Here is a 57,671-nt window from a genome sequence, read left to right as displayed (position 1 = left end):
TAGAAGGGGATATAAAGGTTTTGCTATATTAGATTTAAAATATATAATAAATAATTATATTAGGGTTTTATATCTAGATAAAGCAAAAAGTAAGCCTATACTATTAAAATATATAAATAGTGTAGATGAATGGATTGATGAAGCTGATAAGGATAAATACGATATTGGTAATATAGCTGAAGTATGGGCTAAATAAATAGTTCAATAATTTTCATTCACTTAAATGGTAAATCTTTTTATTCTGTAGTGTGTCCAGCAAAGCTGAATCATGCTAACTGGTGAAAGTCTAGTCAAGGTAATTGTCAAGAGGACTTGTAGTTAACCACCATGAGTAGCAGAACTACTATGACTATTTGTTCATAAAAAATTCTTACAAATGAGATCAAGTTGTAACAATCACATTTTAATATAGAAATTGGGTATTCATTAATCGTATCCTATTAATGCACAATACTTAGCCCTTTTTAGTCAAGCACTTGGTTAACTCCAGGTGCTTATTTGTTTACAAAACATTAAGAAAGTAAATAAATATGTAATAGTTATGTAATAAGGCTGTAACAATAGATGGCTATAATAATAAGTGTCCTAAGATATTAAAACTTAGAGAAAAATAATATTAAATATAATAAGTCCCCCTTATTATATGAATATATAGAAAATAAGCATTGGTAAGAAGCCGGTGCTTATTTTATTTATAAAGAGTATGAGAATTATAGTAGGAACTTTTAGTATCAAAAACGACCGTTTACAAGACTTTTAATACTAAATTACTTTTGCACGAAGTTATGCTATCACCTCAGTATTAAAACTAGCATCAAAATCAAAGTGTTAATATTGCGTATAAATACCCTTTATGATACTATAATAGTAAGATAAATTACAATTCTTGGTGATAAGTGAATGGGGGATTAAAATGCTAATAGGGTATGCAAGAGTAAGTACAGAGGAACAAAATTTACATAGGCAAATAGATCAACTTAAGGAATTAGGATGTGAAAGAATATATACAGAAAAAATAACAGGAACTAAATCAGATAGACCAGAGTTAAACAAAATGTTAGATCAGTTAAGAAATGGTGACACAATTATAGTATGTGAGTTAACAAGACTAAGTAGAAGTACAAAGGATTTATTTAAATTAGTTGAAACAATAGAAGATAAAGGAGCTAACATAAAGAGTTTAAAAGAAAATTGGATTGATACGACGACACCACAGGGTAAGCTTTTGTTTACTATATTTGCTGGAATTTCGCAGTTTGAGAGAGACCTTATTTCACAAAGGACTAGGGAAGGGCTTTCTAGCGCAAGGGCAAGGGGACGCAAAGGTGGAAGACCTTCTAAAAGTAGTAAAGATATTGAGAAAGCATTAAAGCTTTATAACAGTAAGGAGTATTCGATAACTGAAATAACAGAAATGACAGGAGTATCAAAACCTACTTTGTATAGATACTTAAGGAATAGATAACAAAATATGAATTTTAAGGATAGGAATAAAAGCCTATTCTTTTTTCTATGATTAAAATACATCTACAGGTGTTGATTTGTAGAATAACGGATTTTGGATAAAAACTATAATTAATATATTTAATACTTATAATAGGAGTTTTTATATCTTAAAAGCACTTATAAAAATCACATATTCATATTATAAGGGGGGTAGGTTTCCATAGAAAAGGGGCCGATCTGGCATGAAAAGTGCTATAACACTTTCAACTCCACACCACTATATAATAACTAGAATATTTTATAACCTAATGGATTGAAAAAACCTCTATTTTATCTTTGGTGGTTTATGTGGCGGATATTTAAAGATCTAATAATATAGACAAATAGACTCACATATATGGCAAAAAACCTAAAATAATATGATAAGTCATTTGTATATGGTAATGAGCTACGTTTATATGCAAATTGGTTCTGGTATGGAAATTTAAGCACCCTTTACGTATATGTAATACAAAATTTTAAATAGCTTACGAATTACATGAAGATTTAAGTATATTAAAAGGAGCCACTGTTATACTTAGTAACTCCTTATTTATAAATACTATTGAAACAATAAACATTTATGAATATATTTGTTATATAAGTCTAAATGTTAGACGTAGTTATTTAAATTATTATTTTAACCTGCAAGATTCAATGAAATCCTTACCCAACATTGTAAATGAATATGTAGCCTTTTCATAAAACATTATTTCTAGTTTCTTTTTATCTTCCGCGTTTGACATTAACTCATAAAGTTTATCTGGTAATTCTGAGTTCCATAGTTTTAATCTTAGAAAGTTATCAATACAAATTAATAATTCTTTCTCATCTATTTTGAACTCACTAAAAACACGTTTCTTAACATGTCTTAATGGAAAATCGTAATCTTTATACTGATTAAATAAGTAATCTAATATTTGAGCTTCTAGCGGTGTTAGCTGTTTAAGTATATCTATATAGCTTGGTCTAACTGAGTTCCCGTTTAAATAACTGGCATTTACTAATAGTGCTGTCCATTTTTCTGATAATGTTTCATTTTCTTCAAGTGACCCTTGTTCTAGTAGTGGAACTAGTATTTGCGTGGGTACTTTTTGAGGTTCTAGTCCATTATTAATAAAATATTCCTTAGCTTTCAATAATAATCTTACTTGATTTTTTATTCTTAAGTAACGAATGTTATCAAACGCTATATTTCCTACCTCTCTTAATGGTTGTCCGATTAATTCACCTAGAAAGCTAACTGCTTTTATTTTTAACTCATTAGGTATTTCATCTACTAGCTCTTTAATTTTTTCTAATTCATTAGACATCTTATACTATCTCCTTTCTATGCTTTAGGATTTATAGCTTATACTGTAGAAAGATATCCTTTGACTATAATAATTTTCTACATATTAATATAATAATATATATAATGTTAATTTTAAATATATCTGCTAATATTAAGTCTGTAATAATTTCTTAAAAGTATAGCAAATATTCAGTTTTATATATTGTAGTTTTTAAATGTGTAGAATACAATATGTTGTATTATTGCAAATGAAAATACCATGCAAATGAGGCAATTTGATGAACTTAAAACATTATGCTAAAATATAAAAAAACTTCAAAACTTGTCTATTTTTGATATACTTATAAATATGAAAAATCAAATAATCAGTAAATAATAGGATTCAGATATATGATACAAATTTCATAATTTTAAAAAAATTTATTTAGGGGAAATGGAATATGAACATATTTTATTCGTGGCAAAGCGATTTAGATAATAAAAGCAATCGTAATTTTATTCAAAAGGCATTATATAAAGCTGTGTCGGATATGGAGATTGACGAAAATGTAGGTTTTATAAACATAGATAGAGATACCAAAGATACTAGCGGGGCAGTAAATATTAGAGATACTATTTTACATAAAATATTACAATCTCAAATTTTAGTTTATGATGTGTCAATTATTAACAATGATAAGGAACATAAAAAATGTATTAATTCAAATGTTGCATTTGAACTTGGATTTGGAGTTTGTGCATCAGGATGGGAAAAAATCATACTAGTATTTAATAGCAACTATGGTGATATAGAAGATGTACCTTTTGATATACGTGGACATAGAGTGGTACAGTATAGTTTTAATGGAGATGCAAGTTTAAGGGCTAGTAGTATGAAGGAGTTAACTAGAGATCTAAAAGGTGCTATAGAAACTATAATTAATAGTAAAAACTTTAAAGTAGATACTGGTATGAAATTAAGTAATGAAGAAATAAAAATAAAAAATGATTATGAAAAACTAAATATTTTCTTAAGTAACATTCATATACCTACTTTTGATAATAGTTTCAAATTAATAAATGAGTCAAATGTGATAATGCATGATATTTTTCATTATTTTGACGGTATTAAAGCATTTATTACTTCAGTGGACTTTTACTTTTATGATGAAGAGTTGAAAATTAATATATTAGAATTTTATAAATATCTTAATTCTATACTTAGCTATGATAATTATTTTACTGGCGATAATGGCAAGGTCTTTAAGTTAAATACAGATAGTCAAAAAGTAGAATCAAATTTTAGAAGAGATGCAGGGTTGTCTATGAAAGGAATGAAGAACTTGCTGGATTATATAAAGAGTACGTATCCCAATATTGACTTCAATGAAACAAATAAAATGGCATTATCTGATAAACAGAAGTATGAAAAAATATTTGAGGATTAATTTCAATAAGTAGATAGAATATCAGTTTTATATTAATATTTTAAATGAAATTGTAAAAATTATATAAGTTAAAAATATGGATTTGAATTGTATGATTAAAATTGATTTGATATGACATTTATAGTATTAAAAAGGCAAAAGATGTTTTTGTGATATAATAAGATATATTATCATACAAATTTATACACAATATGCTAAGTATGTGTTAAGGGGGAGTTTTTGGTGGCTTTAATGTATTATGCAAAATTAAATGTTAATTCTCATATTTTTGAAGTTTATGAGAAAAAACTTAGACTAAAGGATATATTATTTAATTTAGCTAAGTCTTTAAATGATGAAACAGAATATATTAACAAAAATACCTATACAAAAAATGGTGAATTAAAAGTCAATGAAGAAATTTACAATTTTGCAGATTTGAAGGAGTATAGAGACAATGTGGAACATTATATAACCGGAAATATTGTTAGGAGATTTCCTTACTTTACTGAAAGATTTAATGAAAAAACTAGAAAGTTTACCAGGGAAGTAATATCAAACAATTCAACAAGTATATTTTTTTATTTTGATATTAAGACCGAAATCATAACGTTTTGTAATAGACGAAATTTTAAACAAATACAATTTATCAATGCATTTCAAAATCTAGTAAATTTATGTTATAAAGATATAGGATTTCAGGTTTTCATAATTAGTGACCCATTTAGTATTAGTGAAAGGTTATCTAAAGTAAAAAAAGTTACAAGAATCAAAGCAACTATAATTCCTCCAAATGTAAATGAGGAACATTTTAAGGAATTGTATGATGAAGAAGTTAGCACTCTTCATGAATCACATATAGGAAAGAAGACAACAATTTTTGAACATGATATTAAAGGTTCAAAAGGCATAAATATAAATAGTAAAATGGTACAAAAAACAATTAATGCTAATGAAGCTTTTAAAACTTTTGAAAAAGGGTATGGGAGATTAGAAGTTGAAGGTGTACTCACTGATGGAACAAAATATCATTTTACTTCAGATGATGATTCTCCATATATGACCTTAATTGATGAAAACTTGAAAGATAGTATAGATGAATTTATAAAAGAAAGTAAAAATGGAATTAAAAGATACATTGCTAGGTTGCTTAATAAAAAAAATAAATAACTTAAGGAAGGAACTTAATTATGGATTTATTGAAAAATCCACTAGAATTTAAAGACTTGTATAAGAAAGCATTTAAAAAAAATCCATTATTTGATGGAAGTAAGATTGAAGTAAAACTTGCAATGGCGTTTACAATAGTTTCACTGATTCTTCTTTGGATACTATTAATTAAAAATAATGACACAAGTATAACAAGCATATTGTTGAATTTAATGTTATATATTGGTTCAGGGCTAATTTCTATGCTAGGATTTATTATTAGTGGATTAGCGATTGCATCAGGAACCATCAATAATAAAATTGCGCACAGAATGAATATAAAAGGTAAATTTGATTCTATTTTAGCTATTCTATTTAGTTTCTACTATATTGGGAGAGTAATTGGTCTAGTGATTATATGTTACTTCTTAGCATATATCGTTGTTTCTATAGATTTACCTATAATAAGTTGGTTATATTTCATAGTAGCTTTTATTTTAGCTTATGGATTCCTGTTTTCAGTGTTTTATTCAGTATCATTATTGAAGACATGCTTAAATTTATTTGTACTAAATTACAAATATTGGTTTATTGAACAATCAGAAGAAAAATCAGAAGAAAATTTTGCGGATGCATTTAATTCGGTTAGAATAGATACATTAACTAAGATTTTGCTTGAAAAAGGAATAATTCTGGATAAAGATTCATTTCAGAAAAAGTTAAAGGAGACTATTGATAAAGATTATGATGGGCAGATAAAAAATGATTTATTAAAGAAAACAGACGAATATTATTAATTTGCCATACAGATGTAAATTTTTTATGAGGTGTTTTTAAATAATATTAAAATAAAACAAATTCTTAATACACAATATATCAGAACTTATAACGTTATTGATACTAATGTTATAAGTATCAAGACACTTTATTTTTAGGGTAAGACAATCAAACATAAGTTTATAAAATTTAAGTTTTATTAATTATAATGCAGGAGAAATCCTGCTTTTTAATTTATATTCCCAAATAGGCACCAATGGTTTATAATGTAGAATGTGGTATTATTAACTAGAAAAATGAGGGAGAAAAATGAATAACTATATTTATAAGAAATATCAAAGAATATTAGCTTTATTCTGTAGTATTATAGTGGCTGGGGGCTTAATAGTAGGATGTACAACCGAAGATAAGTCTACAACAGCTCAAAATAGCGTAGTTACATCACAGCAACAACAAGACCAAGCTAAATTAGATGCAGATAAAAAAGCTAAAGAAGAAGCAGAATTAAAAGCCAAGCAAGAAAGTGAATTAAAAGCACAGCAGGAAGCTGAAGCAAAGGCTAAACAAGAAGCAGAGCTTAAAGCAAAACAAGAGGAAGAAGCTAAAGCAAAAGCATCTGCACAACAGCAGGTCAGTATTGAAAATAACAATAATTCAAATAATGTACAACAGGTAGATAATAAAAGCATAATAGTTTTTGGTACAAAAACAGGTCATAAGTACCATAGAGATGGATGCAGATATTTAAGTAAAAGCAGGATTCCTATGACTTTATCTAATGCGAAAGAATCTGGGCTTACTCCATGTTCAGTATGCAATCCACCAAACTAACACAGAGGTACAATTAAATTTGTACCTTATTTTTTATTGGTAAATACTTGTATACTAAAGAAAGTTAGTAGTATAATGTCAATAAGTAGGATATGTAAGGATTCTTTATAAGAATTAAGTAAGATTGGCTTAAATACTAGGGTTTATCATGCCTTTTCTTTTCACTTATTTAGCTGACATGCTAGGTAGTACTAGAGAAACAATATCTAGATGTATAAACAGTTTTGAAAAAAAAGGTATGATAAAATTTTTAGGTAAAAAGATAGTGGTTAAAGACCCTAAAGAGCTATCTATATATTTTAGAGGTATTTAGGTGAATTTTATAAATAATAAAGCCATCTTAAGCAAAACAGCATAGAATGGCTTTAATCGTAAATATTTAATATAATACTTTAACACATTCCTAATATCTCTTCATAATATTTAATTATGTTAGAGTTTATAAAGCCCTTTCTTTGTATCTATTTGTCTTCTATTACAGTTATATTTTTTGTAGTTTTTTCAAGAGCATTATCTATTGTGCAAAATTTGTAATCATTTTTTTCAAATTCTTTTAATATTTGATGAAGTGGTGAATCCTGTGAATAACTATAAACCGGATAACCTTTTTCATTCCTTTTTAAATCTATATATTCAAATTCAATATACGGATGATAAAATAAGCTTGCAAGCATGTTATCATCTATATTTTTTATTTTATTTAACATATTCCTACAATCATCTTTTCCATTTAAGTATCCTAAGGGAGTTGGAATATATATAACTTTTCTTTCACTATTATTAAACTTTACAATGTCACTACATTCTGTAAAACCTCCATCTTTTGAATAAGGCTGATACATAAACTTAAAAAATTTTTCTATTACTTTCATTTGATTAGGTAATATAGCGTAATGAGGTGCTTCAAAAAAATCGCAGTTTATATCTAATGCCTTTGCAGTTTCAATAGCTTCAACTACTCTTTCTTTTGCATATTCTGTATCTTTTGGAATATTATCTTTTTTACTCATATGAAACTCTATTCCATCAATACTTTTAGTACCATCATATTGATGTGTATATCCATGAAGTCCTATAATTCCATTTCTATTTATTATATAGTCTAATGTAAATACAAAATCTGCATTAAACATATTATAGTTTTTTAACAAATTGTTATCTATATTCATAGATGGATCTATGTATCTAGGAACCCATGCAACATAAAATACTATATTCTTACTATATAAATAATCCGCTATAATTCTTAACTTCTCTAAGGAGTCGCAAGAATTATAAAGCCCGCCTGCTGCAATATCTTCTAACCTAATTAAAGCTACTTTTCCTTCATTATGTGTGCTATTTAAAACAATTTTTTCTGTATTTTTATAAAAACTTATTTCTGTATTTTTCTCATCCCAGTAAGTTTTTAAATCAAATATATTAGTAAAATCAAACATAGAGATATAAAAAACCTTTTGTTTTAAAATGGCTTTATGTCTTAATTGTTGTGTTTTTTTATTTATTTTATAACTACCTTCATTAACATCAATAAATGCATCTATTGAATTGAAGTTTAATTCCACTACACCATTTTTTACTGTAAACTTTCCGCCTGAATTATTTACTACTTCGTTTGCAGGTATATAATATACACTATTCTTTATACCTATTGGTAAGTTAACTTTAATTTTTCTATTTTCATAAAATAAATCTACATTATCTTTTTTCATATTTAATTCATCTAATGAAAATTGTTGCTCCTTAGTTTCATTAAAACTGCTTTTAATATTAAATGTATCATTTTTTAAATTTATTAAACCTAAAGTAAAAGTAATTACAATTACCAAAATGATAATTTTATAAGTTTTCATTACATCACTTCTTTCATTCATTATATGGACTATATTACTATTTAGAACTTTTAAATTATACTTATTTATTGTTTTATTTATATAAAAAATTATGCATAAAACTTATAAAAGTTTTACATAATAGCTCCCTACACTCCTCAAGAGGTACAATTAATTTTGTACCTCATTTTTTATTGTGTATATCTTTGAGATGAATATTATATTTGGCACAGATTATGTTTTTAAAGAATATACTACAAATAGATAAAATTATAACTCACTATAATAAGTTCCAAATAGTTAACAAGGGGAGGAACAATAGCAATATGAAGACAATAATTAATTTTTATTTAGCATTAGAAGAAAATGAGGACTTATACGCAGATTTTGAAAATGGCATAGAAACTGATAACCCTATGTACCTAACACTTCAAGCAGGGGATACAATTATATCTCCTAAAGAAGAAAAAACAGAATATGTAGTAGATAAGATTGTTAAAAATTTTTATGATGAAAAATTAGAAGTGTATATATCAAGAACAAAAAGCAATACTGAAATATTAGATGAAATTGGAGTAATAGCTAATAAGACGCTACAAACTATGCTAGATTCATTTAAGGATGTTTTTGGAGAATTAGATAAGAATGAAGATACTGATCAATCAGTAGATAAAAAAATTCATAACTTGAAAATAATTGACTATATAAAAGATAATAAAGAAAAATAGAATATAATAGTATACTGAAAATAGAAAAGTAGTAAAAATAAAAGTTGTCATTGTTATATGGCAGCTTTTTATTTTTGTACTAATGTGATAAATATCACATTATTTTTAGAGATATTATGATATGTTAAATATATAACAAACGGAAAACAGGAAGAGGGTGGATTTTATTTGTATAAGCAAGAAATTAGTAAATTTAGTGGGGCTGCTATAAAAAAAGCAGATGCCATAAAACAAAGTAAAGGAAAGTATTTAGTGGCTTCGGCATTAGCAGGAATGTTTGTAGGCTTTGGAATTTTACTTATCTTTACTATAGGAGGATTACTTGACTCTGTAAATGCAGTGGCTACTAAAATTGTAATGGGAGCATCCTTTGGAATTGCCTTAAGTTTAGTATTGATGGCAGGCTCTGAGTTATTTACTGGGAATAACTTAATAATGACTGTTGGAGCTTTAGAAAGAAAAGTTAAGTGGAATTCTGTTTGGAGCATATGGATTTTTAGTTTTATTGGAAATTTTATAGGTTCTATAGTTTTATCTGCATTATTTGTGTTAGCTGGATTAGGTAAAGGTACAACTGCAGATTTCATATTAAAAACAGCTGCAATTAAGATGAGTACACCTTTTATACAGCTATTTATAAGAGGAATTTTGTGTAATATATTATTATGTTTAGCGGTATGCTGCTTCTTTAAACTTAAGGATGAGACAGCTAAACTTATAGTGATATTTTGGTGCCTCTTTGCCTTTATAACTTCTGGTTTTGAGCAGAGTGTAGCTAATATGACCTTGTTAACTACTGCTTTAATAATACCACACAAAGATATTATATCTATAGGAGGATTAGCTTATAACTTAACAGCAGTAACCTTAGGAAATATAGTAGGTGGAGCCATATTTGTAGGTTTAGCTTATTGGTATGTTTCAAAGGAAAATCTTAAGGATTAAATAAAAATTATTAATAATGAATAGGAGGTCCAAAATGGGATACAAGCTAACTAAAAAGAGTTTTAACGATTTTTTAAATAATATAAGTGAAGAATATAAAATATATGCTCCAATTCTTTTAAAAGGTAAAGGAACATTTTCAGATACAGATTCTATAAGGTATAGTTTAATTAGGAATATTGAAGATATAGTATTTGATAAGAAATCAAGTTTCTCACCTAAGGAAGTAATATTGCCAATTACACAGACCTTATTTTATTTTACAGAAGACTCTATAATAGAACCAAAGGTAGAGGGTAAGAAAATACTATTATTCCTAAGAAGTTGTGATATTCACGCTGTTAGGAGATTAGATGAGATTTATCTAAGAAACGGTTATGAAGACCCTTACTATAAGAAACTAAGAGACAAGGTTAAATTTGTACTTATGGAATGCGAAAATAGTTTTGAAAATTGCTTCTGTGTGAGCATGGGTACTAATAAAACAGAAGAATATAGTTTATTTGTTAAAGTAGCTAACGAAGATATATTAATAGAATGTAAAGATGAAAGCTTTAGACCCTGTTTAAATAATGAGGAAGCTTATGAAGTTGTACCTAAATTTATAGAATCCAACGAAATAGAAGTAACTATACCAAAAAATTTGGATCAAAAGATATTTAACTGGGACGGATGGAAGGAATATTCCGAAAGATGTATTGCCTGTGGAAGATGTAATACTGTATGTGGGACTTGCAGTTGTTTCACTATGCAGGATATATCTTATAAAGATAACAATAAATCCGGTGAGAGAAGAAGAGTATGGTCATCTTGTCAGATAGATGGCTTTACAGATATGGCAGGTGGACATAGTTTCAGAAAAGATAAAGGGGATAGAATGAGGTTTAAAGTAATGCATAAGATATATGACTTTAATAAGAGGTTTGGATATCATATGTGTGTAGGTTGTGGTAGATGTGATGATGTTTGCCCAGAATATATATCCTTCTCTAATTGTGTTAATAAATTAAATAAAGCTGTAGAAGAGGTGAAATAAATGGAGAATATTTATTTACCAAAAGCAAGTAAAATAATAAGCATAACTCCACATACTGATATTGATTATACTTTTAGAATGGAATATAGAGGCGACGTAAAACCTGGGCAATTTTTCGAAGTTTCAATACCTAAATATGGTGAAGCTCCTATATCTGTATGTGAAATAGGGGATGGATATATAGATCTAACTATTAGACGTGTTGGTGTAGTTACTGACGTTATGCATACTTTCTTTCCAGGTGATATTCTCTTTATGAGAGGTCCTTATGGAAATGGTTTTGATATTGATCTATATAAAAATAAGGAATTAATTATTGCTGCAGGAGGAACTGGTCTAGCGCCAGTTAAAGGAGTTATTGATTACTTTTCTCATAATAGAAATGACATAATAAAATTAAATGTACTAATAGGATTTAAATCTCCTAAAGATGTGTTATTTAAAAATCATATTGAGAGATGGAAAAATAGCATAGAAATTACTCAAACTGTTGATCAAGCAAGTAAGGATTATAAAGGAAATGTAGGATTAATAACTAACTATGTTAAAGACATAAATATAAAAGATTTAGAAGAAGCACAAGTTATAATAGTTGGACCACCTATAATGATGAAATTCACAGTTGCTGAATTTATAAAAAGAGGTATAAAAGAGAAAAATATTTGGGTTTCTTATGAAAGAAAAATGTGTTGTGGTGTTGGTAAATGTGGCCATTGTAAGATAGATGATACCTACATTTGTTTAGAAGGCCCAGTATTTAATTATAGCAAAGCAAAAAATTTAATGGACTAAAGGGGGGAGCTTTGTGGATATTAATACAAAAGTTCTTAAGAAGAATGCTTTTAGAGTAACAAAGGAGAGAGGGAAAACTGCTATCAGAATTAGAGTTCCTGGAGGTCATATGGAAGCTAAATACTTTCAATTACTTCAGGAGGTAGCAGAAAAGTACGGTAACGGAACTGTTCATCTTACAACAAGACAAGGCTTTGAAATTCCAGGCATAAACATGAAGCATATACCAGAAATAAACGAACTTATACAACCTATAATAGAAGGGTTAGAAATAAATCAGGTTAGCCCACGTACAGGCTATTCAGCTTCAGGCACAAGGAATGTGTCTGCATGTGTAGGTAACAAGGTCTGTCCATTTGCCAATTATGATACATCTGAGTTCGCACTAAGAATTGAAAAAGCTATATTTCCTAATGATCGCCATGTAAAAATAGCTTTAACTGGATGTCCAAATGATTGTATAAAATCTAGAATGCACGACTTTGGTATAATAGGTATGACAGAGCCTCAATATGATAGCTATAGATGTATAGGATGCAAAGCCTGTGTAAATAACTGTAAAAAGAGATCAACGGTGGCATTAAGTTTTGAAAATTTTAAGGTTGTAAGAGATCATAGTAAGTGTATAGGTTGTGGTGAATGTGTTGGTAAGTGCCCAACAGCAGCATGGACTCGAAGCGAAGAGAAATATTATAAACTAGTTATTATGGGTAGAACGGGGAAGAAAAATCCTAGATTAGCTCAGGATTTTATAACCTGGATTGATGAAGATAGTATAATAAAAATCATATTAAATACCTACGACTATATAGAAGAGTACATTGATAAAGAGGCTCCGCTGGGAAAAGAACATATAGGCTATATTGTAGATAGAACTGGTTATCAAGAGTTTAAGAAATGGGCACTAAAAGACGTTAAGTTAGGACCAAAAGCGGAAGTTAAGGATTATATAAACTGGTAAAGGTCATATATCTGTATAATACTAAATAATTATGAGATAAGCCTAAAGGACCTAAGATGGTTATTGAACTATTTTAGGTCTTTTATTTATTAATAACATAAAAACTTAAATCATTAAACAAGCTGCTATACGTACTAAATAAAATCAGTTTTATAAAAGAAATAAAGCAAAAATATTAATGAAAAGATAGTAGTTGCTTTATTTCTTTCTCTATAAATATAATACCTACCCTAAGAACTCAGGATAGTGTTGATGATCAGCTCTTATGGCTTTTCTAAGTATAGTCATATCAATTTTTTGTCTTTCTCTATCAAAAACACAAGGGTACTTATGTCCGCATTCATCACATTCTAGATATTCTTTAGAATCTGTCTGCTCTCTGTTATCAAATAGAAAGGGTAGAGGCTCGTTTTCAATACTTCGTGATTCAGTATTTGGAGTACTAATTTTATATGTGTATAAATAAGTTGCTTCTCGCTTCATGGAAAATTTACTGTTATTACAATTAGGGCATATGAGTGATTTATTTAAATACAATTTTAATTCATTCCTTTCTATATTAAAGTATATATATGATTTTAGTTTTCCACTGAACAATTTTTATAAACATAAATTTTATAATATAAAACTTAATTTCTAAATTACTACAGTTTTACCGATGAAAATTAGAATATTATTCAAAATAATTAGGATTGGGTTATATGCCCAATCCTAATTATTTTAGGTTTAGATATTGTTTTTATAGTTCAATTAAAGTTGTAGAGAATGCTAATTAAACAGCTACTACAGTACCACTCCATTTACCACATCTATCACTAAAATAACCTACTACAGTTTCATTACTTAATATCTTTACAACTTCACAACCATTAGAACATCCGTTGCACTCAAAACTTCTAGATACAAATTCCATATCAGCTAAATCAAAACCTTTAAATTTTGTATTACTTCCACTCTTTTCAAGGAATTCTTTAGCTAAAATAGCTGATCCAATCGCTCCCATGACCTTATAATTTGGAGGAATAGTTACTTTACATCCTAATGCCTCTTCAAAAGCTGCCTTCATTCCAATGTTTGCAGCAACACCACCCTGGAAGAATATATCTGATTTGATTTCCTTTCCTTTTGCCACATTATTGAGATAATTTCTAACCAGTGCCTCACAAAGTCCTTTAATAATATCTTTTTCGCTGTAACCCAACTGTTGTTTATGTATCATATCTGACTCTGCAAAGACAGCACATCTTCCAGCAATTCTAACTGAAGCGGATGATTTTAAGGCATAGTCTCCAAATTCCTCTATAGGGATTTCTAGTCTTTCTGCCTGCCTATCTAAGAAAGAACCTGTTCCAGCAGCACATACAGTATTCATAGCAAAGTCTGTTACAACACCATTATTTAATATAATGATTTTAGAGTCCTGACCACCAATCTCAATTATAGTTTTCACGTCTTTATTAGCGTTTAATGAAGCAACTGCATGAGCAGTTATCTCATTCTTTATTACATCTGCTCCTATTAAAAAGGATGCAATTTGTCTTCCACTACCAGTGGTACCAACACCTTTTATCTGTTTTCCATCATACTTTTTCTTTAAAAACTTAAAACCCTCTTGAATTGCATTTATTGGTCTTCCTTTAGTTCTTAAATAAAGTGATTCAATTACATTCATGTTGTTATCCAGTAGTACTATATCAGTACTAACAGACCCAACATCAACTCCCATATAATACATTATCTCTTCTCCTTTCAAGTAAATCTATAAATGCTTCAATTCTAGTTATATATCCGGCCTCGCCGGTCATTTCATCAACTACTAAAGTTAATATAGGAAAATCCTTATCCTTAGATATTGTAGGAAGAATAGCTTTAGATACAATCTCAGGCATGCAACCCATTGGGAATATTTGAATTGCACCGTCAAATCCTTGTTCTTTTGCTAACACTGCTTCCCCAATACATTCTCGTGCATGGCCGCCAATATATAATGGAAGATACTCTTTTGAAGCTCTTCTGATATCTAGGGAATTTAGTTTCACTGTAGTTAGAGCTGTATTTTTAACCCACCAACTAGGGGTTAAATGACGATTACTTGCAACACCATATTCCATAAGTTTATCTTCTATATATAGGTTCGAAAAGGGTTCTATAACAGTATATATTTCTCCTATAATAGCTATCTTTAGAGGTTTTTTTGTTTTATCAATGGGAACTTCTTTTAATAATTTTCCATATTTCTTTATATGATTAATCATTTCTAATGGAGTTTTACAATTAAAAGCTTCTTTTTGGCATTGATTTAATATTTTTCTGCACTGACCTTTAGTAACTTCATAACCCGAAAGAAGCTTTACGTTCTTTTCTAATTTATCCATTAAATTAATAATGGTATAAGCATCTTTTAATACTTTAAGCTTTTCTAATTTAGATTTTTTACTATTGCTAGTAAGCATTATAAGCCTATTAAAAAGTTCTTTAATCCCAATGTCTCCAGGGCTATCTAATACTATAAAAGTTAAATTATAACCTAACTTCTTTAGTAAATTTATTTGAAGTTCACAATATTCACCGAACCTGCAGGGTCCACAGCTTCCTACTATAAGAATAGTATCTGCACCTTGCTTTATACTTTCTATATAGTTTCCTATCATAATTTTAAATGGAAGACAAATTTCTTCTGGAGAATATAAGGAGCCTATCTCTAGAGCAGCCTTATTGCTCAAAGGGGGGATTATATAATCTAAGCCTAATCCATCAAAAAGTGCTTTTGCAGCATAACAAGTATTACCTAGATGAGGCAGTGTAATTTTCATTAATAATACACCTCCTGTCTAACATATCAGCAAAAGCTTCTAATCTTGTATCAAAACCAGCCTCTCCTGTATGTTCATCTATTTTTAATATGAGAAGCGGAAAAGCTTGAACTTTATCTTTTATAAGTTCTATTACTACAGAATCTATACCGCAAGCAAAAGAAGATATATAAACAATTCCATTTATAGCGTTTTGCTCAGCAAGATATGTAGCAAATCCATAAGAATTTTTAGCAAAAGTCCAAAAAGGTCTTTTAAATAAATCCTTTGATTTAGCAGCTATAATATCCTTTTTTATATTTTCCTCTGTTATTACGCCTATACCTAGTGCATTTAGCTTTTTTACTAAGTTCATATTTACGAAATCATCATAAATAGTATAAGGATGGCCTACTAAAGCTACATTTAATTTATATCCTTCATTCTTTATTCCACAGTTGTATTCATGTTGTTTTTCCAAAGATAACTTATAAGCCTTTTTGATTTTTAATATGTTTCTTGTAAAGTATGAACCTGTTTCCATAGCCCAATTTTTAAGACTTCTTTCTGAAGAAGCATATATTGGATTTGTTATGGTTCTTGGCATATTTGGTATATTGTTTATTACCATTTCAGGAAGCCCACAGAATTTAGGGCATATAAATTCTTTTGTATCTAGCTGCATCACTCTTGGAATAAACAGAATATCACAATGATCCTTTATTTGTGCAATATGCCCATGAAAGACTTTTACAGGTAAGCAAGCCTCATCTACACAATATTTTACTCCCATATCTAGTATTTCTTTATTAGTTGCATCTGAAGTAATAACTTCAGCACCTAATTCTGTAAAAAAGGTTTCAATAAAGGGGTAGTACTTGTAATATAATAGCCCCTTAGGTATGCCTACTTTCATTTAAAACGCTCCTTTTAGTTATCAACAAAACTTTATATATCTACATTTGTATATTTTACCTTAATGTATAAATATTATTCATTTATTTGTTAGGACTATTAAAAAAATAATAGTTTTTACTATAAGTTATTTTTAAGAGCAAAGGAGATTAGTCATAATATACATATTAATTATTATGTAAACAAAATGTTGAAAATAATGTATAGACGAGTATAATATTTAATTGTAGGCAAATATTATACTGTTTTGCTTGAGAGGAAACAAAGCATATTAAAGATATACAACCTTATATAAGTGAAAGTACTAAATAGTTATTGAATATTTTTCCACTTAAATTCTGTCAAAAAAAATATTTATTAATAGCTTCAATAGTATTTTTCTACTATTGAAGCTATTATATTTTTTATTTTTATAAATAAACAAGAATAAAGTCGAAAAGAATTTTTGTTTTAATTTAGGCTTCCTATAGAATTCCCAGCAATTATCACAACGCCTATTTAAGAGGGGATTAGCAGGATAGAGAATATATAAACAAATTTGCGGCACCAGTAATTATACATGTATATACCAATTTAAAAATATTTTTAGCCAAATTACAGTGTTTTTAAAAATGAAGAAAAAACAGAATTTAAATTATATATATTATATATAAATGTTCGTTTTTGCTGCAATTGATAATATTATCAATTGAAACTTATAATTTTATAAGCTTGAAAATTTATAAAATTATAAGTCAAATAAAATTATATAATACATTTTGTTATTATTTTAATACCATATGTTTTTTGAATTCATAACAACTTAATACTCCATGGTTAGTTATTAAAATTCACGTACAACTTAATTTATAAATATATTTAATAATAAATTACTATAATAAGCAGGATTTTAAAGTATTTCTATAGAATATTATATTCGCTAAATATACATTTCTTAAACTTCGCGTCTCAGGGGAGGCGAGTTTATATAACGCAATAAAATCAATGCTTCAATCACATTTAAGGAGGTTTTTTATGACTAGAGGCAGAACTATAACTTTTAAGTATAAGCATTTTAAATACGATGATAACAATATTAAAAAAATGCTATCTGTTAATCTACCCCCTAAAGACGAACAAGAATTAAATAAAATATATAATCAATATGAATCTTTAGGTGTTCGTCGTGGTTATGAATACATAATAAAAGACTTATATATCTTGGTAATAAAAAATTCTATCAGCACTACTGACATAGCTAAAATTTATGACGTTGGAGTTCGCACCGTGCAAATATGGTTAAAGGAATTAGGATTAAACAGAACACCAAAAGAAGCTCAAGAAATTGCCGTAACCAAAAGAGATTATAAAACTATAAGATCTTCTTTCAAAAGAACTATGCTAGATAGAATGTTTGACACTCAATTAAATGGATCTAAAGTCGAAAATTATATTAGACATCAATTAAATCTACTTTTAACTGAGAAACTTAAAGAATATGAAGTTATAGTCGGTATAAATACCCTAGGAATTATTAATATGGAGACAGATATTCCAATAATCATAATAAAAGATAAATCCATTATTAAGTTTATATTAGAAGTTGATGGGTATATTACCCATGATACTAACAAAGGTATTAAGAGAGACGAAAAAAAGAGTGCCTTAGCTAAAAGTAAGGGATATAAGTTATTAAGATTAGACACAAAAGCTTATTCCTCAAAAGATGATATTATATATAAATCCGATTTACAAAATAAGCTAGTTAATTTAATTGATGAAATAATCAAAGAAGCGGAAGGAATATAATACTATGAAATATGATTTTGCAGCACTAAGAAATGGCGATTTACCTGAGCAGGTAACAAATTTCTTAAATTATTTAGAAACAATAAAGGGTAAATCTCAAAATACATTAAATGCTTATAGAATTGATTTGACTATGTTTTTTAGATTTATAAAAATATACAAAAGATTACCTTATGATGAGGATTTAGAATTTGAGGAAATACCTATATACGATATAGATGATTATATTATAAAAAGAATAAAGCTAGCAGATCTATACGCCTTTTTGTCTTTCACAGAAAAATATAGATCAAACAGCGCCTATGCTAGAGCAAGAAAAGTTGCTACTTTAAAATCTTTCTTTAAATTTCTTAGTGGTAAAGCAAAAATTATAGATGAAAATCCAGCGATAGAATTAGAGTCTCCAAAAATAAGTAAAAGAAACCCTACGTATCTTACTTTAGAAGAAAGCAAATCACTTTTAAGAGCTATAGACGGAAGAAACAAAGAAAGAGATTACTGTATAATAACTTTGTTTTTAAATTGCGGACTCAGACTTTCAGAGTTATGTGGTATTAATATATCAAATATTAAAGATGATGTTTTAACGGTTATAGGGAAAGGAAACAAAGAAAGAACAGTATATTTAAATAACGCATGCATAAAATCTATAAATAACTATATCAATGTTCGCAACAAAAATATTGATAAAATAATCGATAAAGATGCTCTTTTTATAAGTAAAAATAATACAAGAGTAAGTAAAAGAACAGTAGAAGTTATGTTAAAAAAATACCTAAGTGCTGCCGGATTGGATACTGTTAAATATACTCCACATAAACTAAGGCACACCGCTGCCACTCTTATGTACAAGCATGGCAATGTAGATATACGAAGTCTTCAAAAAATTCTAGGCCACGAAAATGTATCTACAACTCAAATATATACTCATGTAGATGACGACCAACTAAGAGAAGCAGTAAGATCTAATCCTCTAAGTGACGAATAACCTAAGCACCTTTATAAAATAAATAAAAATAGAGTATAAAAAAATGGCTTCTGATGGTGTACCCACAGAAACCATTTTTTTATATACCCTATTTTTTAAATCTTATAAGCCCTGGATACTCCTCGAAAATAGTATCTTCAAACTTATCTTTATCCTCCAGCACCTCGCTAAGACCTTCTATATCATCTATGTATTCTATATTTTCATCCCAGTTATCATTGTAGCTGTCGTCGCTTAATTCATCATCATATTCCTGATTTAAAATCACGGATTCGCCGTTGTCTTCGTCATAAAAATCTACCTTGTTTAATTGATAATCATTTTCATTACTACCAACATCATTGCTCTCTTTAGCTAACTCTTTTTCAACTTCTATAGATTCTTTATCATCATCCACAATCTCATCAATCTTTATGGCTTTCATATCAAATCCCTGGGCCTCTAAGCACTTACCGCAGTTATTACATAATTTACTAGAGTTTAGATCACATCTATCACATTCCCCACAATTGTTACATGGTTTACTTGTTTTAAAAATACAGTACTCTCTATTCATAGATACTTCCTTTCTATTCTCAACTATAAGTATTAACGGTCTACACTATATTATACATAATATAATTATAATTCCAAGTATATTTTATAGATAAATAACTATAAATCTTTACATTTCAATTTAATATAGGGTTCCTAGCTCGAAACTTAACTTATACGTAGGAATATATTGACAGAACTGAAGCACATTTAAAAACTTTTTTATCAGTCTTAGTGAAGTGTTTTAGAAAATCTTAGAACCTTAGATTGTCTGAGTGAAGCGAGTTTATCAAAGGTTCTTAGGTTTTCTAAAACACGAACTTTAGACTGATTAAAAGTTTTTAACGTGTTGAAGTTTGGCAACATATTCCGGAGTATAAGTTAAGTTTCCACCGCAGAACCCTATATATGCAAATCGATAATTTAAATAGAACATAAGTTTGATATTTATCTATACATATGTTATAATTCATATAATTAGATTAGAGAGGTGTTTTTTATGACAGGACATAAGAATAATAAACAGCTAGAAATATTTGAATTTATAAAAAGTCAGATCAGAGAAAAAGGCTATCCACCATCAGTTAGAGAAATTTGTGCTGCCGTGGATTTAAAATCAACCTCTACAGTTCATGGTCATCTAGAAAGGCTGGAAAAGAAAGGGCTTATAAGGAGAGATCCTACCAAACCTAGAACTATTGAGGTTATAGAAAACTCTTCTAATAAAAAAGAAATTGTTAATATACCAATAGTTGGAACCGTAACTGCAGGTATGCCTATTTTAGCTGTAGAAAATATAGAAGATGTTTTTCCCATACCTATGGATTATGTAAAAAGTAACAATGAACTATTTATGCTAAGAGTAAGTGGCGAAAGCATGATTGACGCTGGCATACTAGATGGTGATCTATCTATAATTGAAAGAACAAATTCCGCAGAAAACGGAGAAATTATTGTAGCATTAATAGAGAATGAGGCCACACTAAAAAGATTCTTTAAAGAAAAAGATCATATAAGACTTCAACCTGAAAACAAAACTATGAACCCTATCATAGTACCAGACTGTCAAGTAATCGGTAAACTAGTAGGCATTTATAGACAGTATTAATTCTTTATAAAGTGAAACTTGAATCAGATGGGGCTTTGACCCCAACTGATTCTTAGTTGAACGAATCCAGGGACGTAGCCGCTCTTTACTCCCACTTTTAAGAAGATGGGAGTATTAGAGCGGGTAGTCATCGGATAAAAATAAAAAGTGGTATACCACTTTTTATTTTTATACTTTTAGTTGAGTCCTTGCAAGCCTTCGTTCTAGCATTCCCGTTGTCAAATATATACCTATAAATACCAGTAATCCTCCATAAACTTGCGCCGATGTAATCTTATTACCAAGAATCCAACTAATAATCGCTGTAAAAACAGGAATAAAGTTTAAAAATATCCCCGCCTGACTGGCTCCAATTTCTCGAATAGATATATTCCAAAAAACAAAAGAGCATACTGACGGAAAAATTATCATATAAAGAATTCCAGTCATACCTACCGAAGTAATTTTAGTCATGTCAATCCCTTGATAAATAGCAAAAGGAGCCATCATAAGTACAGCAATTAGAGCAGATACTGCAGTAGCAGTTATAGGAGGTATCTCTTTAAGTCTTTTCCCTAATATAGAATACAAGGTCCATATTATAATAGCAGCAATCATAATCAAATCCCCTTTATTGTATTTTACTTGTAGGATTTGAACTAAATCTCCTCGCGTTAGTACTACCAAAACACCTATTAAAGAAACCACAAGTCCTGATACTTGTATCCACGAAATCCTCTCTCGAAGTAAAAAAACTGAAAATAATACTATTACTCCAGGATTTAACGCATTAATTAATGCAGCATTGATTGCAGAGGTATAATCTAGAGCTGAATAAAGAGCTAAATTATACCCTATAATTCCTAATGCTCCCATGATAGCCAAGGTGGGTAAAGCCTTGCTTAAGGAATTCCACTTTGGCTTTTCAATAAAATATGCAACGGGAAGCAATAAGAAGATTGCTCCTATCCAACGAGAAAAGGTAATCCAAAGTGGTGTAATCTCTGCTACTACATATTTCCCAAATACATAATTCCCTGCCCAAAACAAATTACATATAATAAGCAATAACCAAACTCGATACTTCTTCATATTTTCCAACTCCTTTATACAAATGGTATTTTTAAATAAAAAACTAAACAAGTAACTTAAATATATTCTTATAGTAAGTTACTCGTTTAGTTTTATTATTTTATAATTTTAGATAATGCTATTAATATTCCTATTTTAGCATGATCAAAAGTAAGTCCACCTTGAAGATATGCTATATACGGTTCTCTAATAGGTGCATCGGCAGATAACTCTATGGACGCACCCTGTATAAATGCCCCTGCAGCCATTATTACTTGATCTGTATACCCCGGCATATCCCATGGTTCACACTGCACAAAGGAATCTATTGGTGATCCTAATTGAATACCCTTGCAGAAGTTTATAAGTTTTTCTTTATCATTAAATTTAATGGCTTGAATTATGTCACTTCTTTTATCCGTATACTTAGGAAGGACTTCAAAACCCGCTAATTCCATTATTCTAGCACAGAATAGTGCTCCCTTAACCGCTTCTATGGATATATGCGGTGCTAAGAATAAACCTTGGTATAAAAGCCTCATAACTCCGAAAGTTGAGCCGCACTCCCCACCTATGCCAGGTACTGTTAACCTGTAAGCTGCTTGAGTAACATACTCCTCTTTACCTGCTATATATCCCCCAGTTGGCGCTATTCCACCACCTATGTTTTTAATTAAAGATCCAGCAACTAAGTCTGCACCTACGTCTGTAGGCTCTTTTGAATCTATAAATTCACCATAACAGTTATCAACGAAACATATAGCATTAGGATTAATATTCTTTACAAAGCTTACTATGTCTCCAATTTGTGAAACTAAAAGTGAGTTTCTCCAACCATATCCTGTAGATCTTTGTATATGAACTATTTTTATAGTTTTATCATTTTCAAGCTCATGCTTAATTTTATCAAAATTTATGTTTCCTTCTTCAGTTAAATCTACTTGTTTATATTTAACTCCATATTCTTTTAAGGACCCTATGTTTTCATTACCGCTTATTCCTATAACATTATGTAAAGTATCATATGGTTTTCCACATACGGATAAAAGTGTGTCTCCAGGTCTTAAATTGCCGAATAAAGCCGCTCCAATGGCATGAGTACCATTAACAAAGTGAGGTCTAACTAAAGCACTTTCGCTGTTAAAAATTCTTGCATATACTTTATCAAGAGAATCTCTGCCTATATCGCCATAACCATATCCTGAAGAGTTCGTGAAGTGTGCGTCACTAATTCTTTCTGCTTGTAATGCACTTAAAACCTTTAGTTGGTTGTACTCTCTGATTTCATCATAAACTGAAAATTGTTCACTCACATCTTGCATAGCTTGGTCATATAATTTAATTACATCATCATTTATTCCATATACAGATTTTAATTGATCTTTTGTTAAATCTATCATTTTTATTTAGTACCCTCCCGTTAAGTCTAAAAAATTAACACAAAAATTATAATAACACATAAAAAAAGAATAGGCAAATCAGCCTATTCTTAGCATTTACTAGCCTTCATTTTCTTGAACATTATTAAATAAAACTGGTCTAATAGGTGTAATAGTAGATATGGCATGCTTATATACCATCATCTGCTTACCATCGCAATCTAAGATTACTGTAAAGCTATCAAAACCTTTTACATTCCCCTTTATTTGAAACCCATTTGTTAAATGTATAGTAACTTGAGTTCTATTCTTTCTTGCTCCGTTTAAAAAAATATCCTGTAAATTATTTGCTGTTTTACTCATATTCTTCGCCCTCCGCTAACGTTTATTTTATATTAATTCTATAAATATTATAAAATTCCTTTTTATTTATAAGAATTCTTTAATGAAATAAATTTTTCAATTATATCTTCTACTATTTCATCTTCAGAATCAAACTTATCCTTATCTATCCAAATAACTCTTTTATCTTTTCTAAACCAAGTAAGTTGTCTTTTAGCATAATTTCTGCTTCCCTTTTTTATCAAATATACAGCTTCTTCAAGTGATATACTTCCATCTAAAAAATATAAAATTTCCTTATAGCCTATTCCTTTCATGGATTGCATATCAGCAGTGCAGCCCATGGCTTTTAATTTTTTAACTTCATCTATAAGTCCATTATATATCATTATGTCTACCCTTTTATTTATCCTATCATATAATTTTGCTCTATCCATAGTTAAAACAAAATAAAATACATTATAAGGTATATCATAAATGTCATTTTCCATATTACATTGACTTATAGTCTTACCAGTAAGCTTATATACCTCTAGAGCTCTTATAACTCTCTTCAAATCATTTGGATACAATCTATTATATGAATCAATGTCTATATCCTTTAAAAGTTCATGTACATACTCTTTACCTTTGTCACTAGCTAACTTTTGGAGATATTCTCTATAATCTTCATCTACATTAGCTTCTGTAAAGTCATAGTTGTATATTAAAGAGTTTATATATAGCCCAGTACCACCAACCAACATAGGAAGCTTATTCTTATGTGATATAGCATCAATTTTTTTTTCAGATAATGCTTTAAATTGTGAAACATTAAAACTTTCATGAGGATCTACTATGTCAATTAAATGATGAGGTATTCCCTGCATCTCTTCCTTTGATATTTTTGCTGAACCTATATCCATATATTCATAAATTTGCATAGAATCAGCTGATAATATCTCTCCTTTAAGTTTTTTAGCCAGTTTAATGGAAATATCTGTTTTCCCTACCGCTGTGGGTCCAGCTAGTATAAATAAATCTTTCATAAAATCCCTCTTTTGCTACTGTATTCTCTTAAATCTTTTTTCTAATTCATTTAATGTAACTTTTATTATTGTTGGTCTTCCGTGAGGACATGTAAAAGGATCATTAATGAATCTTAGGTCTTCTATTAGAGTTTTCATTTCTATATTTGACAGAGAATCACTAGCTTTAATAGCAGCTTTACAAGCAAGTGTGGCTATTTTATTATACTTTACTTCCCAAGTCTCACCAGAACCCATATTTTTTAAATTGTCTATTAAATCCATAAATAGATTTTTTACATTTGGCTTACCCAGTATAAGAGGAACTTCACGTATACTTACTGTATTGTCACCAAAAAGTTCTATATTAAAACCTATATTAGTAAATACTTCTTTATTTTCTATAAAATAAGAAAAATCCTCTGGTGAAAGTTCAATAATGGACGGTGTCATTAAAATTTGACACATAACATTTTGCTCCTGAATACTTTTTTTGTATTTCTCAAATAATATCTTTTCATGTGCTGCATGTTGGTCAATAACATAAAGATTATTCATTGCTTCAGCTAAAATATATGTATTATTGAACTGACCAATGATATTTAGTGAAGGAAACTTTGCTAGAGATTCTTTAGAGGACGCTCTAGCAATTTCAACATCTTCAGGTATATTTGATTCAGTATGTTTAACTTCTTCATCATGCTGCCTTTGTGATGTATTATTTATATTATTTGAGTTATACAATTCTTTTGGTTCTTTTATGGCTATATTGGTACTTACATTATGATCTTTTCCATTATATTGGTAATCATAATTTTTATTATTGCCATATTCTTCTTTTTTATAATTATTTTCATTAAAAGAATTTAAGTCTATAGGAAGTTGTACTGTTATATTTTCTGTCTTAGATTTTTCAATATTATTTTGTTGATCCTCATTATTTATATCATCAAAAGGTACATTAAAAGAATCCTTTAAACTGTTCCTCAAAGCTTCATGTACTGCATCAAAAACTAATTTGAATATTTCTCTATCATCACTAAACTTAATTTCAGCTTTAGTTGGATGAACATTAACATCTATATATTCTGGGAAGATATCCAAAAATACTATAAAAAACGGATACTTATTTACTGTTAAAAAAGATTTAAATGCATTTTCCACTGCAGCAGTGATAAGCTTATTTTTTATATATCTTTTATTGACAAATATACTTTGGTTATTTCTACTTCCCCTACTTATTTCTGAATTACCTATATATCCATAAACCGAAGCAACATCTGAATGTTTTTCAAAGTAGGTTATGTTATCACATATAGATTTACCATATATAGATCTAACTGCATCTAGTAATTTTCCTGTTCCATATGTGTTAACAACTTTTTTTTCATTATTGATAAGTTTGAAGGATATATCAGCATGTGAAAGTGCAAGTCTATTGACAATATCTGATATATACGCAGCCTCTCTACTTGATGATTTCAAAAACTTTTGTCTAGCTGGTACATTAAAAAATAAGTTGTTAACCTCTATAGTTGTTCCTATATTGCATCCTGTATCCCTTACGTAGTTCAGCACTCCGCCATTAAAGGAAATCTCTTTTCCGAAATCAAATTCTTCTGTTCTGCTTTTTAATATAGTATTAGATACTGCAGCAATACTAGCTAAAGCTTCCCCTCTAAAACCCATAGTATTTATATTGAATATATCTTCTATATCCTGTATTTTACTAGTAGCATGTGGAAGAAATGCCTTTTCTATATCCTCAGGATGTATTCCTATCCCGTTATCTATTATTTTTATACTCTTTTGACCACCATCTACTATTTCTATGGTTATATTATTTGCTTTAGAGTCAATACTGTTTTCCACTAGCTCCTTAACCACTGAAGATGGACGCTCCACTACTTCACCAGCAGCAATTTTATTTGATGTTTCAGAGCTTAATAAATTTATTCTGCTCAACTTGTCACCTTCTTTATTTTCATACAAAATACTAAAGCGATTTAACTTTCTTAATTATATCATATAATTTATTAAAGCCTTCCATTGGTGTCATATTTAATATATCAATAGAAGCAATATCTTTTAATAAGATCTCCTTACCCACATCCTCAAAACTCATTTGCTGCTGCACATTTTCTAAAGTATCTTTTTGGTTTTTATATACAACTGTTGCTTCTAAATTAGTTTCCTTTATGGTATCTAATGCCGCTTCATTTATAGAGCTTACTTCTTCTACTTTTACCTTTGAAAATGTTTCTTCTCTAGTATCTTTATCTGTAATGGTTTCTACATTAAAATCCTTAGAATTTTCATTTTCAATTTTATGAAGTATTTCTTTAGCTCTATTAATTACATCACTAGGTAACCCAGCTAACTTTGCAACCTCTATTCCATAGGATTGATCTGCTCCACCCTCTACAATCTTACGCAAAAATATAATGTCGTTTTCTAGTTCTTTAACAGAAACAGAATAGTTCTTAACTCCAGATAATACACCTTCTAACCTAGTTAGCTCGTGATAATGCGTTGCAAAAAGAGTTTTAGATTTAAGACTGTTGTTAGTGCAGATATATTCAATTACTGCCCAAGCTATACTTAAACCATCATAAGTGCTGGTACCTCTACCAACCTCATCTAATAGTATTAAGCTTCTGTTGGTAGCATTTTTTAGTATATTTGATACTTCCCACATTTCAACCATAAAAGTACTTTTTCCAGAAGCAAGATCATCTGATGCACCTATTCTTGTAAATATCTTATCACAAATTGATATAGTAGCCTTTCTTGCTGGTACAAAGCTGCCTATTTGAGCCATTAGTGTAATTAAAGCTACCTGCCTCATATATGTAGATTTACCCGCCATATTAGGCCCTGTTATAAGTAGTAATTGGTTATCTAAATTATTTATATAAGTATCATTAGATACAAAGCTTCCAGAAGATATTACCTTCTCTACAACAGGGTGCCTTCCCTCTTCAATACGAGTTTCACCTTCATAAGTTACGTCCGGTTTACAGTAATTATTTTCCTGGGCTATACTAGCAAATGAACTTAGACAATCTAGTTCAGATATTATCCTTGCAGAAAGCAGCATTCTATCTACCTGTTTTTCTACTTTTTCTCTTATTTCAGTAAAAACTTCGTATTCTAGGTTAATAAGCTTTTCCTCTGCTCCTAATATCTTATCTTCCATTTCCTTAAGTTCTGGCGTAATATATCTTTCTGCATTTGCAAGAGTCTGCTTTCTTATATATCTTCCCTCTGGCACTGAATTTAAATTTGATTTTGTTATTTCAATATAATATCCAAAAACTTTGTTATATCCTACTTTTAAGGATTTAATACCTGTAACTTCTCTTTCGCTGTTCTCTAAGGAAGCTATCCAATCCTTACCATGAGCCTTTGCAGATTTTAGTTCATCTATTTCTGCATTAAAGCCTTCTTTTATTAAGTTTCCCTCTTTTAAAGAAATTGAAGGACTGTCAAGTATAGATGCATCTAAAATTTCGTATATATCCCTTAATTCATCCAGCTTATTATACATATCCTTAAGCATATTACTTTTAAAGTTTGATATTAGTTCTTTAATATAAGGTATCTTTTCAAGAGAATTTTTAATAGATATTAATTCTTTTGCATTAACACTTTTAGAGGATACCTTAGCTGTAAGTCTTTCTATGTCATAAATTTCTTTTAATGCCTCTTTTAAATCTGAATGAAGTACCAGACTATCTAACAATTCTTCTACCGCATCTAATCTACCTTGTATTGTATTTTTATCAACTAGTGGTTGATCTATCCATTTTCTAAGCTGTCTTCCACCCATGGCGGTATTAGTTTTATCTATAGCCCAAAGCAAAGATCCCTTTTTACTTTTTTCTTTTAGGCTTTCTGTTAACTCTAGATTTCTACGTGAACTTATATCTATACTTAAATAATCAATTATATTATAATAATTTATATTGTTAATGTGTGATAAAGAAGTTTTTTGAGTATTTATTATATATTTAAGAAGTCCCCCGCAGCATTTAATTAAAGAATCACTAAATTTTACTTCATTTGAATTAGAAAATTGTTTTGAAAGAATTTCTTCTAAATCTAAACTAAAAAAATCAGCATCTAGTTTTGTAAAGGAAACTGCAAATCTATCTTTTATGGAGGAATAAATATCTTCATCTATACTATCCTGTATTAATATTTCCTTTGGATAATATTTAGATATTTCATCTAATATTATAGCTATATCTAAAGGTGAATTAGTACAATTAAAATCTCCCGTTGAAACATCTGCAAAACACAAAGAGGCTGTGTTCTTCTCTCTATCTAAATATAAACTCATTATATAATTATTTTTACCTTCTTCAAGAAAAGAAGAATCTGTATAGGTACCAGGAGTAATAATCTTAATTATACCTCTTTTAACTATTCCCTTAGCTGCTGAAGGGTCCTCTAACTGTTCACAAATAGCTATTTTATACCCCTTACTAACTAATCTGCTTATATAACTATTGGCAGCATGAAAAGGTACTCCACACATTGGAGCCCTTTTTTCTAGACCACAATCTCTTCCTGTAAGTACAAGCTCTAGTTCTTTTGATGCAGTTTCTGCATCTTCAAAGAACATTTCATAAAAATCACCTAATCTAAAAAATAATATACAATCCTTACAGTCTTCTTTAACCTGTAAATATTGCTGCATCATTGGAGTTAAAGCCACTTTAGTACCTCCTTAAAATCGTAATTTATATGATAAAAAGCCCCAAAATTTAAGAGCTTTTTATCATATAACAGTATACTATTAAATTTATCCCATGACTACCTGCATTTAAGTTTCACTTTATAAATATACTATTGATCAGTAACTTGTTCACCCGCTAGTGAAAAAGCATTTACTTTAGTTATCTTCACCTTAACTAACGTTCCTATAGTTTCCTTATCACCTATAAAGTTAACAAGCTTTCCTGAGCTAGTTCTTCCCATTAATTTAGCTTCATCATTTTTACTTAAACCTTCAACTAGCACTTCTACAGTTCTGCCTTCGTATTCTTTATTCTTTTTTGCTGCAGAGTCATTTATTACTTCAACCAATCTGTTAAACCTTTCATGTTTAACCGCATCATCTACTTGATCTTCCATTTCATCTGCTGGAGTTCCTTTTCTTCTTGAGTAAATGAAAGTAAATGCAGAATCATATTGTACTTGTCTAGCTAAGTCTAAAGTTTCTTCAAAATCTTCATCAGTTTCACCTGGGAAACCAACTATTATATCCGTAGTTATAGCCGCATTTGGTACAACAGCTCTAATTTTATTTGTAAGCTCTAGATATTGGTCCTTAGTATAACTTCTGTTCATTTTCTTTAATATTCTAGTTGATCCTGATTGTACTGGTAGATGTATTTGGTCGCATAACTTATCACATTCAGCAATAGCTTCTATAACATCTTCAGTTAAGTCCTTAGGATGGGAAGTCATAAATCTAACTCTTTCAAGACCTGTAACTTCATTAATTTTTCTTAAAAGCTCTGCAAAGCTTAATTTTGGTACTAGATCTTTACCATAGGAATTTACGTTTTGTCCAAGAAGAGTTACTTCCTTATATCCCTTAGAAACTAAATCTTCTATTTCACTTATGATATCTTCGGGTTTTCTACTTCTTTCTCTTCCTCTAACATAAGGCACAATACAATACGTACAAAAATTATTACATCCATACATAATTGTAACAAAAGCCTTTACATTACTTTCTCTATCCACAGGAAATCCTTCTACTATTCCATCTTCTTTATCTTGAATTTCTATAACGGATTTTCCTTCCTGTTTCACTCTATTTAAATACTCAGGGAATTTATAAGCATTATGAGTACCAAAAACTATATCAACAAATGGAAACTTTTTCACTATGCTTTCCGCCATACCTTCCTGCTGCATCATACATCCACAAATAGCAATAATAAGATTTGGCTTCATCTCTTTTAATTTTTTTAATGCTCCAAGGTTACCAAAAACCTTTAACTCCGCATTTTCTCTTACGCAGCAAGTATTAAAAATTATAAGATCCGCAGATGCTTTTATTTCTGTTCTATGATAACCTATCATTTTCAGCATACCAGATATTTTTTCTGAATCTTCTTCGTTCATCTGGCAGCCCCAAGTTTCTAAAAAGAAGAGCTTTTCTTTTCCTGTTCTTTGTAATTCTTCATTATGTTTTATGCTCATTTTTTCTAATAAATTTGTATCTATATGCACAGTCTTGTTTTTTGCCGTATATTTTTCCAATTATGTTACCTCCTATTGAATGTGTATTATATAAAATAGACTTTTACTAAATTTCATTTTTAACTTTTATATTATACTGTATTTTTATATAAAATAAAAGGGCCGAGAATAATTCTCACAATTATATTAATGTTTTAGTACGTTTATTATTTTAATTATAATTTGAAATAATTAGTTTACTTTTTTTCTTATTTACATAATATTTATTATTTATACTAAAGTCAAGCATATAAAGTGAACCTTAATAAAAAAATAGTTAAGCCCTTGGTATTTCTATAAGTAAATAATAATTTGAAAATATTTTTACTATTATGATAAATAAAACTCCAATTTTTAGGTTAAGCTATACCTTAAAAGGAGGGGTCTATATGTATGATGCTAAAAATTTTGAGAATACTAATATAGTAGATATTAACGAAACTCAAAATGCTCTTAGATGCGATTGTATCGGCGACAGAACATATTTCAATCAAATACAATATGAAAATATGTTCGAATTTAAGACAGTTCATATTCCCATTGAAAATGTAATAGAATAATAATACTAAAAAGAAAATTATTAAGCTATACTAGATATCAAAACACTATTTTATGTACAAATTAATTATGTTTTTTATTTTAGGAATGGGGGACTTTTTTGAAGTTGTATTCTTTATAAATTAATTAAACTAAAAAAACAAACCCAATGATCTTGAAATCATAGGGTTTATGTTAGTAGTTCCCAATTATATATTTCACTTTTAATCTTAAAACCTACACTCTTATATAATTTTAACGCTATTCTATTATCACATTTAACCTTTAATTTCACTTTATTAAATCCATTATGTTTTACAATGTTTAAAAGGTAACAAAGAAGAGCCTTGCTATAGCCTTTCCCCCTATACTCTTTTAGTATACCAAAGTTAACTATTAGCGGTGTATAGTTTTCAATAATTATTTGTCCGTATCCAATATATTTATTATCCTTCTTTAAAAATACAGATCCTTTATCAAAGTAATAGTCTTGAATTTCATCAAAATATATGTCATCTAATGTTAAAGGTATCCTGTTATCATCACTAAAAATTTTATTTTGTATTTCACATCTTTTTTGTTCATCTCTACCCTTTTCAAATAGTTGAAATTTTAAATCCTCCGCTGCTAGTAGCGAAACATAGTTTAGAAGGCTTAGACAAAGCATTAATGTGCCCTCTTTCTTCTTGAAGCCTATATTTTCTAAAATCTGAAAATTATAAGCATTGCTTTCACAATTATAACTTATAACACTATTTTTATTTAAAGTATTTACTAAAAATCTATATGGTATTATTTGATCATAAGTATGGCTAAATATATTTAATACATTAACAGCATTAATCAATATCACATTGTTGTCAGTTAGTTCTGACCATAAATATCCTATATAGTAGTTATCTCTTTTTAACAACCTAACTTTTCGTTTTAATAACATTTGCTGAGCAAAATTAGATTTGTTATAAATATTAAAAAAGTCTTTATTTAATATATTAAATTCGTCTCTTATTTTATTTAACTCTTTAAAGTTAACTAGATTTTTTTTGTTCAATCCTACACATTCATACATAGAATTTATCCCCGCTGCTGTAAGTTCTTATTTTTAAAAATACAATTTAAGTATAAAGGTTACGTTATCATTAGTCAAATCTATTCATAACTATTCATATAATTCATATAATCCGCCAAAAAACTATTCTGTATATTATTATATTTTATGAGCCTTGTTAACTTATGCATATAGGTTAACTCATCCCATCCTTTATGCTTAATATACCTTTTTTTACCTAATTTCCAAAACTTGTGAGGAAAAATAATAAAAGCTAGTACTAAGCTTAATTCATTCTTATCAAGCTTTCTTATAGAATTATAAGCTTCAATTAATAATTTTGCTTTGGTAAAATCCCATTGATAACTCTTTTTAAACATTAGCTTTCTTATAAGTTTTCCTAAATTATTTATATGCAAATCTACTGCAATATTATCTATATCTACTATAAAAAATTTGTTATCTTTATAAATAATATTTTGTTCATAAAAACTATAGTTACATATAGTTTTGTTTTTATCAGCATAGTGAGATAACTTATAGTAATCGCTATTATTTAAAAAATTTAATGCAACTAATCCTCTTTGGTAAACATCTTCTATATAGCTGTAATAAGCTGAGTCAAATTCATTCTTTATTTTCTTCTTAGTTATCATTCTCTCGAATTTCTCTAAGTCTTGGAGTTTATCTTTAAAGATCTTTGGCCAGTTCTTTAGATTATCTTTTAATTTAAATTTCTTAGTATTTATAGTATTAGTTATAGAATCATACTGAGCCAGTAATTTCACACAACCAACAGCTTGATCAATAGAACTCATATCACATAGCTCTCCATCTATCCAATCTACAACATAAAATATAGAATCCTTATATTTCACATAATTACTATTATCAATGCTTTTATAACATTTAACAATATTAGTAAACCCTCTAAGTTTCAGTTCATCTAATAGCATAATACCATTCTTTGCTGTAAACTTACCATGTCTTCTTTTTTTGAAACATAGGTTTCCTTCTAGAGTCTCTACCTTATATGAGCTTCTTACCTTTAGTATATTAATACTTTCAAAACTATATTTTAATAGTATGTTATCTAATATTTTTTTTTCTTTATCCGACATAGTATCTATAGGATCTAAGCTCATAGATTTTATATCCTGTAGGCTATTGCCATCATTATCATTTCGGTTTTCAGTTAAGTTATGCTCAGATGTTGCATTCACCGCTTCCATATTTATACCTCCTATAAACCCTCTAATAAATTATATTAAAGCAGGTATAAATTATTACTTATATTAATTTTAAAAAATATAAAAGACCATCAAAAACGATGATCCTTATATATTTGAAGCCTTAACTGATACAGGCTGTTCAAAAATTCCTCTTTTTACTTCAGTAGCAGTCATATTTTTTGCTTTAAATTTTTCAGTCATGTGATTACATGCATCCCATGGATTGATTTTATCTCCACAAGTAAATACGTCTACAGCAGCATATCCAAGCTCTGGCCAAGTATGAATAGTTAGATGAGACTCTGATATAATAACAACTCCACTTACACCTTGTGGGCTAAATTTATGAAAGGCTACTTCTCTAACCTCTGCCCCTGCTTTTAAAGCGGAATCTACCATTATTTTTTCTATAAATTCTTTATTGTTCAGTATTTCTGAACTGCATCCATATATTTCTGCTAAAATGTGACGTCCTAATTCATTCATTCTGCGTATTTACCCCCTCATATAAAAATGTAACAATTAAATTTTATCAAAAATAATAAAAAAGTCAATATATATCGGTATTTTTTTAATATATATATATATAACTCCCGTTATTTAAATATTTCTTTGAATTTCTATATAGATTATCGAAATAAATATAAAAAATGTGTGCTCTATATAATAGATTACACACATTTTTTTTAAAATATTCAATTTTATTTTATCATAGCATTTTAGATTTATTAAAGTTCATCTACTTCCTTAATACTTAATCCTATTTTTTTATCATCTTTGTTAACTTCTAATATTTTTGCTTTTACTTCTTCGCCTATTTTAAGAGCATCTTCAGATTTATCAATTCTTTTGTGACTAATTTGCGATATATGAACTAGTGCATCTACACCTGGTTCAAGTTCAACAAAAGCACCAAATTTAGCAAAACGTACTACCTTTCCAAGCACTATAGTTCCAACGGGATATTTAACATCTACGTTATTCCAAGGATTTTCTATAGTTTTCTTTATTGATAAAGATAGCTTCTTAGTTTCTTTATTTATGTCTAATATACAAGCTTTTACTTTGTCGCCAACTTTTAGTACATCGCTAGGATTTTCAACTCTTCCCCAGGATATTTCAGAAACATGCAGCAAACCATCAACGCCTTGTACATCAATAAATGCACCAAAGTTTGTTAGCCTTCTAACTTCACCTTCAACAATAGTATCCTTTTCAAGGGACTCCCATGTTTCTTCTTCCTCTTTCTCTTTAGATACCTTTAACATATCCCTTCTTGATGCTACTATTTTTGTTCCTTTTCTTTCCTCTTTAAATTCTATTATGTTAACTTCTAAAACTTTATCTACATATTGTGAAAGATCTTCTACATGAAAAAGCTCTATATGAGATGCAGGGATAAACACTCTTACTCCCTTAAAGCTTGCAACTAAGCCACCTTTAACCACCTCTTTAATAGTAACACTAATTGTAGTGTTATTTTCTGATGCTTCTTTCAGTTCTTTATATGTTTTCTGCCTTTCAAGTTCTATTTTAGATAATACCACATACCCATCTTCATTTTTTCTTCTTATGATCTTAACCTCAAATTCATCACCAACATTTATTAAATCTGTTAACGTTGCTTGGTTATCCTTAGTAACTTCAGCCTTTGGCAGCAGTCCATCTGTTTTATATCCTATATTTAAAAAGGCTTCTTTTTCATTCACAGAAATTACTTTACCCTTCACTACTTCACCAACAATAATTTGTTTATCATTTTGATTCATGTAAGCTAATTGCTCATTTAGTTCTATATTTTTGTTATCGCTCATTTTTGAAATTGCCTCCTTTATTATCCAATCCGGTGTTGAAGCTCCCGCCGTAACACCTATAGTTTTTATCATATTAGATTTTATTATATCATCAGGTATTTCTCCTGAATTTTCCACATGAATAGTATTTTCACAATTACTTTTACAAATTTCATAAAGTTTTGTAGTATTGGAACTGTTTTTTCCACCTAATACTATCATAGTATCTACATTTTTTGAAATTTCTTCAGCAGATTTTTGTCTTAACTCTGTAGCACTGCATATAGTATTAAAAGCAATAAATTCCTTACAATTCTTTGCAACAACTCCTAGTACCTTTTCCCAATTAGATTGTTTTTCCGTTGTTTGTGAAACAACACATATTTTGCTTGGGAGGTCTTTTAGATTTGAACCATCCTTAGATATAATTGCTTTCTCTTCACACCATCCATTTATTCCTATAACCTCAGGATGAGTTGCATCACCTATAATAAGTACAGAATATCCCAATTCAAAGTATTTCATTACTTTTTTTTGTATACTTGATACATAAGGACAGGTAGCATCCACCACATTAATTTCTCTATTCTCAAGTAAATCATAGATTTTTTTAGGTACTCCATGAGAGCGTATTATTACAACGTCATCTTTTTGGAGATTATGTATATCCTCAATGTTAATAGCATGAATATTTTTTTCCTTAAGGTAGTTTACAACATCATTATTATGAATTAATGGACCTAAAGTATATATTTTTTTATTATATTTATTTTGAATACTTACAGCCTCTTCTACTGCTCTTTTTACTCCAAAGCAGAAACCTGCTTTATCAGCTAAAACTATTTTCATTTTATATATCACCTAATTAATTATTTGTTTCTTTCTAAATATTCTTCTATGTATTTACATATAAGTTCTACTACCTCGTCTACTGAAAGTTTAGATGAATCTATTTCTATAGCATCTGGTGCTTTGCATAGAGGATTAACCGCTCTACTAGAATCAATATAGTCTCTTTTTATTATATCATTCAATACTTCTTTATATTCTACTATAATACCCTTCTCACTAAATTCACTGCATCTTCTTTTTGCTCTTTCCTCTGCACTTGCAGTTAAGAAAAATTTTAGTGGAGCATTTTTTAGAACTACACTTCCAATATCTCTACCATCCATTATAACGTTATACTTACTTGCCATATTTTGTTGTAATTCAACCATTGTTGATCTTACTTCCGGAATAACAGCATAGTTAGAAACAATATTACTTATCATAGGATTTCTAATTTCGTCACTAACATCCTCTCCGTTAACTATCAATCTTTCGTTATCAAAATGCATTTTCAGAGAATTAGTCAGCTTGCAGACTTCATCTACATTAGTGTACGGTATATTGTTTCTCGTCGCCATTAATGTAACAGCCCTATACATGGACCCAGTGTTTATGTACATTAATTTGAATCTGTCAGCTACAATGTTAGCTATAGTACTTTTCCCTGCACCAGCAGGACCGTCAATTGCCACAGATATATTCAAAATTTCACTCCGCCTTTCTCATATGAAACTAAAAATATGTATTAATCAAAAATATATTTAATTAATTTTGGGAATTTCCTATTTTTCCAACAAATTTTAAAAATAATTCATTGTATATATATTCTATAAAAAATTACAAAATCCTTTGATTTAAATGAATTATAGAAAATTTTTATTTTAATTTTATATTATAATAATCAACTGAATTATTGTTTATTATGTAAAATTTACACTACAAACACTTAAACTATTCTATTTCGCTAATTTTACTACCAGCAAGATGACCTGTTGACATTGCAATTTGTATATTATATCCTCCAGTATAAGCATCTACATCAATTACTTCACCTGCAAAATATAGGTTTGAAACAAGCTTTGATTTCATTGTAGAGGAATCTATTTCCTTAGTGTCAACTCCCCCTGCTGTTACAATAGCCTCAGCAATAGGTCTTAATCCCTTTATATCTAAAGTAAAATTTTGAAGTAGTTTTACAAGTTGCTTTCTTTCATCTCTAGTTATCAAATTTGCCTTTTTATTAGGATCAATTTTAGAGAATTGAACTAATACTTCTATAAGTTTTTTAGGAAGTAAATCATCCAAGGTATTTCTAAAATCTTTATTTGAATACTTAGCAAAATCTTTCTGAACTCGTTTATCTAGTTCTTCATAAGATAAAGCAGGCTTTAAATTAATAACCGCTTTTTGTCCAGAGTTTTCATTTACTACTCTACTAGCACTTAGTGCTATAGGTCCTGAAATTCCAAAGTGAGTAAATAACATTTCACCAAACTCTTTAAATAATATCTTGTTATTACTATTAATTATTGACAATTCTACATTTTTCAGTGATAATCCTTGTAAATCCTTTATCCAACTATTTTTAACTTCTATAGGTACTAAAGAAGGTGTTATTTTAGTTATATTGTGCCCTACACTCTCAGCAAATCTGTAGCCATCGCCACTTGAACCTGTTTGTGGATAAGACATACCACCTGTACAAATAATGAAATAATCACCTTTAATAATTTTATCATCTTGTAATTGGACTGCCTTTATAGTATTATTCTCACATACCAATTTTTTTACTTTAGAATTTACTTGTATATCTACCTTCCTTTTTATGAGCTCTCTCTCAAAAGCTTTAATAATATCTGAAGATTTATCGGATTGAGGAAATACCCTATCCCCTCTTTCTACTTTCAAGTTAACGTCAAGATTCTTAAAAAAATTCATAGTATCTTCATTTGTAAATGAATAGAGAGAGCTATATAAAAACGTTGGATTACCCGGTATGTAGTCAAAAAATTCGCTAATATCTTTAGCATTAGTTATATTACATCTTCCTTTTCCAGTAATAAATAGCTTTTTACCTAGCTTCTCATTCTTTTCAATCAAAATAGTTTTATGCAGTTGTGAAGAGGCAATAGCTGCCATCATACCTGCAGGACCACCACCGATTACTACTACTGTCGCCATATATTCACCGCCTTAAAATACAATAGAAATTATATAGTATATTATTGTCTATATTATAGTAATATAATATAGATGTTTATTCAATAGAAAGATTAATGTAGTTGTTATATTGATATTACTAGCTTTAAGACTATAAGCAGCATTAGAAAGGTGTTATAAGAAACACTTTTACTAACGGACTTGCAAACATACCACTTAACTCTTATAGAGTTTTATTATGAATTACCAAAACTACTATTTGAATATTTACCAATTACAATATTGTTTAATTTCTTGCTATTCCTTCACCTTCTTAGATTTTCTTTTAAATTGCATATATTTTCTTTTAAATTGCATAATCTATCTTTGGAGGTGATAACTATGTCAGATAGAAATAATTCAATAAACGATTATACAGAAACTTCAACGTCTTCTCCTTTACGCACAAGACCTACTGATAAACAAATGGGCCTCGGTACACATAATTTTTTTAAAAATAAAGTTAAGAAAGATAATCAAAAATCCAATTCTTAAGTTTTAGCTCCACATCTTTGGCTAACCCAAGCTGTGGAGCTATTCATGGTGCAGTAAGCTGTAAATTCGTCTGATTATTAAATTTCTATATTCAAGTCCTGCAACATACTTTGGAATATTGGACTAGATGTTTGTTTTTGGAATTAAAAAAGAGTCCTACCTAAGACTCTTTTCTAACTTATAATTTTGTTCAAACCATCCAACTATATTTTTAATTCCATCTGCATCTCTCTTATCTTCTAGAATAAAGCTTCTTACAGCGTTATCAGCTACACTTATATCTACTGCAATTAAACCTTTATCTTCTCCAATTATAAGTGTTCCATCTTCTTTAGAATCGCTTTTGGACTTAAATATCATACCTTTAGTATTAAAGTTGCTTTCAATTGCCCTCACATCATCACATTCAACAAAATTACTTATTTTATGTTTTATATGGTCTAATATTTTCTCAAAATCATCCGGACTAAAATCACCCATATAGGATAAGCTCCTTTCATACCTATGATGCTTGTTCTTATCATACTTTATAAAATATTTGTTCTTTCCGATGTCCTAAAATTTAAATTTTGTTTATATCTATTTTTTCTACATCCTCCCTATTACTCGCTGAAACATAATAAAGATGTATTGGAAATTGAACACAAAATATTGCTGCTACATTATTACATACATCTTTACATATACCAATTTTGTCATGCCATTCATTGTTGGCTTTTATTCTTACATAATCATTTTTCTTTATATCCATTATTCACCTCAACTATTTTTATCCTTTATGCAAATAGTATTTACAATATTTACAAAATTAATACTTATATTTGTGAATAAACGTGTTTCTTTTAATTTATAATATTTAATAAAAGGGGGATGTACAGGGTTTCATAAAAATAATCACCAGTATTTCTACCAGTGTTCTGTGAAAGGAAAGTTTTATCTATATATCATTTGTTAAGCTTTTTTATTTAACCTAGAGTATTCTTCATCTTATTAAATTTTTCACTACACAGTTCAATTCTTTTTTCTATGTTATAATTATCTTGTATTAATCCATCTTGAAAACTCATTTCTAATTTATCAATTAATATAGTGCAAGATAACACATAGTTTTGTACTTCTTTTGGTAATTCTTTAAATTTCATCTCTGCTCTCCTTTATATACTCATAGCATAACTAATGCCATTGAAATTTCACATATAACAATTTAACTACATCTATAACCATCCTAATTTCAAATAGTTAGAAGTTAACTTAAACATATAAAATATTAATGGTTATTTAATTAAAAACTAGCGGTTCTATATATTTTAATAATGCTGATTATATGTTTCCTTAAACATCCTTATAACATGCTCAACATCTGTATTTTCATTTCTCTTATTATAAACTTAACCTTAAATATATGATTCCTAGTATAGCCTAACACTTCTTTAAATTTAATTATTTTACTTATAACCTCAGCATCTACGTATGATATTTCAGAGGATGAGATTTGAACTCCTTCACGTATATAATCTATGTTTATATTTTTTGGTTCTATATTTATACTAATATGTCTTAAACGTTCTCTCATCTTCGCTTGCTGTAGTTCTAAAATATTTATTCTATGCTCTAATTTGTCTATTTCCTTTAGTTGTCTATAATACGTATATATTTTATCTTCTGTTTTTTTAAGTGTTTTCTTATTCGTCATTACTCATCCTCCTTTATAGAGTTAACTTACATTTGTTAGTATAGCCATTTAAGCCTCTATAGCTAGTATTCCAAATATACCATCTTTCATACAACAACCCTCATTGTTTCCACCATCTATAATTTACGTCAAAAAACTACTTAAGAAGAGAAAGCCCTAAAACTTCTCTTCTTAAGTAGTTTCCTTGAAGGAATAAACCTGGTATTCTTCCCAAATATGTTCTAAATCAGTAAATGTAGAAGAAATTTTTTCTTTTTCCCTTAAGCCAACTGCTATAATTAAAGCATTTATTACACTTAAAGGTGCAACAAGTGAGTCTACAAAGGATGCCATATTGCTTTGCGCTATTAGAGTATAATCAGCTCTAGCAGCAAGCGGAGATAACAAACTATCAGTAATTGCAACAACTTTTGCATTTCTGCTCTGTGAAAAAGCTAAGGCTTCTATAGTTCTAGCTGCATAACGTGGAAAACCTATTCCTATAACTAAGTCGTCTTCAGTTAAATTAAGCATTTGTTCAAAAGTATCACTAATTCCATAGTTTACTACTTTAACATTATCTAAAATAAGATTTAGATAAAAACCTAAAAATTCAGCAAGAGCAGTAGAACTTCTAAGTCCTATAATATATATTTTTTCAGCTGTAAAAATCCCGTTAACCACATCTTCAAAAGTTTTGTGATTAATTTTTTCTAAAGTTGCTCTTATATTTTCCATATCAGATTTCAAAACACCCTTTAGAGCACTTTCTTCACTAACAAAATCATTTGACAGCTCAATTCTTTGCACAGTGGTAAGCTTGTTTTTTATTAATTCTTGTAAAGCTTTTTGAAGTTTAGGATAACCTGTAAAGCCAAGTTCATTTGCAAATCTAACAACTGTAGATTCACTAACACCAACACTAACACCTAGTTTTGCAGCAGTCATAAAAGCAGCTTTATCATAATGCTTTAAAATATATTCTGCAATTAGCTTTTGTCCTTTACTTAATCTTGGAAACTTAACCTGTATAGTTCTCATCAAATCCTGTTTAGTATTACCCTCATCCATCTTGTTCAATCCTTTCTACCAATCCCCGTATTTATGCAATATTTATTTCATTTTACCATCTATTGAACTATTTTTCAATACAACATTCAATTGCTTATTACTCTTCTTTATAAATATTTATTGTATTTTTACCATTATGTTCAGTTATTCCAAACACAATATCATATTTTCCTAAATTTTTATTCAAAAAATCAACAATTTTATACATATCCTCATACAGTGGAAATTCTTTAGTTGCTATTAATTCTAATTTATCTTTCATAATTTTTCATCAAGCTTTAAAAAACCTAATGAAAATTCACCTCCTATTTTTTTTCTATAACTATTAACAATGGGGGATTGTTATCTCTATTCAAAAAAGAATGAAGTAATACTCCATATTTATTTTTCGGAAGATTCTCTACAAAATTTAATATAGCTTTTTCTTCTTTTTTACCTTCTTCATGACCTCTGTATAATGCTAAAGTAATAATACCTCCATTTTCTAATATTTTTAAACCACATTCTAGGCTTTTTAGAGTAGATTGCCACGTTGTTGTTATGTTTTTATCGCCTCCAGGTAAAAAACCCAAATTATACATAATACAATCTATATTTTCACTTATATATTCATTAAAATTTTCATGGGAATCATTTATTAATAGTACATTATTTTTTTCTTTGGATCTGTATGCATTTACTGCATCACTTTGTATGTCAAAAGAATACACCTTGGAGAAATATGAACAAAGAAAATCAGTATCATATCCATTTCCTAAGGTAGCATCTACTGCAAAGTCAAACTTATTACAAAAATTTTTTACTATATAGTGAGATAAGCTACTTACATCTAAGACATATTTAAACATATTTAAGCTCCTTCATTTTATATGCAAAAAAGTATTATAACCCCTTTATATATTGTATTTCATCATCAGTTAACAATCTCCACTTACCTTTAGGCAGATTTCCAAGTTTTATCTTTCCAATTTGAATTCTTTTTAAACTCAATACTGGATGTTTTATTATTTCACACATCTTTCTTATTTGTCTATTTCGTCCTTCGTGTATTATTATTTGAACTTCTGAGGAATCATTATAACACTTTAGAATTTTAAAGGTAGCAGGAGCTGTAATATAACCATCAATGTCTAAACCCTTTTCAAATTTAAAAATATCTTCTTCAGAGGGTAGCCCCTTAACCAAAGCTATATAAATCTTATTTTTTTCTTCCCTTGGATGTATTATTTTATTATAAACATTTCCGTCGTTAGTTAATAATATTAACCCCGATGTATCATAATCTAACCTTCCAATAGGATACACTCTTTCCTTTATCTCTACTAAATCTAAAATTGTTTTTCTTCCTTTTTCGTCTTTAACTGAAGAAATATACCCTTCTGGTTTATTCAAAGCTATGTATACCTTTTTTTCTTCTGGTTTTATAATTTTTTCATCCACAGTAACTATATCATTAATGATATTTACCTTAAATCCAAGTTCTTTAACTGTTTTTCCATTAACTTTAACACGCCCCTGTGAAATTATCTCCTCACATTTTCTTCTTGAGGCTAAACCACAGGAAGCCATATACTTTTGTAATCTTTCTTCCATTATATCACCTATTGTCGATTTTCTAATTAATAGTACATATTGTAACCTAATTTTTGTATGAAAACAAGCCAATTTATACTTAGCAAGTAAAATTTCTGCAAGTTTTACTACTTAAATAGATAAAATCATAACAATTTACTCATATATTAAAAGAACACTAAGGGAATTAAAGTTCACTTAGTGCTCTTTTAATATTTATATTACTTAATATTTAGATTATATTAAAATCACAAATAATTAAAAAACAAAACTATGTTAGATAAGCTCTCAGCTTGATTTTATTTTCCACCAATTTTAGTTTCTATTTGATTTTTTATTTCTTCTAGTGTTAATCCGTCTGCATATACCTGTGGTACTTTTGTTTTTGTGTCTCCATATCCAAGTACATTCACGCTTTGTCCAGTTATTACCACTGCATCTAAGTTATCATAAAAAGAAGAATTTTCAATGCTGTTTCTATCAAATTCTTTAACTGAATAGCCCTCATTTGATAAATAGTCTTCTAAGTCAGTTAGCCCTTTTTCAATTCCAATTTTTTTCACTACCAACACCTCCAAAATTATTTTTCTCAAAAACTAAAAAGTAATTCATATTTTTTATATAGTTATAAACTTTTTATTTAAAACCCTTTATATATTAAAAAACTTTAAATAAAAAGTTCTAAAATATCCTATAACAATATATTATTTATATAAATATGTTTATTGGTTTCCAGACTTGAAACTTAACTTATACGTAGAAATATGTTGCCAAAACTGAAAGCACATTTAAAAACTTTTTTATCAGTCTTAGTGAAGTGTTTTTGAAAATCTTAGGAGCTTTTATATGGTTGAAAGCCTGAATGGCTTTCAACCAGCGACTTATCAATGGTAATTGATAAGTTGGTCCGGACTGAGGTACGAGTTTATCAAAGATTCTTAGATTTTCATAAACACGAACTTTAGACTGATTAAAAGTTTTTAACGTGCTGAAGTTTGGCAACATATTTCGGAGTATAAGTTAAGTTGACCTGCAGGAACCCTATAGCAAAAATAGGAGGATTTCAGTATGTCTCAATGTCAATTTTTAAGAGAAGAAAAGGGTGATTATTACTGCGATGCAGATAAATCAAGTAAAAGAGGATTATCAGATATGGATTATGTTAACAAATTTTGTTTTGATAAGCATAAGTTTAAGAGCTGTCGTTTATATAAGAGAGTTCTAAAAGGTGAAGATGAATGCTTTTTAACCACTGCCTGTGTTAAATCTAAAGGCTTAGATGATAACTGTTATGAACTAACGTGTTTACGTAAGTTTAGAGACGAATATTTAATGAAGGATAACTTTGGAAGCAATGAAGTAAAAAAATATTATAGCATAGCACCTAAAATTATCGAAAATATTGATAGATTACCAAACTCAAATCTTATTTATAATGACATATATGAAAATCTAATTCTTAAATGTATTAGTTTAATCGAAAAAGATGAAAATGAAGATGCATTTCGATTATATAAAAAAACAATTGAAAAGCTTGAAAAAGAATATATGTAAATTTAAAAGCCTGTATTTCTACAGGCTTTTAATTATTCAACTTCTTGAATACTTATCTGTCTTATATGTTTTGTGTGACTCCATTCCTTATTGTTCTTATCCATTATTCCTTGTATAGTTATTGGTATCCATGTTAAAGTATATATTCCATACATTAAATACCAAATAAATATCTTAAGTGAATACTTTTTATCTATTATATACAGAGCTATAATAAATACTCCTATGTAAGTAATCTTTCCTAATGACACTTCTATAGATGTTGGCGGGTTTACAGGATCATTAAATATATTAAACAATATAATCACATTTAGCGAATATAATGCAAATACTGCAAACATTTTTTTAGAAAGCTTACTTTCTAAAAGCAGGATTAGTGGTGTAAACATAAATTGAGCTATACTAAAGACCTTCCATGCATGAGGAAAATATTGATCTATAGTAAATATATCTAATCCTCCTGTATTACTTTGTAAAAGAGTCAATATAGCAGATATACCTATTAACAATATGATAAAAGGCTGTATAGTATATAGAGCACAATCCAAAGCAGTGAAATTTCTTTCTTTTATGCCCTTTTTTAGAAGCTTAAAGAAAAACCTTGAAGCAACATCAGTAAACCCTTGCATCCATCTCTTTCTTTGATTCCATGACTGCTTTAACGTTAGCGGTTTTTCATCATAAACTATAGCATTGTGTGCCCACCCAACCTTATATCCATTCAAAACAAGTTTACATGTAAATTCTAAATCCTCTGTTAAGCAGGTAGCACCCCAACCAAGCTTCTTTAATATATCAACATCCATACAAAAACCAGTTCCTCCAATTTGATTAGATAGTCCTAAATTTGCTCTAGACAATTGGAAAAGTCTATTTGCTGTCCAAAAGGATATAGAATAGGACTGAGTAATCCATGAATCATTAGGATTTTTACTATCTATATATCCTTGAACTACCTTATATCCCTGTGACAACTTGTAATTCATTTCTTTTAGAAAGTTCTTAGAAACTAAGTTATCCGCATCAAAAATAGCTATTGCATCGTAATGCTTATTCATTCTAAAAATTCTATCAAACATCCATTCTAATGCATAACCTTTTCCTCTTTTATCTTGTACTTTCCTTTGGTACACATTAACATCATAGCTACTTGCTATACTTGCAGTGTTATCATCACAGTTATCTGCAACGATAAAAATATCATACATTTCCTTTGGATAATCTAAATCTTTCAAACTTTCTATAATCTTACCTATAACCGTTTCTTCATTATGAGCAGCTACTATTAATGCAAACCTCTTTCCTTGAACACTGCTCTCTGCCCCCTTGTCTTCTCTTTTATAAAGACCAAATAAAGAAAGAATCAAGTAATACATGGTTATGGTAAATACAGCAATCTGAAAAATAAATGTTGAATTATGAATAAATGTAGAATTAAAAATAAACTCCTTCATAAAAAAACCCTTTCTATATGTTATTGTAAATTATTTTATAAATTATCTTATACAAGATACTGTATATCATAATATCATATATTTTTCATGTTAGTCTATATTTCGTAAAATTCTGATTTTAGCAGCTTATTTTTCCATGTAATCCTTACCATAACAACTATTAGTTAATGAATAATTAATAGTTATTATATTAACTAATAGTTGTTATGATATATATTCTTAATACTTATTAGTCTAAATATATAATTATGATATAATTTATTTATGTAAAAGATATTATTCTCTTTTATACTATACATACATTAATTTAACCAAATATCAATAATATATAATAAATTCCTTCAATTAATTTAGAAAGGGTGTTGTTAACGATGAATAATATAATTGACTGTAAGGGATTAAATTGTCCTATACCTGTAATCAACACAAAAAAATATTTTGATTCTATTAGTAAAGGTGAGGCTACTGTTATAGTAGATAACGAAGTAGCAAAAAATAATATAGTTAAATTTGCACAAAGTAATAACTTTAAAAGCACTATAGATAAAAATAATGATTTGTATTATATTACTATAAATAAGGAAACTATAAATAGTTTATCTAAGGAAACTAATGATAAAAAGCTAGTAATATTAATAACTAATGACAAGCTTGGATTAGGAGATGATACTTTAGGTACTACTTTAATGAAAAGCTATTTATACGCTTTATCTGAGAGTAACTCTATGCCATCTGACTTAATGTTCTTAAATGCTGGAGTTAAACTTGCAACTGATGGATCAGACTGCATATCGAGCATAAAAAAACTAGAGGAAAGAGGAGTTAACATACTTAGCTGTGGAACTTGCCTAGATTACTACAATTTGAAAGATAAGCTGAGGGTGGGAGAAATCACTAATATGTACATAATAGTAGAAAAAATGAATTCTGCTGATAACTCAATAAAAATATAACAGCTAAAATTAAATATTATTTAGAACTAAAAAACTGTTTAACTTTCCATAAAATTAAACAGTTTTTTAGTTCTACAATATAAACTTAATATTATATTAAACTGTACAAAAATTTTACTACTATAGGAGCTATTAGCACGGTAATGAGTCCGGCAACTCCTATGGAAAGACTACTCATAGCACCTTCTGTTTCTCCTAATTCAATGGCTTTTGCTGTACCAACAGCATGGGAAGAAGTTCCAAGAGCCACCCCTATAGCTACTTTATCCTTTATTCTAAAAATTTTAAAAACAGCAGGGCCTATTATGGATCCAATTATACCTGTTATTATTATAGCGGCTACAGTAATGGATGGAATTCCTCCTAATTGCTTTGAAACCTCAACTCCAATTGGTGTAGTTATAGATTTAGGAATCATCGAAACATCAATAGGCTTGGTTAACCCAAATAAACGACATAAGAATATTATAGTTATAATTCCACCTAAAGTACCTAAGGTAATCCCTGCAAATATTGGTATTGCATATTCTTTTAAAAGTTTAATTTTCTTATAAAGCGGTACAGCCAATACTACGGTTGCCGGAGATAAAAAGAATGTTATGAACTGTCCACCTTTATCATAATCTGACACGCTTATATTAAGATACTTTAAAGATATCATTACTAGAATTATTCCTATTAAAAGCGGATTCAAAATAGCTAATTTTGTTTTTTTATAAATAATACAACCTATCTCAAAAGCTATTAGCGAAACCATTATAGCGAATAACGGTGTAGATATTAAATCTTTCATAGACTTCAACTCCTCTTAAATAATTGAACTGTTATTCCAGTAATAGCCATAACAACAACTGTAGATATAACCACTATAAGAATTAAATATTGCCAACAATCTTTTATAGTACTTACACTTGTAATAAGACCAACACCAGCTGGAACGAAGAAGAAGGACAAGTGATCCAACAGGAAATTACTTATATCTTCTACTAATTCTAATTTGATAACTCTAGAGCATAGTAGAATTAATAATAATATCATACCAAGCACATTACCCGGTATAGTTAAGTTAAAAACCCTTCTAAGCAATTCACCTAGGAAGCAAATTAGAAGTACAATTGCAAATTGCCTTATCATTTTCATAGTTAACCCTCTTTTCTAAATAAAGTTCTTATTAATAAATATACACCTTTTTTTCGACTTTGGAGTATTTTTAAGAAAAAATAAAATATAAAAAAAATTCCGCTAATTCCAAATGATTTTAAAAACGTGTTACTAGAAAAGTTAAATTAACTTTAATATATTCTCCTCGAAAAGTTTTTTAATCTATTTGTCAATTATTTTCTCCCAAAACATACTATTAATGAATTATTGCATGCAATATAATAATATTTAAAGTTTTTAAATGAAATATTGACATTTATTTAAATTAATATATACTATACACGTAAAACTATAATTATAATAATTTTTTCAACTTATCCACTGGACTGTCAGCCCTAATACTCCATCTTCTACAAGGGGGAGTTAAGAGCTGCTACGCTCTGGATTGGTTCAATTATAATAATTTTTAAATAAGAGGAGATACCAATGAAACAGCATTCACTTTCAAGAACAGAATTACTAGTTGGAAAAGAAGCTTTAGAGAAACTTCAGCAAAGTAAGGTAGTAGTACTAGGCTTAGGAGGTGTTGGAAGCTTTGCTCTAGAAGCATTAGTTAGAGCAGGTGTTGGACATCTAATTTTAGTTGACGATGACACTATCTGTCTTACAAATATAAACAGACAAATACATGCTACCTTTGATACTATTGGTAAACCTAAAGTATCAGTATTAAAGGAAAGAGTTATGCAAATTAATCGTAATTGTAAAGTAGACATTTATCAAACATTTATCAAAGAGGATAACATAAGCGATTTAATACCTTTAGATACAGATTACGTTATTGATGCTATCGACACAGTATCTTCAAAACTGTCTTTAGTAGTTTGGTGTAAGAATCACAATATAAATATAATAAGCTGTATGGGAACAGGTAACAAATTAGATCCTACCCAATTTAAAATAGCCGATATATATGATACTAAGATATGTCCATTAGCAAAAGTAATGAGATCTGAACTTAAAAAAAGAGGTATAAAAAGTTTAAAAGTGTTATATTCTGAAGAAACTCCATTAAAACCAAAATTAGAAGAAGTTATAACATGCAAGGAAGGCTGCGTATGTTCTAGCGGCTCCAAAAAATGCACTGCAAAAAGACAAATTCCAGGCAGTATCTCATTTGTTCCACCAGTTGCAGGAATGATAATCGGCGGAGAGGTTATTAAGGATATTATATCAAGATAATTATGGGAAAAATTAATAGAAAAACACAGAATAGATTAATATAAATCTCCTGTGTTTTTTATTTTTAAATGAAATAAATCAAATATAAGTATATATTTAATGATTTATACATGAGTAAGTGGCTCTATAGATGAAAGTAAGAAAGTTGAAAACCTATCTAAATCATCTTCATTCTCAAAGGTTCCTTGAGCTTTCTTAGCATTTCCTCCACCTTTACCATTAAACTCTTTAATATTTGCCTTAAACAAGCCTCCACAGTTAACATCATACTTACTATTGTTCTGGAATATTATCTTGTTATCTAATGAAGAAGTTATTATTACTATATATTCTTCTTTTTCTAAAGCTGACACAATTAACTGAACATCTTCAAAACTTTTATCATTATACTTTTTAAAAATAGTAGAATAACTCACCTGGTTAACTAATTGTGCTGCTTCTATTTCTGCAAGCTTTTTCTTTAATTTCACTAATTCCTTCTTTATGCTATCAGCTTGAGAAATCTGATTTTCAATTGTTTCTATTAAATTATACTCGTCAGATGAAAAACTTCTAGTTAGCTTCGAAACTACTTCATGCTTATGTTGAAAATCTTTAAGAGCTCTATTACCACACTTAAAGTATATTCTAGTCATACCTTTATATCTTTCAGTCTTTATAATTTTTATTAGACCTACTTCTCCTGTTCTCAATACATGAGTTCCACAACAAGCACAGCAGTCAATATCCTTTGCCTCTACAATTCTTATATCTTCATCCACATTTATACTTTTTCTTAAAGGAAACTTTGAAATTTCTTCCTTAGAAACTATACAGGTATTTATTTCTTGATTTCTAAAAATATAATTATTTACTTCAGCTTCAATGTTTCTAACCATTTCCTCTGTTATAGTTTCAATATCAATGTCTAAGGTTACATACTCTTCTCCTAGGTGGAAGCCTTTGTTATTTCCTTTATATAACTTATAAATTGCACCAGCTAAAAGATGTTCACCTGAGTGCTGCTGCATTAGGTCAAAGCGTCTGTTAAAATCAATACTGCAAAATACTTTTTTATTTTCAGGAGCCTTCTCCAATACATGATAAATTACCTCGTTGTCTTCATATACATCTAAGACTTTTATGTTATCAATTTTACCCAAATCACAAGGTTGACCACCACCTTCTGGATAAAATGGAGTTTTATCTAATACCACAATGATTTTTCCATTGTCACAAAAACTTTGAACAATTTCAGCCTCACATTCTTTTAAATAGGGATTCTCATAAAATAATTTTTCTGTCATACTTAAATAGCTCCTTTCATATCCTTGGTTTTAAATTTCTATTAGCTTTCAACTAATAATATCGAATTTATTTTTCTAACGCTTATATTATAACACATTCCATATTTTGCTACACAATATTTTAAAAATAACCTTGTTAAACCATTGACTAGTAGTAAATACGGTAATACGCTGTGTGAAATAAATTAAATTTAACTTATACGTAGGAATATGCTGCCAAAACTGATGGCACTTTTAAAAACTTTTTTATTAGTCTTAGTGAAGTGTTTTTGAAAATCTTAGGAGCTTTTATATGGTTGAAAGCCTGAATGGCTTTCAACGAGCGACTTATCAATGGTAATTGATAAGTTGGTCCGGACTGAGGTACGAGTTTATCAAAGGTTCTTTATATTATTATGAAACTCCTCTTCCTTTCGTCAGAGGAGTAAGCGATTCGCGCAAAATCACAGATTTTGGCTCTCTGCTTAAACACGAACTTTAGACTAATTAAAAGTTTTTAACGTGCCGAAGTTTGGCAGCATATTCCGGAGTATAAGTTAAATTTCGGGCAGGGTAATCTATATTTAACTTATCTGTTCCAAAATAGACATGAAACAAACATTCCACTTATTAATACTCCAAATACAGTCTCAAACATTACAAGTATACGCACCAAAGTAGAATTAGGTAAAATATCTCCATATCCTAAAGTTGTTATAGTTACAGCACTAAAATACATAAAGTTCCAAACAGGATATTTGAAACTTCCACCAGCCACTCCTTTTAGAATTATAGGACTATCATCTAAAAAAGACACAGAGTTTTCTACAAGATTTGTAAAGTAAAAATTTAAGGGATAATAGTAGTTATCTTGAAATAATTCTTTTTCTAATATAGGATAGTTTTTTATCCATATAGTGAGAGTTCCTACTTGATTTAAAAGTTTTTTATCTGACTTTTTGTATAGGAAATATTTTGTATTAACATCTACATCACTTACCTTATAAAAAGATATAACTAATTTATAAGCAGGAAGCTTATTATTTATACTTTGTTGGCTGGAACTATCTATTTTCATATGAGTAATGCCTTTATTCTGTAATAATAAAAAGTAATAATTAGCCCATATTTCTCCTAAGGGATTTTCTAATGCAAATGGGTAAAGATTATTGTTACCATTCGGCAGCTTTACCACAGGTCTTTTATATTCTTCTGAAGTAATTAGATCTCTTATAGCTTGGTCAAATTCTTTATTATATATATTAATTTTAAGTTTTCGCTTAAAAACATTAACCTTTGTTTTCATATTAATGTCATTTTCAAAAATAAAAAATTCGCCTGATGACCTATTTGCTATTCTCCAATAAGCTAATCCGAAAACTATCAATGCACTTACATATATAGCTGCCAGCATAGTTAACAATGTTATTTTTCTAACTCTATATAAAACCATAAAAGTTCTCATAAAAGTCTCCTAATTTTTATTTTTTAAGCATTCATAGTTCTTATTTAATTTTATTAATTAAATAAGAATCCTATGCTTAAGCATAAAAAATTATTATAATCAGCTTTTTACATTAGCAACTATTATAGACTTTAATAACTATTATAAACTTTTAGGTTTTATATAAAGATAAGAGTATTAGAGCGGGTAGTCATCGGATAAAAATTTATTAATTAGATATTACGTATTACTTTCCCAGTTCATCCATAATTCTTTTTGCAAGAAGATCTGCATCTATATTATCATCTACTTCAATTGAAATTACCTGACTAAGACCAGATGCTTCACCGGTTACATATACTATCTCTCCTGAAGTATTACCTACTTTTCTTACCACTATAGCTTGATCACCTTTAACTATATTGGCATTTTTACCCTTTTCAACACTTATACTAAAGTTATCTGTAAACTCAATTTTTTGTCCAATTTTATATTTCATAGTTTGTACTCCTTAAACTCATACTACTGAATATCTATTTTTAACTATATTAGACATATTCTTCTCATATTATAGTATATACGTTTTTTTATAATTTTCATATTATTTTTATATTATTTAATAATCTACTGAAGTTTGTTATAAGGAATAATATTTCCTTTATAGTGAAAAGATATTTTTAGTTATGTTTATAGAAAGAAAGGAGAACCTATATGAAAATTGAAGCCTTTTTTAGCGGAATAAAGAATGCTAATGAAGCCGTAAGCAAATTAAAAGGTGAAGGATTTAAAAATGCTGTAGCGGATATAAATGATCACTTTGTTGATTTTACCAATAATGATGCTGAATCTAAGTTTCCTGGAAGCGAACACGTTACAAATCAAAGCTTTCTAGTGTTAAACTCAGGACAACGTGCTGACGATCCTTCACAAAGACCACTAGACGCAGCAAGCCCTATGGTAAGCGGTATGGGAAAATTCGAAGAAATTGCTGATGTTAACTATAAGGTAATTGTTAACGTAGAAGCAAATGAAGAGGATAGAGCTAAGCAAATACTCAAAGAACTTGGTGGAGACTTAGAAAATCCTAATCTAAATTTACCAAATAGCTTAGAGGATATAACCCCCAAAATAGGAGATGCAGATATCTAGATTATATATTGGTATTTGTGTAAAATTACTGCTTTTACTTTCAAAGGTGGTAATTTTACACTATATATCTAAATTCTTAATTACATTTTATTTCAATAATTTTAGCCACTATTTTCTTATCTTTTATATCAATTAAGGCAACGCTTGTAGGTAACTTAAAACGTTTTAATCCAGCTATTCATAAATACACTCCTTAATCTAGGTATTCATATGTATACATTATAACTATAAATAAAATAACAATTTACAAAAATAATTTATCTTTTTACAGTAAATAATTAGCTAAACAAAGATATACAGCATAAATTAAAGAGTAAATTAGTTATTTTGTTTTTTTAGCCTAATACATTTATAATAGCACAATATTGAAATTGAAATACGGTAATTTATACTATATAATAAATGTAATATTATCATATAAAGTATTTTATAAAAAAATCCTAATTTAAAAATAAACACTAAAAAATATAGTTAGAATTAAGGTGGTATTATGAGTAAGAGTGAAGAATTTATAAAAAGAGAAAAAGAGTATTTTGGCAAAATATATGTGGACTTAACCTATGCTATTGACAACGTGTCACCATTTATCAGTGATAAAGATTTAAATAGCAGAAAATACGTAACTAAGCTTCCTTTATTAAAAAAATATATAGAATTAATAGAAGCAGCAGAATCTGAACTTAATAAAAAAAGTTCTTTTTCAAAGTTATTTGATCAGGATAAATATATAGACCTTTTAAATTCATACAAAACAGATAACGAAGAAACCTTAACTCAATTAGAAAACTGTAGTAAGTGTGTTTACAAAAATTCCATGGAGTCTAAATTTGATGGCTGCTTAGCTTGTAAACCTAAATCAAGAATCGTATACTGTGATAATAAAAAAATCAATGTAAGAACATATGATAACTGGTCTCTAGATTTAACTAACGACAGAACTGGTGAATTGGACAAATATAAAGCCTTAGCAACTCTTCAGGATATAGAATTAGATCAAAAATATATCATTATTGAAAATTACAGAACAAAAGAAAAATTTATATTATATTATTATCCTGGAATCAGCGAAGATAGCTACGGAGAAATTTCAAATCCTGAAGAATTTGATTATATAGTATCTATATATCAAGGGGTAGAATAAAAAAGAGAGTTCTTACTCTCTTTTTTATTGATATACAATCTTAAGCTTCACTAGAAATAAACTGATTAGTTTCTTCGTTGTATATATAGTCTATAAACTTCAATTTGTTTATAATATCTTCATTTTCTATTTCATAATCGTCACATAACATGTCTAAAGTATTAAATTCATCTCTTAACTTAGTATTTATCCAGCTTAGCAATATATATGGATCCATAGCTAATATTTTTTTGTTATCCATAGTATCTCCTCATTTAAATATATTTTTATATCATAACTACTCGCTTTAAAACTCACTCTGATTCAAGTTTCACTTTATTTCAATTGCAACATTTTGTTCCACAAATCAGGAAAAGCTTTTTTTAAATTAATTATTTTGAAATTATTGTTTATAAAAGTTTGAGTGGTTTTACCCTTAGCTAAAGTTTTTCCATCTGCTTCTCTTATAACGTCATAGCTAAACACTACTTTCACAGGACTTAGTTCTTCTATGTATGTTTTGATTATTATATCATCCTCATATTTTGCACCTTCATGGTATTTACAGTATGTTTCCATAATAGGCATCATTATGCCTTGATTTTCCATATCACGGTAACTTATACCTAGTTTTGTAATAAAGTCACCTCTCCCTACTTCAAACCATGCATAATAATTAGAATGATGAACTATTCCCATTTGGTCTGTTTCAACATATCTTACTTTCAATTTACTTTCAGAAATATACATTGTGGTTTCACCCTCTTAATCTTTATATCATATAAGATTATTTTACTATTATTTAAATTTTTGTCTATACAAAATACTGGTATTTATTATTTTCATTAGCAATATATAGTTAGCTGATTTTAAATATTTAATATGAAAACTTAATGAACTGATTTTTAAGTATTACTCTTATAAGAGTTTAGACATAAAGAAACTATTACTATATTTCAATATGCGTGATAAAAACTTTATAAAAAAACTTAAAAACCTGTATTACTAAGCTTTAACACAGGTTTTGTCTATGAATTAGTTACAATTTAGCTCTTCAATTAAATTAATTTTACATAAAGACACAAGAATATTGTTATCAATGATTACAAAGCCTCTTCCAACTTTAGTTATAGGTTTATTATTAATATATCTAAATTCACCAGTACCCATTGTTTGTATAAGCACCCTTCTATCAATCATAGAATTAAGATACTTTTCAATACCTTCACACTTAAGATTATAACTATTGTCAGTATTTATGGTATCATATTGACTAAAATTAATTACAGATAGTATATTTGTTTTAATTGCAACAATTTCACAAATAGGTACTATGATTAATCTATTTTTTCGGGTTTTAAGTTTAATAATACTATTCTCCACAGAAACAACCAAAGAATTTGTAATTAGTCCTCTATCAGCATCATTTATTGATAGACTAATGTTTTCATTAACTAGTTGTTGAAAAATACTTTCTAATGCATTGATATTCTGCATACAGCATCCACTTACATAATTAAATTCACTAGATGTACTGTTATCTACGGATGATTGGTTGGTATTTGAAAGACTTTTATCTAAGGTTTCACTTAAACTACTATTTTCTGAAGCTAATGATTTATTTGCTTCATCTGTGTTAGAGCTTTTGGCATTTTCACTATTGTCTGATAGGTTTTTTTCATCACTATTGGTATTAACATTATTATCATTGGTTTCATTAGGTGAGTCTTTTACCGTTGTTTGTGTTGAATCATTACTTTGTAATGCTGAATTTTCCTCTGACAAGTTTTTTTCTGTATTTGTGTTGTTAGATAACTGATTTTCACCACTATTTAAATATGCATCGTTATTAGTTAAAGGTGAATTATTGTCCTCCGTCATTGATTTTACCTCACCTTCTTTCAAGTTATTTTTATTATTATAATTTAAGTTACTATTCTGTGGTTCAGACATTGATGTATCTTTGCTATCACTGACCTTTTGCGTACTACTATCTGTTGATCTTGTTTCATTTGATTTAGGAGTATTATTAGAAGCTTTTACATTGTCACTATTTTTCAATTTATTATTCTCTACAACTTTTGTATCACTAATTTTTGGGCTAGTGCTACTTGCTGGGGACTTGTTGTCATTAGTTTTAGGTTTAGTACTATTTCGAGGTTGTGATTTACCATCACTGAGCTTTGCTGCATTACCCCCTCCTCCTAACTTATTATCATTTGTTTTGGAATTAGAGCTAGTTGTAGGTTTAGTATTATTTTGAGATTGTGATTTATCATCTCTGAGCTTTGCTGCATTACCCCCTCCTCCTAACTTATTATCATTTGTTTTAGAATTGGAGTTAGTTGTAGGTTTAATATTATTTTGAGATTGTGATTTACCATCACTGAGCTTTGCAGTATTACCTCCTCCTCCTAACTTATTATCATTTGTTTTAGAATTGGAGTTAGTTGTAGGTTTAGTATTATTTTGAGATTGTGATTTACCATCACTGAGCTTTGCAGTATTACCTCCTCCTCCTAACTTATTATCATTTGTT

At 28.7% G+C, this 57,671-nt stretch carries 60 protein-coding genes (1 of these 60 running past the window's edge); 22 read left to right on the top strand and 38 right to left on the bottom strand.

All coding sequences use genetic code 11. The annotated features are described in order from the left end of the window. Together HGI79_RS13975 and HGI79_RS13970 are read left to right on the top strand one after the other, a co-directional pair. Nucleotides 1–196 carry part of the coding region annotated (locus HGI79_RS13975; RefSeq protein WP_185651310.1) for a hypothetical protein on the top strand (this coding region is incomplete at its 5' end). Its footprint begins 118 nt before the window's first position, so 196 of the 314 annotated nt are shown. A gap of 717 nt (nt 197–913) precedes the next feature. Further along, complete coding sequence (locus tag HGI79_RS13970) at nt 914–1,465, top strand: recombinase family protein (RefSeq protein ID WP_185651309.1); 552 nt, start codon at nt 914–916, stop codon at nt 1,463–1,465. 655 nt (nt 1,466–2,120) lie between these two features. Here HGI79_RS13970 and HGI79_RS13965 read toward each other — a convergent pair. After that, entirely contained in the window at nt 2,121–2,798 is a 678-nt protein-coding gene (locus HGI79_RS13965) for an Abi-alpha family protein (RefSeq protein ID WP_185651308.1), read from the bottom strand. 421 nt (nt 2,799–3,219) lie between these two features. Here HGI79_RS13965 and HGI79_RS13960 point away from each other — a divergent pair, with 421 nt between their 5' ends. The 5 genes from HGI79_RS13960 to HGI79_RS13940 all read left to right on the top strand — a co-directional run bounded on the left by HGI79_RS13960 (nt 3,220) and on the right by HGI79_RS13940 (nt 7,255). Next, nucleotides 3,220–4,206 (top strand): hypothetical protein, encoded by a 987-nt coding sequence (locus tag HGI79_RS13960; protein ID WP_185651307.1) that lies wholly within the window; start codon nt 3,220–3,222, stop codon nt 4,204–4,206. A 222-nt stretch (nt 4,207–4,428) separates the two neighbouring features. After that, the gene (locus tag HGI79_RS13955) at nt 4,429–5,355 is read left to right on the top strand and encodes a hypothetical protein (RefSeq protein WP_185651306.1); all 927 of its coding nucleotides are present in this window, start codon (nt 4,429–4,431) and stop codon (nt 5,353–5,355) included. Between the two features lie 20 nt (nt 5,356–5,375). Continuing rightward, nucleotides 5,376–6,131 (top strand): hypothetical protein, encoded by a 756-nt coding sequence (locus HGI79_RS13950; RefSeq protein ID WP_185651305.1) that lies wholly within the window; start codon nt 5,376–5,378, stop codon nt 6,129–6,131. A 289-nt stretch (nt 6,132–6,420) separates the two neighbouring features. Next, complete coding sequence (locus HGI79_RS13945) at nt 6,421–6,942, top strand: cell envelope integrity protein TolA (protein WP_185651304.1); 522 nt, start codon at nt 6,421–6,423, stop codon at nt 6,940–6,942. Nucleotides 6,943–7,120: 178 nt separating this feature from the next. Further along, nucleotides 7,121–7,255: a helix-turn-helix domain-containing protein gene (locus HGI79_RS13940; protein ID WP_241428218.1), complete on the top strand. Its 135-nt coding sequence runs from the start codon at nt 7,121–7,123 to the stop codon at nt 7,253–7,255. 148 nt (nt 7,256–7,403) lie between these two features. Here the strand turns inward: HGI79_RS13940 and HGI79_RS13935 are convergent, their stop codons facing one another. Further along, nucleotides 7,404–8,816 (bottom strand): DUF2334 domain-containing protein, encoded by a 1,413-nt coding sequence (locus tag HGI79_RS13935; protein ID WP_241428217.1) that lies wholly within the window; start codon nt 8,814–8,816, stop codon nt 7,404–7,406. A 284-nt stretch (nt 8,817–9,100) separates the two neighbouring features. Between HGI79_RS13935 and HGI79_RS13930 the strand changes: the two genes are divergently transcribed. The 5 genes from HGI79_RS13930 to asrC all read left to right on the top strand — a co-directional run bounded on the left by HGI79_RS13930 (nt 9,101) and on the right by asrC (nt 13,236). Beyond that, on the top strand, nt 9,101–9,502 hold the full coding sequence (locus HGI79_RS13930) for a hypothetical protein (protein WP_185651302.1): 402 nt from the start codon (nt 9,101–9,103) through the stop codon (nt 9,500–9,502). A 168-nt stretch (nt 9,503–9,670) separates the two neighbouring features. Beyond that, complete coding sequence (locus tag HGI79_RS13925) at nt 9,671–10,447, top strand: formate/nitrite transporter family protein (protein WP_185651301.1); 777 nt, start codon at nt 9,671–9,673, stop codon at nt 10,445–10,447. Nucleotides 10,448–10,481: 34 nt separating this feature from the next. Beyond that, nucleotides 10,482–11,483, top strand: a complete 1,002-nt coding sequence (asrA, locus tag HGI79_RS13920; protein ID WP_185651300.1) for an anaerobic sulfite reductase subunit AsrA — start codon at nt 10,482–10,484, stop codon at nt 11,481–11,483. Then, nucleotides 11,484–12,275: an anaerobic sulfite reductase subunit AsrB gene (gene asrB, locus HGI79_RS13915; RefSeq protein ID WP_185651299.1), complete on the top strand. Its 792-nt coding sequence runs from the start codon at nt 11,484–11,486 to the stop codon at nt 12,273–12,275. A 13-nt stretch (nt 12,276–12,288) separates the two neighbouring features. Continuing rightward, the gene (gene asrC / locus HGI79_RS13910) at nt 12,289–13,236 is read left to right on the top strand and encodes a sulfite reductase subunit C (protein WP_185651298.1); all 948 of its coding nucleotides are present in this window, start codon (nt 12,289–12,291) and stop codon (nt 13,234–13,236) included. Nucleotides 13,237–13,461: 225 nt separating this feature from the next. Here the strand turns inward: asrC and HGI79_RS13905 are convergent, their stop codons facing one another. The 4 genes from HGI79_RS13905 to HGI79_RS13890 form a co-directional block, all read right to left on the bottom strand. Next, on the bottom strand, nt 13,462–13,719 hold the full coding sequence (locus tag HGI79_RS13905) for a hypothetical protein (RefSeq protein WP_185651297.1): 258 nt from the start codon (nt 13,717–13,719) through the stop codon (nt 13,462–13,464). 289 nt (nt 13,720–14,008) lie between these two features. Beyond that, the gene (locus HGI79_RS13900; protein WP_185651296.1) at nt 14,009–14,971 is read right to left on the bottom strand and encodes an acyl-CoA dehydratase activase; all 963 of its coding nucleotides are present in this window, start codon (nt 14,969–14,971) and stop codon (nt 14,009–14,011) included. Further along, nucleotides 14,952–16,049 carry a 2-hydroxyglutaryl-CoA dehydratase gene (locus tag HGI79_RS13895; RefSeq protein ID WP_185651295.1) on the bottom strand — a complete coding sequence of 366 codons (1,098 nt, stop codon included), beginning with the start codon at nt 16,047–16,049 and terminating at the stop codon, nt 14,952–14,954. The genes HGI79_RS13900 and HGI79_RS13895 overlap by 20 nt, the downstream gene beginning before the upstream one ends. Beyond that, nucleotides 16,021–16,944 (bottom strand): acyl-CoA dehydratase activase-related protein, encoded by a 924-nt coding sequence (locus HGI79_RS13890; RefSeq protein ID WP_185651294.1) that lies wholly within the window; start codon nt 16,942–16,944, stop codon nt 16,021–16,023. The genes HGI79_RS13895 and HGI79_RS13890 overlap by 29 nt, the downstream gene beginning before the upstream one ends. A 1,013-nt stretch (nt 16,945–17,957) precedes the next feature. Between HGI79_RS13890 and HGI79_RS13885 the strand changes: the two genes are divergently transcribed. After that, nucleotides 17,958–18,731 (top strand): hypothetical protein, encoded by a 774-nt coding sequence (locus HGI79_RS13885; protein WP_185651293.1) that lies wholly within the window; start codon nt 17,958–17,960, stop codon nt 18,729–18,731. A 4-nt stretch (nt 18,732–18,735) separates the two neighbouring features. Further along, entirely contained in the window at nt 18,736–19,719 is a 984-nt protein-coding gene (locus HGI79_RS13880; RefSeq protein WP_185651292.1) for a tyrosine recombinase XerC, read from the top strand. Between the two features lie 88 nt (nt 19,720–19,807). Here HGI79_RS13880 and HGI79_RS13875 read toward each other — a convergent pair whose 3' ends face one another. Then, entirely contained in the window at nt 19,808–20,275 is a 468-nt protein-coding gene (locus tag HGI79_RS13875; RefSeq protein WP_185651291.1) for a hypothetical protein, read from the bottom strand. Between the two features lie 477 nt (nt 20,276–20,752). Here HGI79_RS13875 and lexA point away from each other — a divergent pair, with 477 nt between their 5' ends. Beyond that, nucleotides 20,753–21,361 (top strand): transcriptional repressor LexA, encoded by a 609-nt coding sequence (gene lexA / locus HGI79_RS13870; RefSeq protein WP_185651290.1) that lies wholly within the window; start codon nt 20,753–20,755, stop codon nt 21,359–21,361. A gap of 168 nt (nt 21,362–21,529) precedes the next feature. On the opposite strand, the gene HGI79_RS13865 is transcribed toward lexA, so the two are convergent. From HGI79_RS13865 to miaB, 7 genes are all read right to left on the bottom strand, one after another. After that, on the bottom strand, nt 21,530–22,432 hold the full coding sequence (locus HGI79_RS13865; protein ID WP_185651289.1) for a DMT family transporter: 903 nt from the start codon (nt 22,430–22,432) through the stop codon (nt 21,530–21,532). 95 nt (nt 22,433–22,527) lie between these two features. Beyond that, on the bottom strand, nt 22,528–23,811 hold the full coding sequence (locus tag HGI79_RS13860) for a methionine gamma-lyase family protein (RefSeq protein WP_185651288.1): 1,284 nt from the start codon (nt 23,809–23,811) through the stop codon (nt 22,528–22,530). A gap of 99 nt (nt 23,812–23,910) precedes the next feature. Then, on the bottom strand, nt 23,911–24,153 hold the full coding sequence (gene hfq, locus HGI79_RS13855) for an RNA chaperone Hfq (RefSeq protein ID WP_185651287.1): 243 nt from the start codon (nt 24,151–24,153) through the stop codon (nt 23,911–23,913). A gap of 62 nt (nt 24,154–24,215) precedes the next feature. Further along, on the bottom strand, nt 24,216–25,160 hold the full coding sequence (miaA, locus tag HGI79_RS13850) for a tRNA (adenosine(37)-N6)-dimethylallyltransferase MiaA (RefSeq protein WP_185651286.1): 945 nt from the start codon (nt 25,158–25,160) through the stop codon (nt 24,216–24,218). Between the two features lie 15 nt (nt 25,161–25,175). After that, entirely contained in the window at nt 25,176–27,104 is a 1,929-nt protein-coding gene (gene mutL / locus HGI79_RS13845; RefSeq protein WP_185651285.1) for a DNA mismatch repair endonuclease MutL, read from the bottom strand. Between the two features lie 31 nt (nt 27,105–27,135). Beyond that, entirely contained in the window at nt 27,136–29,862 is a 2,727-nt protein-coding gene (gene mutS / locus HGI79_RS13840) for a DNA mismatch repair protein MutS (protein WP_185651284.1), read from the bottom strand. 131 nt (nt 29,863–29,993) lie between these two features. Next, nucleotides 29,994–31,361, bottom strand: coding sequence for a tRNA (N6-isopentenyl adenosine(37)-C2)-methylthiotransferase MiaB (gene miaB, locus HGI79_RS13835; protein WP_185651311.1), 1,368 nt, complete (start codon nt 31,359–31,361; stop codon nt 29,994–29,996). 428 nt (nt 31,362–31,789) lie between these two features. Here miaB and HGI79_RS13830 point away from each other — a divergent pair, with 428 nt between their 5' ends. Then, the gene (locus tag HGI79_RS13830; RefSeq protein WP_185651283.1) at nt 31,790–31,960 is read left to right on the top strand and encodes a hypothetical protein; all 171 of its coding nucleotides are present in this window, start codon (nt 31,790–31,792) and stop codon (nt 31,958–31,960) included. Between the two features lie 167 nt (nt 31,961–32,127). Here the strand turns inward: HGI79_RS13830 and HGI79_RS13825 are convergent, their stop codons facing one another. The 6 genes from HGI79_RS13825 to HGI79_RS13800 form a co-directional block, all read right to left on the bottom strand. Then, nucleotides 32,128–33,006 carry an N-acetyltransferase gene (locus tag HGI79_RS13825; protein ID WP_185651282.1) on the bottom strand — a complete coding sequence of 293 codons (879 nt, stop codon included), beginning with the start codon at nt 33,004–33,006 and terminating at the stop codon, nt 32,128–32,130. Between the two features lie 80 nt (nt 33,007–33,086). Continuing rightward, entirely contained in the window at nt 33,087–34,217 is a 1,131-nt protein-coding gene (locus HGI79_RS13820) for a CotS family spore coat protein (protein ID WP_185651281.1), read from the bottom strand. 105 nt (nt 34,218–34,322) lie between these two features. After that, nucleotides 34,323–34,703, bottom strand: coding sequence for an adenosylmethionine decarboxylase (speD, locus tag HGI79_RS13815; protein WP_185651280.1), 381 nt, complete (start codon nt 34,701–34,703; stop codon nt 34,323–34,325). Between the two features lie 242 nt (nt 34,704–34,945). Further along, complete coding sequence (locus tag HGI79_RS13810; RefSeq protein WP_185651279.1) at nt 34,946–36,859, bottom strand: bifunctional 4-hydroxy-3-methylbut-2-enyl diphosphate reductase/30S ribosomal protein S1; 1,914 nt, start codon at nt 36,857–36,859, stop codon at nt 34,946–34,948. A gap of 20 nt (nt 36,860–36,879) precedes the next feature. Continuing rightward, nucleotides 36,880–37,545: a (d)CMP kinase gene (cmk, locus tag HGI79_RS13805; RefSeq protein WP_185651278.1), complete on the bottom strand. Its 666-nt coding sequence runs from the start codon at nt 37,543–37,545 to the stop codon at nt 36,880–36,882. 247 nt (nt 37,546–37,792) lie between these two features. After that, nucleotides 37,793–39,022: an NAD(P)/FAD-dependent oxidoreductase gene (locus HGI79_RS13800; protein WP_185651277.1), complete on the bottom strand. Its 1,230-nt coding sequence runs from the start codon at nt 39,020–39,022 to the stop codon at nt 37,793–37,795. Between the two features lie 360 nt (nt 39,023–39,382). Between HGI79_RS13800 and HGI79_RS13795 the strand changes: the two genes are divergently transcribed. Further along, entirely contained in the window at nt 39,383–39,535 is a 153-nt protein-coding gene (locus HGI79_RS13795) for a hypothetical protein (protein WP_185651276.1), read from the top strand. A gap of 156 nt (nt 39,536–39,691) precedes the next feature. Here HGI79_RS13795 and HGI79_RS13790 read toward each other — a convergent pair whose 3' ends face one another. The 9 genes from HGI79_RS13790 to HGI79_RS13750 form a co-directional block, all read right to left on the bottom strand. Further along, entirely contained in the window at nt 39,692–40,015 is a 324-nt protein-coding gene (locus HGI79_RS13790; RefSeq protein WP_185651275.1) for a hypothetical protein, read from the bottom strand. Between the two features lie 82 nt (nt 40,016–40,097). Further along, nucleotides 40,098–40,286, bottom strand: a complete 189-nt coding sequence (locus HGI79_RS13785; protein WP_185651274.1) for a hypothetical protein — start codon at nt 40,284–40,286, stop codon at nt 40,098–40,100. Between the two features lie 214 nt (nt 40,287–40,500). Further along, nucleotides 40,501–40,677, bottom strand: a complete 177-nt coding sequence (locus HGI79_RS13780) for a hypothetical protein (RefSeq protein ID WP_185651273.1) — start codon at nt 40,675–40,677, stop codon at nt 40,501–40,503. Between the two features lie 200 nt (nt 40,678–40,877). Then, nucleotides 40,878–41,228: a hypothetical protein gene (locus HGI79_RS13775; protein WP_185651272.1), complete on the bottom strand. Its 351-nt coding sequence runs from the start codon at nt 41,226–41,228 to the stop codon at nt 40,878–40,880. Between the two features lie 171 nt (nt 41,229–41,399). Continuing rightward, a complete protein-coding gene (locus tag HGI79_RS13770; RefSeq protein ID WP_185651271.1) occupies nt 41,400–42,278 on the bottom strand; it encodes a MurR/RpiR family transcriptional regulator in 879 nt (292 codons plus the stop codon). Nucleotides 42,279–42,375: 97 nt separating this feature from the next. Continuing rightward, nucleotides 42,376–42,540, bottom strand: a complete 165-nt coding sequence (locus HGI79_RS13765; RefSeq protein ID WP_185651270.1) for a YpmA family protein — start codon at nt 42,538–42,540, stop codon at nt 42,376–42,378. Between the two features lie 43 nt (nt 42,541–42,583). Continuing rightward, nucleotides 42,584–43,126 (bottom strand): class I SAM-dependent methyltransferase, encoded by a 543-nt coding sequence (locus HGI79_RS13760; protein ID WP_185651269.1) that lies wholly within the window; start codon nt 43,124–43,126, stop codon nt 42,584–42,586. Nucleotides 43,127–43,160: 34 nt separating this feature from the next. Next, nucleotides 43,161–43,871 (bottom strand): pseudouridine synthase, encoded by a 711-nt coding sequence (locus HGI79_RS13755; RefSeq protein ID WP_185651268.1) that lies wholly within the window; start codon nt 43,869–43,871, stop codon nt 43,161–43,163. A gap of 278 nt (nt 43,872–44,149) precedes the next feature. Next, nucleotides 44,150–44,413 (bottom strand): YkuS family protein, encoded by a 264-nt coding sequence (locus tag HGI79_RS13750; protein WP_185651267.1) that lies wholly within the window; start codon nt 44,411–44,413, stop codon nt 44,150–44,152. A 505-nt stretch (nt 44,414–44,918) separates the two neighbouring features. On the opposite strand from HGI79_RS13750, the gene HGI79_RS13745 reads away from it, so the two are divergent. Next, nucleotides 44,919–45,404, top strand: coding sequence for a CFI-box-CTERM domain-containing protein (locus HGI79_RS13745; protein WP_185651266.1), 486 nt, complete (start codon nt 44,919–44,921; stop codon nt 45,402–45,404). A gap of 32 nt (nt 45,405–45,436) precedes the next feature. On the opposite strand, the gene HGI79_RS13740 is transcribed toward HGI79_RS13745, so the two are convergent. Continuing rightward, nucleotides 45,437–46,858, bottom strand: coding sequence for a glycosyltransferase family 2 protein (locus HGI79_RS13740; RefSeq protein ID WP_185651265.1), 1,422 nt, complete (start codon nt 46,856–46,858; stop codon nt 45,437–45,439). Between the two features lie 371 nt (nt 46,859–47,229). Here HGI79_RS13740 and yedF point away from each other — a divergent pair, with 371 nt between their 5' ends. Then, the gene (gene yedF, locus HGI79_RS13735) at nt 47,230–47,811 is read left to right on the top strand and encodes a sulfurtransferase-like selenium metabolism protein YedF (RefSeq protein WP_185651264.1); all 582 of its coding nucleotides are present in this window, start codon (nt 47,230–47,232) and stop codon (nt 47,809–47,811) included. A gap of 91 nt (nt 47,812–47,902) precedes the next feature. Here yedF and HGI79_RS13730 read toward each other — a convergent pair whose 3' ends face one another. Both HGI79_RS13730 and HGI79_RS13725 read right to left on the bottom strand, forming a co-directional pair. After that, nucleotides 47,903–48,604: an LrgB family protein gene (locus HGI79_RS13730; protein WP_185651263.1), complete on the bottom strand. Its 702-nt coding sequence runs from the start codon at nt 48,602–48,604 to the stop codon at nt 47,903–47,905. Nucleotides 48,605–48,609: 5 nt separating this feature from the next. Beyond that, entirely contained in the window at nt 48,610–48,951 is a 342-nt protein-coding gene (locus HGI79_RS13725) for a CidA/LrgA family protein (RefSeq protein WP_185651262.1), read from the bottom strand. Between the two features lie 447 nt (nt 48,952–49,398). On the opposite strand from HGI79_RS13725, the gene HGI79_RS13720 reads away from it, so the two are divergent. Next, nucleotides 49,399–50,154 (top strand): ThiF family adenylyltransferase, encoded by a 756-nt coding sequence (locus tag HGI79_RS13720; protein WP_185651261.1) that lies wholly within the window; start codon nt 49,399–49,401, stop codon nt 50,152–50,154. 104 nt (nt 50,155–50,258) lie between these two features. Here the strand turns inward: HGI79_RS13720 and HGI79_RS13715 are convergent, their stop codons facing one another. From HGI79_RS13715 to HGI79_RS13705, 3 genes are all read right to left on the bottom strand, one after another. Then, nucleotides 50,259–51,440, bottom strand: coding sequence for an alanyl-tRNA editing protein (locus HGI79_RS13715; protein ID WP_185651260.1), 1,182 nt, complete (start codon nt 51,438–51,440; stop codon nt 50,259–50,261). Nucleotides 51,441–52,008: 568 nt separating this feature from the next. Beyond that, entirely contained in the window at nt 52,009–52,884 is an 876-nt protein-coding gene (locus HGI79_RS13710) for a potassium channel family protein (RefSeq protein WP_185651259.1), read from the bottom strand. Between the two features lie 226 nt (nt 52,885–53,110). Beyond that, nucleotides 53,111–53,362 (bottom strand): hypothetical protein, encoded by a 252-nt coding sequence (locus HGI79_RS13705; protein WP_185651258.1) that lies wholly within the window; start codon nt 53,360–53,362, stop codon nt 53,111–53,113. A gap of 212 nt (nt 53,363–53,574) precedes the next feature. On the opposite strand from HGI79_RS13705, the gene HGI79_RS13700 reads away from it, so the two are divergent. After that, complete coding sequence (locus HGI79_RS13700; protein WP_185651257.1) at nt 53,575–54,012, top strand: hypothetical protein; 438 nt, start codon at nt 53,575–53,577, stop codon at nt 54,010–54,012. 490 nt (nt 54,013–54,502) lie between these two features. Then, nucleotides 54,503–55,153, top strand: a complete 651-nt coding sequence (locus HGI79_RS13695) for a DUF1292 domain-containing protein (RefSeq protein WP_185651256.1) — start codon at nt 54,503–54,505, stop codon at nt 55,151–55,153. Between the two features lie 40 nt (nt 55,154–55,193). Here HGI79_RS13695 and HGI79_RS13690 read toward each other — a convergent pair whose 3' ends face one another. The 3 genes from HGI79_RS13690 to HGI79_RS13680 form a co-directional block, all read right to left on the bottom strand. After that, entirely contained in the window at nt 55,194–55,394 is a 201-nt protein-coding gene (locus tag HGI79_RS13690) for a DUF4250 domain-containing protein (RefSeq protein ID WP_185651255.1), read from the bottom strand. A gap of 74 nt (nt 55,395–55,468) precedes the next feature. Then, nucleotides 55,469–55,882 carry a thioesterase family protein gene (locus HGI79_RS13685; protein WP_185651254.1) on the bottom strand — a complete coding sequence of 138 codons (414 nt, stop codon included), beginning with the start codon at nt 55,880–55,882 and terminating at the stop codon, nt 55,469–55,471. Between the two features lie 285 nt (nt 55,883–56,167). Beyond that, nucleotides 56,168–57,671 (bottom strand): hypothetical protein (locus HGI79_RS13680; RefSeq protein ID WP_185651253.1); only part of this gene is annotated, 1,504 nt, incomplete at its 5' end.

Source organism: Clostridium sp. DJ247 (assembly GCF_014231265.1).
This window is presented reverse-complemented; position numbering and strand designations above follow the sequence as displayed.

Excerpts from the sequence above, each read along its gene's own strand:
- HGI79_RS13760 (WP_185651269.1), bottom strand. The coding sequence starts at position 43,126 with ATGTTTAAATATGTCTTAGATGTAAGTAGCTTATCTCACTATATAGTA.
- HGI79_RS13865 (WP_185651289.1), bottom strand. The coding sequence starts at position 22,432 with ATGAAGAAGTATCGAGTTTGGTTATTGCTTATTATATGTAATTTGTTT.
- HGI79_RS13785 (WP_185651274.1), bottom strand. The coding sequence starts at position 40,286 with ATGGATATAAAGAAAAATGATTATGTAAGAATAAAAGCCAACAATGAA.
- HGI79_RS13935 (WP_241428217.1), bottom strand. The coding sequence starts at position 8,816 with ATGAATGAAAGAAGTGATGTAATGAAAACTTATAAAATTATCATTTTG.
- asrA (WP_185651300.1), top strand. The coding sequence starts at position 10,482 with ATGGGATACAAGCTAACTAAAAAGAGTTTTAACGATTTTTTAAATAAT.
- HGI79_RS13765 (WP_185651270.1), bottom strand. The coding sequence starts at position 42,540 with ATGAAAGATAAATTAGAATTAATAGCAACTAAAGAATTTCCACTGTAT.
- HGI79_RS13730 (WP_185651263.1), bottom strand. The coding sequence starts at position 48,604 with ATGAAAGATTTAATATCTACACCGTTATTCGCTATAATGGTTTCGCTA.
- hfq (WP_185651287.1), bottom strand. The coding sequence starts at position 24,153 with ATGAGTAAAACAGCAAATAATTTACAGGATATTTTTTTAAACGGAGCA.
- HGI79_RS13895 (WP_185651295.1), bottom strand. The coding sequence starts at position 16,049 with ATGAAAATTACACTGCCTCATCTAGGTAATACTTGTTATGCTGCAAAA.
- HGI79_RS13810 (WP_185651279.1), bottom strand. The coding sequence starts at position 36,859 with ATGAAAATAGTTTTAGCTGATAAAGCAGGTTTCTGCTTTGGAGTAAAA.
- HGI79_RS13905 (WP_185651297.1), bottom strand. The coding sequence starts at position 13,719 with ATGAAGCGAGAAGCAACTTATTTATACACATATAAAATTAGTACTCCA.
- HGI79_RS13685 (WP_185651254.1), bottom strand. The coding sequence starts at position 55,882 with ATGTATATTTCTGAAAGTAAATTGAAAGTAAGATATGTTGAAACAGAC.
- HGI79_RS13820 (WP_185651281.1), bottom strand. The coding sequence starts at position 34,217 with ATGGAAGCGGTGAATGCAACATCTGAGCATAACTTAACTGAAAACCGA.
- miaA (WP_185651286.1), bottom strand. The coding sequence starts at position 25,160 with ATGAAAGATTTATTTATACTAGCTGGACCCACAGCGGTAGGGAAAACA.
- HGI79_RS13720 (WP_185651261.1), top strand. The coding sequence starts at position 49,399 with ATGAAACAGCATTCACTTTCAAGAACAGAATTACTAGTTGGAAAAGAA.
- HGI79_RS13950 (WP_185651305.1), top strand. The coding sequence starts at position 5,376 with ATGGATTTATTGAAAAATCCACTAGAATTTAAAGACTTGTATAAGAAA.
- HGI79_RS13860 (WP_185651288.1), bottom strand. The coding sequence starts at position 23,811 with ATGATAGATTTAACAAAAGATCAATTAAAATCTGTATATGGAATAAAT.
- HGI79_RS13830 (WP_185651283.1), top strand. The coding sequence starts at position 31,790 with ATGTATGATGCTAAAAATTTTGAGAATACTAATATAGTAGATATTAAC.
- lexA (WP_185651290.1), top strand. The coding sequence starts at position 20,753 with ATGACAGGACATAAGAATAATAAACAGCTAGAAATATTTGAATTTATA.
- HGI79_RS13875 (WP_185651291.1), bottom strand. The coding sequence starts at position 20,275 with ATGAATAGAGAGTACTGTATTTTTAAAACAAGTAAACCATGTAACAAT.
- HGI79_RS13690 (WP_185651255.1), bottom strand. The coding sequence starts at position 55,394 with ATGGATAACAAAAAAATATTAGCTATGGATCCATATATATTGCTAAGC.
- HGI79_RS13795 (WP_185651276.1), top strand. The coding sequence starts at position 39,383 with ATGTCAGATAGAAATAATTCAATAAACGATTATACAGAAACTTCAACG.
- HGI79_RS13725 (WP_185651262.1), bottom strand. The coding sequence starts at position 48,951 with ATGAAAATGATAAGGCAATTTGCAATTGTACTTCTAATTTGCTTCCTA.
- HGI79_RS13900 (WP_185651296.1), bottom strand. The coding sequence starts at position 14,971 with ATGTATTATATGGGAGTTGATGTTGGGTCTGTTAGTACTGATATAGTA.
- HGI79_RS13960 (WP_185651307.1), top strand. The coding sequence starts at position 3,220 with ATGAACATATTTTATTCGTGGCAAAGCGATTTAGATAATAAAAGCAAT.
- HGI79_RS13715 (WP_185651260.1), bottom strand. The coding sequence starts at position 51,440 with ATGACAGAAAAATTATTTTATGAGAATCCCTATTTAAAAGAATGTGAG.
- HGI79_RS13965 (WP_185651308.1), bottom strand. The coding sequence starts at position 2,798 with ATGTCTAATGAATTAGAAAAAATTAAAGAGCTAGTAGATGAAATACCT.
- HGI79_RS13825 (WP_185651282.1), bottom strand. The coding sequence starts at position 33,006 with ATGTATGAATGTGTAGGATTGAACAAAAAAAATCTAGTTAACTTTAAA.
- HGI79_RS13780 (WP_185651273.1), bottom strand. The coding sequence starts at position 40,677 with ATGAAATTTAAAGAATTACCAAAAGAAGTACAAAACTATGTGTTATCT.
- HGI79_RS13885 (WP_185651293.1), top strand. The coding sequence starts at position 17,958 with ATGACTAGAGGCAGAACTATAACTTTTAAGTATAAGCATTTTAAATAC.
- asrB (WP_185651299.1), top strand. The coding sequence starts at position 11,484 with ATGGAGAATATTTATTTACCAAAAGCAAGTAAAATAATAAGCATAACT.
- HGI79_RS13890 (WP_185651294.1), bottom strand. The coding sequence starts at position 16,944 with ATGAAAGTAGGCATACCTAAGGGGCTATTATATTACAAGTACTACCCC.
- HGI79_RS13775 (WP_185651272.1), bottom strand. The coding sequence starts at position 41,228 with ATGACGAATAAGAAAACACTTAAAAAAACAGAAGATAAAATATATACG.
- HGI79_RS13745 (WP_185651266.1), top strand. The coding sequence starts at position 44,919 with ATGTCTCAATGTCAATTTTTAAGAGAAGAAAAGGGTGATTATTACTGC.
- HGI79_RS13940 (WP_241428218.1), top strand. The coding sequence starts at position 7,121 with ATGCTAGGTAGTACTAGAGAAACAATATCTAGATGTATAAACAGTTTT.
- HGI79_RS13880 (WP_185651292.1), top strand. The coding sequence starts at position 18,736 with ATGAAATATGATTTTGCAGCACTAAGAAATGGCGATTTACCTGAGCAG.
- speD (WP_185651280.1), bottom strand. The coding sequence starts at position 34,703 with ATGAATGAATTAGGACGTCACATTTTAGCAGAAATATATGGATGCAGT.
- HGI79_RS13930 (WP_185651302.1), top strand. The coding sequence starts at position 9,101 with ATGAAGACAATAATTAATTTTTATTTAGCATTAGAAGAAAATGAGGAC.
- HGI79_RS13705 (WP_185651258.1), bottom strand. The coding sequence starts at position 53,362 with ATGAAATATAAAATTGGACAAAAAATTGAGTTTACAGATAACTTTAGT.
- HGI79_RS13740 (WP_185651265.1), bottom strand. The coding sequence starts at position 46,858 with ATGAAGGAGTTTATTTTTAATTCTACATTTATTCATAATTCAACATTT.
- HGI79_RS13790 (WP_185651275.1), bottom strand. The coding sequence starts at position 40,015 with ATGGGTGATTTTAGTCCGGATGATTTTGAGAAAATATTAGACCATATA.
- miaB (WP_185651311.1), bottom strand. The coding sequence starts at position 31,361 with ATGAGCATAAAACATAATGAAGAATTACAAAGAACAGGAAAAGAAAAG.
- yedF (WP_185651264.1), top strand. The coding sequence starts at position 47,230 with ATGAATAATATAATTGACTGTAAGGGATTAAATTGTCCTATACCTGTA.
- HGI79_RS13770 (WP_185651271.1), bottom strand. The coding sequence starts at position 42,278 with ATGGATGAGGGTAATACTAAACAGGATTTGATGAGAACTATACAGGTT.
- HGI79_RS13695 (WP_185651256.1), top strand. The coding sequence starts at position 54,503 with ATGAGTAAGAGTGAAGAATTTATAAAAAGAGAAAAAGAGTATTTTGGC.
- HGI79_RS13945 (WP_185651304.1), top strand. The coding sequence starts at position 6,421 with ATGAATAACTATATTTATAAGAAATATCAAAGAATATTAGCTTTATTC.
- HGI79_RS13700 (WP_185651257.1), top strand. The coding sequence starts at position 53,575 with ATGAAAATTGAAGCCTTTTTTAGCGGAATAAAGAATGCTAATGAAGCC.
- HGI79_RS13710 (WP_185651259.1), bottom strand. The coding sequence starts at position 52,884 with ATGAGAACTTTTATGGTTTTATATAGAGTTAGAAAAATAACATTGTTA.
- HGI79_RS13800 (WP_185651277.1), bottom strand. The coding sequence starts at position 39,022 with ATGGCGACAGTAGTAGTAATCGGTGGTGGTCCTGCAGGTATGATGGCA.
- HGI79_RS13970 (WP_185651309.1), top strand. The coding sequence starts at position 914 with ATGCTAATAGGGTATGCAAGAGTAAGTACAGAGGAACAAAATTTACAT.
- HGI79_RS13755 (WP_185651268.1), bottom strand. The coding sequence starts at position 43,871 with ATGGAAGAAAGATTACAAAAGTATATGGCTTCCTGTGGTTTAGCCTCA.